This is a genomic window from Allosphingosinicella deserti, assembly GCF_003012735.1.
In the GTDB taxonomy this organism is placed as follows: Bacteria; Pseudomonadota; Alphaproteobacteria; order Sphingomonadales; family Sphingomonadaceae; genus Allosphingosinicella; species Allosphingosinicella deserti.
Genome location: NZ_PXYI01000005.1, coordinates 458324 through 515994, shown reverse-complemented (window position 1 = coordinate 515994; position 57671 = coordinate 458324). Strand labels below are relative to the sequence as shown.

Below are 57671 nucleotides of genomic sequence, written 5' to 3'. Positions count from 1 at the left end.
GCAAGCCGATGCGCAGCCACTTTGGCACGGCGACGATCGTCGACGCCGATCAGATCGGCCTGCGCCCGGACCTCAGCGACCCCAAGATGCTCAGCTATTTCGGCACGATCGTGCAGGCGTTCGATCGCGTGCTGATCGACAGCCGCAGCGAGGATCACCGCGCCTGGGCCTTGCTGCTCAAGGGTGCGAACGTTGACGGCGAAATCCTGCTCGACGAAGCCAACGAGGTCGGTGCGATCGCGATGCACACGTTCGAAGGCAAGGACACTCTGGTCGTCGCACGGCAGCCGCTCAGCCTCGCCAACCGCATGCAGAAGCGCCTGCTCGATCTCTCGGTGGCGGTGCCGCTGATCATCCTTCTGCTGCCGGTGCTTGCGCTCGTCGCCCTGGTGATCAAGCTCGAATCCCCGGGGCCGGTCTTCTTCCGCCAGAATCGCGTCGGCCGCGGCAACCGCCTGTTCCAGGTGCTGAAGTTCCGCAGCATGCGCACCGATCTGTGCGATGCCGACGGCAACCGCTCCGCCTCGCGCGACGACGATCGCATCACCCGCTTCGGCCGCATCATCCGGGCCACCAGCGTCGACGAGCTGCCGCAGCTGCTCAACGTGCTGATGGGCGACATGAGCCTCGTCGGGCCGCGCCCGCACGCGCTCGGCTCGCTCGCCGGCAATCGGCTGTTCTGGCAGGTCGACGAAACCTATTGGTTGCGCCATCAGCTCAAGCCCGGGATCACCGGTCTTGCCCAGGTCCGCGGCTATCGCGGCGCGACGGTGGAAGCGACCGATCTTACCGACCGGCTGCAGTCCGACATGGAATATATCCAGGGCTGGGACATCTGGCGCGACGTCGCCATCCTGGTGAACACCCTTCGAGTCGTCGCCCACAAGAACGCCTTTTAGGGGCTTTGCGGGCGGCGGCCGCGGCCGGCTGCGCCATCCCTCCGGATCAGCTGCGGTCGAATGCGCTGAGATCCGGTGGCAGCAGGCGCACCGAAGGATCGCCCGCCCCCTCCGCAGTCACCGGAGCCCGCCAGCCGGGCCACCCATCCGACGCAACCGCCGCCGCGATCAATTTCCGGGTCAGCCAGGTCGCCTCGGCCGGCAGTGCATCGGGGGCGAATTCCGCGATCGCATCCACTTCGAGCGAAGGGCGGCCATCGTAGACGGCCTCCGTCATCAGGAACAACGCCGCGAGGCCGCGTCGATATTCCGGTTGATGCTCGAAATTGCAGACATGATGCAGCGCGCCGAAGCCTGAAAGCCGCAATTCCTCCCGCATCTCCCGAGCCACCGCCGCCTCCGGCGCCTCGCGGCGCTTCAATCCGCCGCCGGGCAGTCGCCAGCCCGGCGTATAGGTCTGGCGGACGAGCACGATCTTGCCGGCCGGAGTCAGCACCACCGCGTGGACTCCGAGCGCTTCCGGCCGGGTGACGAACCAGATCGCGGTCCGTCCGCGCTGGAAGGTCGTCACGGCAACGCGAACAAGGAAACGCCACATATCGGGTCACCCTCTGGAGTTGAAACCGCACCTCTGTCGGGCTGCGCCGGCTTCGACAAGCGCCGCGCGACAGCAATCGCGTTTCGATGGACCTTGAGCTCGCCCGGCTGGCCTGATTACGCTCGTGCGCGCGAGCGTCGGACCGCGCCGCGATGGAGAGGGGTGATATGGCCGGGATGTGCTGGAAGAGGATCGCACGCGTCGCGCGGCGGTCGATCGCGGGCGCGCTGCTGGTCGGCGCGGCAAGTGCCGCTGCCGCAGCGCCGCGCGGTGCGTCGGAGGTCGAGAGCTGGCTGACCACCCCCGATGGTACGGCCCGCCTGTCCGAGCGGCCGCGAATCGTGCTGCAGCCCGGCTCTCCGGCTGGCGCGATCCGGGTCGACCGGACTCGCCGCTATCAGGAGATGGTGGGCTTCGGCGCGGCGATCTCCGATGCTTCGGCTTACCTGATCCAGAACAAGCTGGCTCCGGCCAAGCGCGATGCCCTGCTGCGGGATCTGTTCGGCCGCGACGGGGGAGTCGGTTTCTCGTTTACCCGGCTGACGATCGGCGGATCGGATTTCTCGCGCACCCATCAAAGCTATGACGACCGGCCGGCGGGCGAGAGCGACCCGGCGCTGCGGCATTTCTCGGTGCGGATCGCCGAGCAGGAGGTCTTGCCGGTCGCCCGCGCCGCGCGCGCGATCAACACTTCGCTCAAGATCATGGCGACGCCGTGGAGCCCGCCCGGCTGGATGAAGACCAGCGGATCGATGATCAAGGGCACGCTTCGCGACGAATATCGCGCCGCCTTCGCAACCTATCTGCGGCGCACGGTTCAGGATTTCGGGGCCAGAGGCGTTCCCATCGACTATCTCAGCATCCAGAACGAGCCGGATTTCGAACCGGACGATTATCCCGGCATGCGCCTGTCCGCGGCGCAGCGGGCGGCGATCATCGGCCACTATGTCGGGCCCGAATTCGCCCGTGCCGGCCTCGCCACCAGGATCCTCGAATGGGATCACAATTGGGACAAGCCCGAGCAGCCGCTGGCCGTGCTCGCCGATCCCGAGGCGGCGCGCTTCGTCAGCGGCGTCGCCTGGCATTGCTACGGCGGCGACGTCTCTGCGCAGAGCAAGGTGCGCGATCTCCACCCGGACAAGGACGTCTTCTTCACCGAATGTTCGGGCGGCGAATGGTCGCCGGGCTGGACCGAGGCGTGGCCGTGGATGATGCGCAATCTCATCATCGGCACGACCCGGAACTGGGCGCGCGGCGTGCTGCTGTGGAATCTCGCCCTCGACGAGAATTTCGGGCCGCATCTCGGCGGCTGCGGCAATTGCCGCGGCGTGGTGACGATCGACAGCAAGACCGGGGCGGTCACCCGCAATCCGGAATATTATGCGCTGGGGCATCTCAGCCGTTTCGTGCCTCGAGGTGCCCGTCGTATCGAGTCCACCAGCCCCGACCCGGATCTGCTGACGGTGGCGTTCGAGGACGAGGGCGCATTGGTTTTGCTGGCCTTCAACGCCGGCAAGAAGGCCCTGGCATTCGCAGTGGCGAGCGACGGCCGGCATTTCCGAACCCGACTCGCCCCGAACGCTGCCGCGACGTTCCGCTGGCCCGCCGCCCGGTGACGGGCCGAAGCCCCGGCGCCGCCTTCGTCCCGGTCACTTCCCTGTTCTTCGCCTGGGGCTTCCTTTCCGCCAACAACGATCCGCTCGTCGCCGCCCTGCGCGAGATCTTCCGCCTGAGCTACACCGAGGCGCTGCTCACGCATTTCGTCTCCTTCGTCGCATTCGGCCTCGTTTCGCTTCCCGCCGCCGCCCTGCTCGCGCGGCTCGGATCGGTAAACACCATCCTTGCGGCCCTCGGGGCGATGATTGCCGGCTGCCTGATCATCCAGGCGACCCGGATCGTTCACGATTACCGCCTCGTCCTCGCCGGCCTGTTCGTTGCCGCAGGCGGGATCACGGCGCTCCAGGTCGCGGCAAACCCGATCGCCGCGTCCGCCGGGGCGCCGGAGCGCAGCCACTTCCGGCTGACTCTGGCGCAATTCTTCAATTCCCTGGGGGTGGTCTGCGGCGTTCATTTCGGCGCCAGCCTGATCCTCGGCGGCGGGCTGCACGATCTCGGGGCGATCCAGAATGCGTTCCTGGTGCTCGCCTCGGCCTTGGCGCTGCTCGCCGGCGGCGTCCGGCTTGCACGGGGCGGCATCGCGGCCGCGGCTGCCGATGTTCCCGCGAGTTCCGCCCGGGATCTCCTGGCGGCCTTCGGCTCGCGCTGGGCGCTGCTCGGCACCCTTGCCATCGCCGTCTATGTCGGCGCCGAGGTGACGATCGGCAGCATCATGATCAATTTCCTGTCCGCGCCGGAGCGGCTCGGAATCCCGCTGGCCGAGGCGGGCGTTTACCTCGCCAACATCTACTGGGGCGGCGCGCTTGCCGGGCGGCTGATCGGGGCGCTGCTGATGATCCGCTTTCCCGCGGCACGCCTGCTGATGGGCGCGGCAACCATCGCAGCCGGCCTCTGCGCCGCCGTGCTGGTCACCACTGGTCCGATTGCCGCCTATGCGGCGCTGTCGATCGGCCTGTTCAACGCGATCATGTTCCCCACCATCTTCGCCCTCACGCTGGAACGGGCGGATGCGCCGATCCCCGCCACCTCCGGGTTGCTCTGCCTCGGCATCGCCTTCGGGGCGCCGGTTCCACTGATCGCGGCCCAGATTGCCGACCGCTCGGGCCTCGCGCTCGCCTTCGCGGTGCCGCTTGCGGCCTATGCCTACATCCTGCTGTTCGCCTTGCTGTGCACGCGCACCCACGGTCGCCGCTTGTCACTGTCGAGCGGAGCGCATTAAGACGGGAGGAGTTGCAACGGGGGACGGGCTTGGCGGGCGAGAAACCGACGATCGATGATGTCGCCCGCGTTGCCGGCGTCGGCCGCACGACCGTGTCGCGCGTGCTGAACCAGGGGCCGAACGTCCGGCCGGAGGTACGCGACAAGGTCATGCAGGCGGTCGACGCACTCGGCTACCGCGTCAACGAGCAGGCGCGCAGCCTCGCGAGCGGCGCCAAGCGCGAGATCGCCCTCGTCCACGCCTCCAACCTCGATACCGAGCCGAACTCTTATTACAATGCCGGCCTGGAGCTCGGCGCGATGCGCGCCTGCGCAGAACACGGCTTCCATCTCACCAATCACAACATCAATCAGAATGCCCCCGATCGCAGCGTGCGCGTCCGCGCGCTGCTCGCCGCCGGGCGCTATGAAGGGGTCATCCTCACCCCGCCTTTCTCCGATGACGTGGCGCTGATCCGCGCGGTGCGCGCCGGCGGCGCCGCGGTGGTCTCGATCTCGGCGGGGCCGGACGGCCGCGCGGTCGCGCCGTCGGTGGGCATCGATGATTTCGAGGCCGGCCGCGACATCGCCGCGTATCTGATCGGGCTCGGCCACCGCCGCTTCGGGTTCATCCTGGGCATCGAAGGCCATGTCTCCGCCGAAGGACGATTCGCAGGCTTCCTCAAGGCACTCGAGCAAGCGGGCCTGCCCGCCGACGAGGTCGTGGTGGAGCGCGGCAAGTTCACCTTCCATTCGGGTATCGCCTGCGCCGAGGCGATCCTCGCCCGTTCGCCGCGGCCGACGGCGCTCGTCTGCGCCAACGACGACATGGCCGCCGGAGCGACCCTCACCGTCCACAAGAGCGGCCTCGAAATCCCGCGCGACATCTCGGTCACCGGCTTCGACGACACTCCGGTGTCGGAGATCATTTGGCCACCGCTGACCACCGTCCATCAGCCGATCCGCGAAATGGGGCGCCGCGCGGCGGAACTCGCCATCGAGGCGGTCACCGACCGGGAGCGGCGTCCCGCCAGGCCCACGCTCGACCTCATTCCCCATCATATCGTGGAGCGCGAATCCGCAGCATCTCCGCGCACTTGAGCTTCGCTACACCTTCCTCGCGATTCTTCTTGGAAGCGCTTCCAAACTAATATATTGGAAGCGCTTCCAAGGCACACGACTCCGGCAACGAACCGGCGCGTGCGACGCGGAGGAACCATAAGCGGCACAAAGATGGCCGCGAAGAGGGGGGATGACGTGAAACGACGCCACACTGCACGCACGCGAGCGCCACGGCTCGGACAATTTGGCGGCGCCGCACTTTCGGCGCTGGCGCTCTCGCTAGCATCGGCCACGCAGGCACAGGACGTGACGGAACCGGCCGAGGACGAAGCGCAGGCGAGCAATGCCGAACCCGCGGGCGACCAGGGCAATGCGGGCGGCGAGACGGCGATCATCGTCACCGGCATCCGCGGCGGCCTCGCCCGCTCGATCGATCTCAAGCGGCAGGAGACGTCGATCGTCGAAGCGATCTCGGCCGAGGATATCGGCAAGCTGCCCGACGTCAGCATCGCGGAATCGATCGCACGGCTGCCCGGCTTGGCCGCCCAGCGCGTCAACGGTCGCGCCCAGGTGATCTCGATCCGCGGCCTCGCACCCGATTTCACCACGACGCTCCTCAATGGCCGCCAGCAGGCGAGCTCGGGCGACAATCGCGCCGTCGAGTTCGATCAATATCCCTCGGAGCTGCTCGGCAGCGTCGTCATCTACAAGACTCCCGATGCGGAGATCTCCGGCATGGGCCTGTCCGGCACCGCCGATCTGCGCACCGTGCGGCCTTTGGACTTCAAGGAGCGTACGGTCGCGGTCAACATCCGCGGCGAGAAGACCGAGGGCGACCGGCTGAACGACGATGTCCGTAACTGGGGCGGCCGCGCCAGCATCTCGTATATCGACAAGTTCCTCGACGGCACGCTCGGCATCGCGCTCGGCTATGCCCACCTCGATTCCCCTTCCGCCAACCGGCATTACAAGGCCTATGGCTATGAGGCCTTCGGCTCCGCCGTGACGCCGGATTCCGCCGCCAATGCCCTGCTCCTCAACGGCCAGGAAGTGTTCGCAACCTCGCGGCTCAATCGCCGCGACGCCGGAATCGCGATCATCGAATGGCAGCCGGACGAGACCGTCCACTCGACGCTGGACCTGTATTATTCCAAGTTCCGGCAGGAGGAGACGACCCGCGGCGCCCAATGGTTCTCCAACGGCTTCGCCGACAACGCCACATTCTCCGACGTCACGACGGAGACACGCGGCGGCTCCCTGATCGCGACCGGCGGGACGCTGCGCAACGGCGTTCCGATCCTCCGCAACGACCACAATACGAGGCGCGACGAAATTTTCTCGGCGGGTCTCAACAACGAGTTCAAGCTCGACGAGCGCACGATGTTCGAGCTCGACCTGTCCTATTCGAAGAACAAGCGGCGCGAGCAGATCCTGGAAACCTATGCCGGCTACGGCCGCGGCATCGGCGGAGTCACGCCCGCCACAGGGGATGTCGGGCGCACGTTCGACACGATCGGCTTCGAACTCGCCGAAGACGGCTACCCGAGCTACGATCCGGGCCTCAACTACGCCGACGCCGCGCAGGTGTCGCTCGGCGACCGTGCCCCCTGGGGCGGCTGGGGCCATGACGGCGCGATCCGCTTCCCAGACGTCGAGGAGAGCATCGGCGCGATCGACGCCGAGCTCAGCCACGAGATGGACGGATTCCTCAGCAAGATCAGCGCTGGCGTCAACTGGACCCACCGCACCAAGACCAAGCGGGTCGACGATTTCGATCTGTTCCTGAAGGGGGGCCGCCAGCAGGCCCTCGTCGACTCACAATATCTCGTCGATCCCACCGATCTCGACTGGGTCGGCTTCGGCCCGGTGCTGAGCGTCGACATGTCCGAGGCGCTCGACGTTTACTACACTCGCGCACCCATCCTCGACGCCAATTACTTCGACAAGAATTGGGACATCCGCGAGGATGTCGTCACCACCTTCGTCAAGGCCGATTTCCGCGCCGGCAACCTGCGCGGCAATATCGGCGTCCAGATGGTCAACCAGGATCAGAGATCGACCGGCGTGGTGATCAACGGCCTGGAACCGGGGCAGCCGATCGTCCCGGTGCTGCGCTCCGCCGGCGACAGCTACACCGACATTCTCCCCAGCCTGAACGTGATCTGGGATCTCGGCGGCGGCCACCGGCTGCGCTTCGCCGCATCCAAGACGATGGCACGCCCGCGCATGGACGAGATGCGGGCCAACGTCACGCCCGGGTTCAACGCGCTGGTCTGCACCGGTCAGCCCTGCACGCCCGGGCAGACGGTCAATCCCTGGTCGGCCTCAGGCGGCAACCCGAATCTGAAGCCGTGGCGGGCCAAGGCGCTCGACGTCGCCTACGAATGGTATGTCGATCGCACGACCTATTTCGCGGTCGCCGGTTTCTACAAGAAGCTCGACACCTACATCTACCAGCGCTCCGATCTGTTCGACTTCTCGGGGATTCCGCTGCCGACCACGGCCTCGTCGATCCCGGCCGGCATCGTGATCAGTCCGATCGGCCAGATCACCCTCCCCGCCAATGGCGACGGCGGTACGATCAAGGGCGTCGAGTTCAGCGGCGCGATCGATCTCGGTACAGTGTTCGACCCGCTGCGGGGCCTCGGCTTCATCGGCAGCCTGTCGCTGACGGATTCCAACCTCAACCCGGCCGACAACGGGCAGGAGGTTCGCATCCCCGGCCTGTCCGGCACGATCTACAATCTCACCGCTTATTACGAGCGCGGCGGCTTCCAGGCCCGGATCAGCCAGCGTTACCGCTCCGCCTTCAAGGGCGAGGTGGTGCAGTTGTTCGCAACACGCGGTTTCACCGAGATCCTCGCCGACAAGCAGGTCGACGCGCAGATCGGCTACACGTTCGAGAGCGGGTCGCTCGAAGGCCTCGGAATCCTCTTCCAGGTCAACAATCTCACCGACTCCCCCTACCGGACCCGGCTCGGGCTCGACAGCGGCGGGACCAAGACGTCGGACGGCACCAGCCTGCTCGAAACCTACGAGAAATATGGCCGGCAATTCCTGCTCGGCTTCAACTACCGATTCTGACGAACCGGCCCGCCGCAGCCTTGTGGCGGGCCACTTTCTTTGCCGATGCGCGGCACGAGCAATGACATGATTGGAGAACTTCGATGGGCGTTTCGCGGCTGACCCTGGCCATGCTGACTGTCCTGGCGCTGCCCGCCGCAGCGGGGGGCGCGGTCGATCCCAGGCCGGCCGCACCGGCGACGGCCAAGCCGCTCGCCGATTGGCCGGCGGTGAAGAGCGCAGTAGGCCGGGATCCGAAGATCGAGCGCCGCATCGCCTCGATCCTCGCCGGCATGACGCTCGAGCAGAAGATCGGGCAGATGACCCAGCCCGACGTGCGCTACATCGCTCCCGACCAGGTCCGCCAATATCATATCGGATCGGTGCTGAACGGCGGCGGCGCTTGGCCTGCCATGAACAAGCATGCGACGGTGAAGGAATGGGCCGATCTTGCGCAGGCATTCCACGCGGCCGCAATGCAGACGGATGCGAAGGTGAAGATCCCGCTGATCTGGGGCACCGATGCGGTTCACGGCCACAACAATGTCCTCGGCGCGACGGTCTTCCCGCACAATATCGGCCTTGGTGCCGCCCGCGATCCGCAGCTGGTCGAGGAGATCGCCCGCGCCACCGCGAAGGCGTCGCGTGCGACCGGGATCAGCTGGGTGTTCGCACCGACGCTCGCGGTGGCGCAGGATCAGCGTTGGGGACGGACCTATGAAAGCTTCTCATCCGACCCGGCGCTCGTCCGCCTGTACGGGGCGGCAGCAGTGCGCGGACTCCAGGGCACGCTGACCGGCGACGGCGACGTGGTCGCGACCGCCAAACACTATCTCGCCGATGGCGGCACGGTGCACGGCAACGACCAGGGCGAGGCCCGCACCTCCCGCCTTGATCTGATCAACGTCCACGGTGCCGGCTATTATAGCGCACTCGCCGCGGGCGCGCAGACGGTGATGGCATCGTACAGCAGCTGGACCGACGCGGGCTCCGGCGCGGCCGGCGGCAAGATGCACGGCAACCGCGCCCTGCTGACCGACGCGCTGAAGGGACGGATGGGCTTCGACGGCTTCGTCGTCTCCGATTGGAATGCGATCGAGCAGGTGCCGGGCTGCACCAAGGCTCATTGCCCCGCCTCGATCAACGCCGGCGTCGACATGGTGATGGTCCCGGAGGACTGGCGCGCATTCATCGCCAACACCGTCGCCGACGTGAAGGCCGGCCGGATCGCGATGGCACGGATCGACGACGCGGTGACCCGCATCCTCCGGGTCAAGCTCCGTGCCGGCCTGTTCGAGCGCCTGCCCGCCGCCGGCGCGTTCAACGGCAGGGCGGATGCGCTTGAGGCACGCGATCTGGCCCGACGCGCGGTGCGGGAATCTCTGGTGCTGCTCAAGAACAACGACGCCGTCCTGCCGCTTCGCCGGGGCGGTCGCGTGCTGGTCGTCGGCAAGAGCGCCGACAGCCTGTCCAATCAGTCGGGCGGCTGGACTCGCACCTGGCAGGGCACCGAGAACACAAATGCCGATTTCGGGACCGGCCAGACCCTGCTCGCCGCGCTGCGCGAGGCGCTCGGCGCCGATGGCGTCGAGTTCAACGAAACCGGTGCGGGCGTCGACCCGGCGAAATACACGGCCGTCATCGCGGTGATCGGCGAGACGCCTTATGCCGAATATAATGGCGACATCGACTGGCCGGCGCCGCTCCAGCACAGCGCCCGGTACAAGGAGGATCTTGCCGTCCTCGACGCCGTCTCGGGCCGCGGCGCGCCGGTGGTGACGATCTTCTATTCGGGCCGGACCGTCTATGCCAACGACCTGCTCAACCGTTCGGACGCGTTCGTCGCGGCCTGGCTGCCGGGGACGGAAGCCGCCGGCATTGCCGACCTGCTGCTGCGCGACGGCAATGGCCGCATCGCCTATGATTTCCGCGGGAGCCTGCCGTTCGCCTGGCCGGGCGACGCCTGCACCTCCACCGTCAATGGCACGATTCTCTTCCGGCCGGGCTACGGCCTGCGCTACGACAGCCCCAAGGCGGTCTCGGCGCTGACCTTCACGCCGGCGCCCGAGGCGTGCGGCTGAGCCGTCTCGAAGCGGGGGGAGTGGCATGGACGAGTGCGCGCTGAAGCGGATCCTGATCGTCGGCGGCGGCTCCGCCGGCTGGATGACGGCCGCGCTCTTCGCCCACCTCTTCCAGGGCGTTTACGAGATCAGGCTGATCGAGAGCGAGGAGATCGGGACGGTCGGTGTCGGCGAAGCCACCATCCCGGCGATCAAGAAATATAACGAACTGCTCGATCTCGACGAGCGCGAGTTCGTGCGGCAGACCAAGGGCACGTTCAAGCTTGGCATCCAGTTCAACGACTGGCTGCGGCCGGGATCGCGCTACATCCACGGCTTCGGCGTGATCGGCCAGGATCTCGGCTGGCTGCGCTGCCATCAATATTGGCTGAAGGCCCGTGCGATGGGCAAGGCCTCCGACTTCGCCGCTTATTCGATCAATACGGCGGCCGCGTTGCACAACCGCTTCATCCCCGCACAGGCGAAGATGAAGGATTCGCCGCTCGGCCATATCGCCCATGCCTACCATTTCGATGCCGGTCTCTACGCCCGCTTCCTCCGCGACCGCGCCGAACGCGAAGGGGTGATCCGCACCGAGGGCAAGGTCGTCGACGTATCGCTGCGCAGCGAGGACGGTTTCATCGAGGCGGTCACCTTGGCGAGCGGCGAGCGGATCGAAGCCGATCTCTTCATCGACTGCTCGGGCTTCCGGGGCCTGTTGATCGAGCAGGCGCTCGAGACCGGCTACGAGGACTGGACGCACTGGCTGCCCTGCGATCGCGCGATCGCGGTGCCGTGCAGCCGCTCCGACGATTTCACGCCTTACACGCGCGCCACGGCCCGTGCCGCCGGCTGGCAATGGCGGATCCCGCTCCAGCACCGCACCGGCAACGGCCATGTCTTTGCCAGCCGCTACATGGACGAGGCGGAGGCCGAGCGAATCCTGCTCGCCAACCTCGACGGGGAGCCGCTCGCCGAGCCGAATCGCCTGCGCTTCGTCACCGGCAAGAGGCGCAAGACCTGGAACCGCAACTGCGTTGCGCTCGGCCTGGCCGCCGGGTTCATGGAGCCACTGGAATCGACCAGCCTCTACCTCATTCAATCGGCGGCTATCCGGCTTGCCAGGCTGTTTCCCGACAGAAGCTTCGATCCGGAGAATATCGCCGAATTCAACCGCCAGACCGACTTCGAATATGAGCGCACCCGCGACTTCATCATCCTTCATTACAAGGCGACGGAGCGCGACGACACGTCGTTCTGGCGCCATGTCCGCGACATGGAGGTGCCGGAGACGCTTCGCCGCAAGATCCACCTGTTCGCCGCCAACGGCCGCATCTTCCGCGAGGACGAGGAATTGTTCAGCGAGGAGAGCTGGATCCAGGTGCTGATCGGCCAGGGCGTGATCCCACGGCGCCACGATCCGCTGGTCGATCTCAGAAGCGACGCGGAGCTGCTCAAGTTCCTCGGCGATATCGAGACGGTGATCGCGAAGTGCGTCGACGTGATGCCGAGTCACGCCGAATTCGTCGAGAAATTCGTTGCGAGCTAACGCGGCGCCGAACATGAGCCGATCGGCGGATCCTGTGTCGGACGCAGGACGCCGCGCTGCAGCGGGATCCGGACGCGCAGCCACACGCTGCGGATCTTGACCTCGACGGACAGGCCGACCCGGGTCCATCCCGCCTTGCGGAAGGCACGGATCGAGGGGCCGTTGGTCCACCAGATGAAGGCGATCAGGCTGTCGACGCCCAGCTGCTGATAATGATCGCAGGCGTCGCGGATCAGGCGCGCGGCAAAGCCCCGGCCCCGGAACCGCTCCTCGGTGACGATGTCGACCAGGGCGATCTGCTCCGCCCCGAGCGGCCAGATCGATCCGAACTCGTAGCTTCCGAACGCGGCGAAATGGGCGATCGCAACGATCTGGCTGCCGAGCATCAGCACCCGTCCCTGCAAACCCGCGCGCGTGTAGGACAGGCTGTTGCGCACCTTGTGGGTGGGGCTTCGGCCAAGCGCCGCGGCGCCCTCGTCGTCGAGCATCGCGGCAGCGACGTCACCGCGCGCCGGCGCGCTGGCCCTCTGGGCCGGTGAGGCCACGATCCAGTTGACACGGTAGTCCGTGAGGAGTGCCGCCGCCAAACTTTTGATCCACTGCTTCAGCATACCGCTCGACCTCGCGGTCCGGGAAAAGGCTTCCGGGGCCGAAACGGGCACCAAGCAGTCTGCGCGCGCGAACTCAATGGCCGCAAACCGACTGTCCTGCGATGGCACGCCCCCCAAGGTGAGGCGGCAGTTCAGTCCACGACCCGGGGTCGCGAGCGCTTGCCAATCCGCTGCCGTCGGGCCAAGCAATCGCGTCGACCACCCGATCGGAGCGATTGCATGGCGGCTGGCTCGCCGCGGATACCGTTGATCCGCTTCTCGACCGACGACTTTCCCGAAGGCGAACAATTCGCCGCCTGGCACCGGGCGATGGCGCCGATGTTCGAGATCCCGGCGCCGCCGGCCGATTCCGATTTCGGGGAACGGCGTTCACCTACCTGATGGGCCGGATGGCGTTCGGCGGCACGATGTCGACGCACTTGCCTATTCGCGCACCGCGGCGAAGATCAAGGCCGACGGGATCGACCACTATCTCATCCGGCTCGATTTCACGCCCGAAACGCCGGAGGGTCTGTTGTTCGTGATCGATCTCGCCCAGCCGATAGAGCTGCCGCTGGCGCCGATGCACTGCCTGTGCATCTTCATTCCGCGGGACATGATCGACACTGCGATCAAGGGCTTCGCGGCCCTTCACGGCCAGGTCGTGAGCGGTGCCCGGGGTCGCATCTTCGCCGATCACATGAAGGTGCTCGCGCGGCAGGCGGGCGGCCTCGCCATGGAGGACGGGCCGGCGATGGCGGACAGTTGCGTCGCCTTGATGCGCGCCTGCCTCGAGCCGCGGGGCGGTACCGGCGAGGAGACGAGGAGCGTGCTCGACGCGACCCAAATGGGCCGCGCCCGGTGCTTCATCGACGCCCATCTGGCGGCACCGGACCTCGGCCCCGACATGCTCAGTGATTGCCTCGCGACGTCCCGTGCCGCCCTCTACCGTCTGTTCCGGCCGGTTGGCGGCGTCGCCCGGTTCATCCAGCAGCGGCGGCTGCAGCGCATCCACGATCTGCTGTGCAGCCCAGACGAGCATCGTCGGATCAGCGAGATCGCTTTGACCTATGGCTTTGCCGATGAAGCGAGCTTCAGCCGCGCGTTCAAGCGGGAATATGGCTATACTGCGCGCGACGCACGCGCCCAGCGCGGGCTGCAGAGGGTCGAGCGGCTCGCCGGCGATCCCGAGCGCCTGACCCTCTCCCCGCCCGACCGCATGATGATGTGGGGCGATTGGATAACGAAGCTGGCCGACTGATCCCCGCACTCGCCGCGTCGCCGGGTCCTTTCGTCACGCCTCCGGAACGCACCGGAGTTCGGCGCGTTGGGCAGCTTCAGGAGGATGCGATGAAAGATACCGGCGGTCACGACGCGCAGCGGAGCGTCTTCAATCTCATGCGTCGCCAGCCGACCGAGGCCGAGCGCCAGCTCATCCTGCGCAGCCCCTTCTCTCAGCGCCGCTGAGCCACTCGCCGCTTCGGCCTCGTTGCGGCGTCGCATTAATTACGCTTCCGGATCGTTGATTCTCCTCAACGAACTTGCGGGATCGCGCCCGGACGTGCGCTGAAGGCCGTCTGGCCTTCCCACGAGAGCCGATCCGGCTAGGATCGGCTTCAGGGAACGCGGAGCGACCAAGTGGCCGGAACATGGACTCGTTGATCACGGCTGCGGCCCGCGCGCTCGCGGCGGGCGATCCCCTCGGGGCGCTCAACCGGATCGCGTTGCGCGACGACGCCCCCGGCCTGGCGCTGCGCGGGATCGCGATGGCGCAGCTCGGCGACTTCGGTCGCGCGAAGATGCTCCTGCGTCGTGCCGCGCGCGGTTTCGGACCGCGGGAAAGGGTGGCCCGCGCACGCTGCCTCGTCGCGGAGGCTGAGATCGCTTTCGTATCCCGGGATCTCGGCTGGCGGCCACGGGCGCTCGAAACGGCGCGGGCGACGCTTGCCCGCCATGGCGACTGGATCAACGCCGCCCATGCCGGGCATCTCGCCGTGCGCCGCCTGCTGCTGATCGGCCGCGTCGACGAGGCGGAGGCCGCTTTGTCCGGGATCGCGCCAGCCGCCCTGCCGCCCTCCAGGCGGGCGGCGCACGAGCTTGCGGCGGCCGGTATCGCCATCCGGCGCCTGAGCACCGATGCGGCCCGGACGGCGCTGGACCGCGCCGGAGCGGCGGCGCGGGAGTCCGGCATATCAGCGTTGATCGCCGAAGTGGACAGCGCCAACCGGCTACTCGCAACCCCGGCCGCGCGGTTGATCGAGGACGGTAGCGAACGCCTGCTCCTGCTCGACGAGGTCGAAGCCCTGCTTGCGTCGGACAGCCTCGTCCTCGACGCCTGCCGCCATGCCGTTCGCCGCGGTGCGCACGCGATCTCGCTGGCGACGCGCCCTGTGCTGTTCGCGCTCGCCCGCTTGCTGTGCGAGGCCTGGCCGGGCGACGCCGACAGACGCACCTTGCTGACCAAGGCCTTCCACGCGCGCTTCGTCGACGATTCCCACCGGGCCCGGTTGCGGGTCGAGATCGGCCGCCTGCGCGCCGCGCTCGGCGGCTTGGCCGAGATCCGCGCGACCGAGCGGGGCTTCCTGCTCGCACCGGCGCGCCCCGGCCGCATCGTCGTGCTGGCGCCGCCGGTCGATTCCCCCCATGCGGACATCCTCGCGCTGCTGGCCGACGGCGAGGCCTGGTCGAGCTCGGCGCTTGCCCTTGCCCTCGATACCGGTCAGCGGACGGTCCAGCGCGCGCTCGAGGCGCTGTCGGGTGCGGGGAAGGTACAGGCGTTCGGCCGCGGCCGCGCACGTCGCTGGATGGCGCCGGCCATGCCCGGTTTCCCGACAGCCTTGTTACTCCCCGTCGCGCATTCGTCCCGTTAGGATCGCGGCATGACACGCTCTCCCGCAGACATCATCCACGAATACGGCCCCTTCCCCGACGTCGCTTCGGTGCACGGAGTTACCTATGACGGCAGCCACATCTGGTTCGGGGCCGGCGACACGTTGAACGCGCTCGACCCTGCGAGCGGACAGGTGGAGCGCAGCATCGAGGTCGCGGCGCATGCCGGCGCCGCGTATGACGGCCGTCACCTCTTCCAGATCGCCGAGGATCGGATCCAGAAGATCGATCCCGTCAGCGGGGCGGTGGTCGGCACCATCCCGGCGCCCGGCAAGGGCGGGGATTCCGGGCTTGCCTGGTCGGACGGAATGCTTTGGGTCGGCCAGTATCGCAGTCGTCAGATCCACCAGGTCGATCCCGAAACCGGCGCGATCGTGCGGACGATCGAGTGCACCCGCTTCGTCACCGGAGTCACCTGGGTGGAGGGCGAGCTCTGGCACGGCACCTGGGAAGGCGACGAGAGCGATATCAGGCGCATCGATCCCGCAAGCGGCGAGGTGCTCGAGACGCTCGACATGCCCAGGGGCACCGGTCTCTCCGGCCTCGAATCCGACGGCAACGCGCGCTTCTTCTGCGGCGACGCGAGCAGCGGCACGATCCGGGTCGTCCGCCGCCCGCAGCGTCGCGCCGACTGACCGGGCGGCAGCGGCGACGGCCGGCTGACGGCGGTCGCTCTTTCCGGGTTGCAGATACGTCCGCACACGCGTATTATGCAGGCAACACACCTCGCGGGGAGAATGGCGATGCGCGGACCGATTGCTGCTGTGGGATCGATGCTGCTTCTGGCAGCCTGCAACTTCACCGCGGACGCGCAGAATCACGATGCCAAGCCGAGCGGCCAGACGGGCAGCCGCACCTTCGAGGTCGGCAGCTTCGACAAGATCGCGCTCGGCGGCCCGCACAATGTCGTCGTCACCGTCGGCGGCGCGCCCTCGGTGCGCGCGGAGGGCGATCTCGGGATCATCGACAAGCTCGACATCCGGGTCGAAGACGGCGAGCTCGGCATCGGGACGAAGAAGGGCTTCTCGTTCAGCTTCAAATCGGACCGCAGCCCGGTCACCGTCTACGTCACCCTCCCCGCCCTCGCCGCGGCCTCGATCGGCGGCTCCGGCGACATGAAGATCGACAAGGTCGCGGGCGACAGCTTCGAAGCGGCGATCGGCGGATCGGGCGACATGGACATCGGTGCCGTCGAGGTGAAGACGGCAAGCTTCTCGATCGGCGGCTCGGGCGGCATCCGCGCCAGGGGCAAGGCCGACAGCGGCGACGTCTCGATCGCCGGATCGGGCGACATCTCGCTCGAAGGCTTCGAAGTCCAGCGCACCAGCGTCTCGGTCGCCGGCTCCGGCAGCGTCAAGGCCCGCGCCATGCAGAGCGCCGACATCTCGATCATCGGCTCCGGCGACGTCGAACTCTCCGGCCCCGCCAAGTGCAACATCTCCAAAATGGGCTCCGGCGAAGCTCGCTGCACGGGGTGAAGCAGGGGGATGTCAGGGGAGGCCGCGCCTCCCCGTGACGCCTATCCTCACTCTGCAAAGCCGCCTTCGTCTTTACCCCCTCACCCTTTCCCTTCCTCCTTGCTGACCTTCCCCCTTGCTGAACCGAAGGGTCGGGCAGCAATAATCGGGCGCGCGCCTTTACCCTGCCATTAACCATTCGGGGCTAGGCTCTCCCGCATGAAGCGCCTCGCCCTCCTGCTCGCTCTCGCCCCGGCGCCCACGCTCGCCGCCGAGCGCAACTACTCGGTCACGGATTTCGATCGGATCCGCATCGAGGGTCCCTATGAAGTCACCCTCGCGACCGGCACCAACAGCCGCGCCCGCGCGATCGGAGATCAGGCGGCGCTCGATCGGATCACGATCGAAGTGCAGGCGGGAATGCTCAAGATCCATCCCAACCGTTCGGCCTGGGGCGGAAATCCCGGCGCGCAGTCCGGACCGGTCAAGATCGAGCTCGGCACCCGCGCCTTGAAAGGCGTGGCGATCGTCGGATCGAGCCGGCTCGCCATCGACACGGTTCGCGGCCTCAAGGTCGATCTCTCCGTCTCGGGAAGTGGCCGGCTCGATGTCGCTGCAGTGGACGTCGACTCGCTCGTTCTCGCCTCGGTCGGCGCGGGGACGATCGCGCTCGGCGGCACTGCCAAGCAGCTGCGCGCCACCGTTCAGGGCAGCGCCGCTCTCGAGGCTGAGGGTCTTCGCACCGACGACGCAATCCTCGCCGCGGAAACCAGCGGCAGGATCGCCTTCCGCACGGACCGCACCGCCCGCATCGCCGCCAATGGCCTTGGCGAAGTGCGCATCGCCGGCACAGCCGATTGCACCGTCACCGGCAGCGCCGCGGACGTGCACTGCGGGAAATAGGCCGAAACCTCAGCTATAGGGATACGGCTGGCCGCGCCCGCCCACCGGACGCGGCCACCTTGCCCCTCACCGCAATTTGCGCCCTTCCGCGTCCCAGATCTCGACGGTGCCGAGGTTCAGCGAACGCACCTTCGCCTCCATCTTCGAAAGATCGCCGACCACCACCCAGGTCATTGCGTCGGGGTTCAGCAATGCGCTGGCCGTGCTGGTGATCGTCTCCGGGCGAAGCGCCGCATATCGGCGGGGCAGGCTCGTGATATAGTCGTATGGCCGGTCGAAACGGCTGACCCAGCGCAGATAGCCGACCATCGCCTGATTGGTGTCGAACTGCCCGGGGAGACCGAGCACCTGGCCCTTGACGACCAAAGCGATCTCGTCGGCGGTGGCGGGCCGATCCTTGCGGATGTCGCGCAGCTCCCGCGCGATCTCGGTCAGCGCCTCGGCGGTCTTGTCGGTCTGGATGCTGGTGGCGATTCCGAACAGTTGCGGCCCCGCCGAATCCTCGACGAAGCTGTTGACCCCGTAGCTCCACCCCTTGGCTTCGCGCAGGTTCATGTTCAGCCGCGAGGTGAAGCCGCCGCCGAGCACGTCGTTGACCGCATCGAGATCGAAATCCTTGGGATCGAGGCCGGTCAGCACTGCCTGGCCGACCCGAATCGCCGATTGCTGCGCACCCGGCTTGTCGATCAGCACGATACGCGGCGTCGTCGCGGCGGGAACCGCCGCCAGTGCCTTGCTGCCCTTCGGGCGCGCGGGCGCCTTCCAGTCTCCGAAGCCCTTCTCGAGCGCAGCGGTCAGCGTCGCAAGATCGGTGTCGCCGGCCGCGTAGATCACGGCATTGTCGGGGCGGATCCAACTTTCGTGAAAGGCGACGACGTCGTCGCGGGTGAAGGATTTGAGCGTCTCGCCGCGACCAGAGACGGCGACGCCATAAGCATGGTCGGCGCCGTAGACGAGGTTGGCGAAGGCCCGCTGGGCAACATCGTCGGGGTTGGCGAGCGACTGGGCGAGCCCCGACAGGCCGAGCGCCCGGTCGCGCTCGATATCGGCCGGGCGGAAGCCGGGATTGCGGATGTAGTCGGCCCAGAGCGCGACCGAGTCCGGTAGCGAGCGGGTCAGCGCCGACAGCAGGAATGCCGTCGTGTCGGTGTCGCTGGAGCCGTAGATCCGCGTGCCGAGCAGCGCCTGGCGTTCGGCCAGCGCCTGGCTGTCGAGCGTCCTGGTGCCTTCGTCCATCAGCCCGAGCGTGAAGCCCTGGATGCCGCGCTTGCCATGCTGCTCGGCCGCGCGGCCGGCATCGAACACCATCGCCATCTCGACCAAAGGCGCGCCGGGCCGCTCGGCCAGAACGACCTTGATGCCGTTGGACAGGGTCGCTTCGCGCGTCGGTGGCAGAACCAGCTCCGGCGAGGCGCCGAGCGGCGGGATCGTCGCCCTGTCGGCAGTGTCGGCGATCGTCGCGCGGGTGCCGAACGGAAGCACGGTCAGCCGGTAGGCGCCCTTGGTCAGCCAATTCGTGGTTGCGGCCCGGACCGCCGATGCCTCGACTGCCGCGAAGCGCGCATCGTCCTTCTGGAACGCGCCCGGATCGCCTTCGAAGATCGCGCCGTCGGACAGCGCCATCGCCCGAACGTAGATCGATTCCATCGCCCGCGCCGTATCCGCATAAGCGGTCGCCTTGGCGCTCTTGAGCTCGGCCGGCGTCGGCCCATTCTTCAGGAAATCACCCATCACCTCGGCGATCGCCGCTTCCGCCGCGGCGCGGTCGACGCCGTCCTTCAGCCGCACGTCAACCGAGAAGATGCCGGCCACCGCGTAGGAGGAAAAATTGGCGGTCGCCGACGTCGCCAGCTGCTTTTCCTGGACGAGGGCGCGGTAGAGCCGCCCGGTCTTGCCGCGGCCGAGCACATGGGCGGCCATGCGCAAGGCCGTGGCGTCGGCGGTGCCGCGGCCCGGCACCGCCCAGTTCCAGGTGATCGCCGTTTGCGGCACCGCATCCTGCATCACTTCGCTCTTGTCCCGCTCCAGGGTCGGCACCCACGCGGTCAGCCGCCCGGTCGGCGGACCGGCGCCGATGCTGCCGAAATATTTCTCGGCAAGCGTCTTCGCCTGCGCCAACGTGACGTCGCCCGACAGGGTCACGACGGCGTTGGACGCGCCGTAATAATCGCGGAACCATTGCTTGACGTCGTCGAGCGACGCAGCGGTCAGATCCTCCATCGAACCGATGGTGGAGTGATTGTAGGGATGGTCGGTGGGGAACAGGCCGGCCGCGATCCGCGCGTCCATGGTGCCGTAGGGCTGGCCCTCCCGCAGCCTCTTCTCGTTCTGAACGACGCCGCGCTGCTCGTCGAGCTTGGCCTTCGTGACCGCGCCGAGCAGATAGCCCATCCGATCCGATTCCAGCCACAGCACGCGCTCAAGCCCGCCGGTCGGCACAATCTCGTAATAATAGGTCTGGTCGAGCGAGGTCGCACCGTTGACGCCCGACGTGCCGATCTCCTGGAGCGGCGGCATATATTCCTTGTCGTGATGCTCCGAGCCGTTGAACATCAGATGCTCGAACAGGTGCGCGAAGCCCGATTTGCGCACCGGCTCGTTGGCCGATCCGACATGGTACCAGACCGCGACCGCGACCTTGGGTGTCTTGTGGTCCTCGTGGACGATGACGCGCAGGCCGTTCGCCAAAGTGAATTGCTGGAACGGCACCAGATCGGCGGCGGCCTCCGGCGCCGGCGCCGGGGCGGCGGCAACCGGAGCAGCAACCGCGACGGCGGCGGCCGTGGCGAGCAGCGTGAACATCTTCATGAAGAATCCTCGAAAGAAAAAAGGAGCCGGCCCTCGGAAAGTGGGGGGAAGAGCCGGCCCAGGGAATTGGCTGAGCAGCGCGCTCAGAAGGTGGTGGCGAGGCCGATCTTGAAGCGGCGGCCGCCGAGATAGGTCGCGCGGGTGTAGAAGGTCGGGCTCCCTGCCTGACCGCCGAACGTCTCCTCGACGTCGGGGCTCGACGTGCCTCGCAGCAGGTCGGATCCCTCGACGTAGATCCTAATCTGGCCGAAGCTCGGGCGAAGCCAATATTCGGCACGAAAATCGAGCGTCTGCACATCCTCGCTGAACATGCTGAGGCCGCGCGGCCGGAACATGGACAGGGCTCGCGATTGGAAGCCGTAGGTCAGAGTCGCGTCGATCCCGTATTTGTTGTAGGTCAGCGCCGCCGTGCCCGAATGCTTGGGCTGCTGGTTGAACGGAATTCCGCGGAATTCGTAGAAGTTGCCCTCGATCGGGTCATAGGACCATGTAATTCGCTCAGACCGTGAGCTCTTGGTGTAGGTATAGTTGGCGAAGATGCCGAACCCGCTCCAGATGCCCGGCAGGAAATCGAACTGGCGTTCGATCTGCCCCTCGATGCCCCAGATCGTCGCCACCCGGTCGCTGTTCGCCGGGGTGGTGCCGAGGATGAAGTAATTTTGCGGGTTCGACGGGTCGAAATAGGGTGGGCCCTGGAAGTAGGGATGGTCCGGCAGGGTGAGCGCGGCGAGGTTGGCGGGCCCGTTGGTCATGTTGGCCTGTAGCAGATTATTGATCCGCTTGTAGAATCCGCTCAGCTTCATGATCCCGATCTTGTGGTAATATTCGCCGCTGATGTCGAAATTGTGCGTCGTCGCCGGCTTGAGATCGGGGTTGCCGGTGTTGATTTCGAGCCGGGGCTTGACGCCCTCGGGCCCCGGGATCGGAATGTTCAGGAACGAGATCCGGGTCTGCGCCGACAATTGGCCGATCTGCGGCCGCGCCACCGACAGGAAATAACCGCCGCGGAAGATCAGATTGTCGCTCTGGCGATAGTTGAACAGGATCCGCGGGAGAAAGTCGCTCGCGGTCTCGGTCTCCGTGACCAGCGTTCCGAAATCCCGCTGGAAATCGAGATCGATGCCGATTGCCCCGCCATTTTGCGGGATCGGACCGATATAGGTCGGGAAGACGAGGTTGGAGGCTTCGAGGTGAGTGCGGTTGTAACGCACGCCGCCGATCACCTCGAGCTTGCCGAACGTCAGCCGCGACTGGAGATAGGCGGCGAAGCTCTCTTCCAGGGTGCCCTGCTTGTCCTGATCGGGGTGGGGGACGATCGGCGTGAGCGTGAAACCGCTGGTGCCGGCCGCGAGCTGGTCGATATTCCTGACGAACCTGCTCAGCGATTTCTCGTCGACCACGGCAAAGCCGGGCGCCCTGACGCCGATCCGGGACAGGTCGGACGGGCTGAATTCCAGCCCCACCGCCGAAACCGGGACATTGCCGCCGAGCTGCGACCGGAGGAGGTCGCGCTTGAACTCGGTCCGCTCGTAATAGGCGCCGGCCTCGACATAGCTGAAGAAGCCCGCATCGGGCTGCCATTTCGCGCTGAAGCTGCCCGTGTAACGGTCGTTCAGCCCCTTGGTGACATCGATCTGGCCGCTGGCCTGGTCGATCGTGAAGTTCGACGGATCGTTGACGAACGCCCACCCGCTTTGGCTCAGCAGCGGCAGCGGAATCCCGTTGCCGCTGCGTGCCGCCCAGCCGGTGAGGATCCGCCCGGTCGCGGGATCGAACGCGTCTGGGGCGAAGAAGTCCGCGCGCGCGTCGGTGTCGGGCATTCTCAGCGTCGTTACGAACTCACCGGGATGGGTCTCCGCGCCATGGGCATAGCCTGCGAGATAGGTGAACTCGAACTTGCCGAGATTGGTCTTGCCGTTGAAGCTGTAGGTGTCGCTGACGTTCTTGACGTCGCGGTCATACGTATATTGCTGCTCCCGGCTCAACGCCTCATTGCCCGGCGTCAGATCGATCGAGAGTTCGGCAATCGCCTTCCCGCCGGGCACGTCGAGATATTCGCTCGCCGTGAAGAAGGCATCGACCAGGCCGTATCGGTCGCGCTTCGTTTCGGAATGCTGGAAATCGAACTTGAGGTTGGTGTGGCTCGCGATCTTCCACTCCGCCGACACGGTGGCAGCCATCGTCCTCTGCTTCACGTGATTGAAGCTGGTCTCGAGCCGGGTCGGAAAGGCCTCGTCATCGCCGGGCGTGAAAGGGAAGTTGATCAGCGGATCGTTCATCTCGAACACGGATGGCTCGCCGTTGGCGGTTACCGGCATCGTGCGCCCATATTCCAGGATCGTGTTGTACGAGATGTTGCGCACCGAATTGCGCCGATATTGTACCGAGGCGCTGAGCCCGAAATTGCCGGAGGCACCGAAGGTGCCGGAAACGGTGCCGGACGCCAGGAAATCGTCGCTGAAATCCTTTGGCCCAAGCCCGCCCTCGATCAGAAAATTGGCATAACGCCGGGGCCGGTTCAGCGGCGACAAGGTCTCGATCTCGATCAACCCGCCGGTGCCGGCGCTGTCCTGACTCGGCAGCAGGCTCTTGTGGATGGTGATCCGGCTCACCGAATCTGCAAGCAGGTTGGAAAGATCAGCCGAGCGCCCGATGCCACTGCCGACCGGGAGATTGAGGCCGTTGAGCTTTACTGCGTTCATGTCGGGCTCCAGCCCGCGGACGATGACGTTGGTGCCGTCGCCGGTCACGCCGTCGCGTTGGAACGAAACGCCTGGCGCGCGGCGCAACGCTTCGGAGAAGGTAGTGCCGTTGAAATTGCCGAGATCATCGGCGGAGATCACATCGGAACTGTTCTCCGCCGTGCGCTGCAGGTTGAGCGCGTTGGCGCGGGCGCTGCGCGATCCGTAGACGACGATCTCGCCGACCGTGTCGCGCGGCTCCGCCATCACGAACTCGGCGCGGGCGGGACCCTCCCGCACCTCGACCGTCTCGGTGACGGTCGCGAACCCCAGGAACGAGATTTCGAGCGTGTAGCTCCCGGCCGGCAGATCGGGAAAACGGAAATTGCCGAGATCGTCGGCCGTCGCGGTCTGGCCCGTTTCGACGATGCGGACGAGCGCACCGGCGATGTTGCGATTGCCGTCGGCCTGGGCGACGTGGCCGATAATCGCGCCCGATCCACCGTCCGCCGATGTCCGGCTCAGCGCCGGCGAATTGCCCTGGGGCGTGCCGACCACGTAGGATCCGCCGCTGGTCACGCTGAGGCCGAGGCCACTGCCCTGGAGGAGCCGGCGATAGGCGGCCTCGGTGGCAAAGTCGCCGCGGAGCGCCGGCGCCCCCTTGCCGCGCACCGCGGCGTCCGAAAAGACGATGTTCGAACCGGTCTTCGACGCGACCGCACGCAGCGAGCGCGCCAGCGACTGGGCCGGCAGGTCGAACGAGAACAAGGCCTGTGCTTGGGCCGCGAGCGGAGTCGCCAGAGCGCAGGATGCCATGGCGTAAGCAGCGAACGAAACTTTGGATACCATCATTCCCCCTAGCAAGGGGCGGCAACCCTTCCCCTCATTTGGGTAGACGATGGTGCGCTGCAAAACCGACATGGATGGGACACAAAAATGTCACCGGGGATGAAATTAGTCAGGATTGCCTCGCCAGCCTGGCAGAGGCCTTCCGCTCAAGCAGCTGAGATAACTTGATCTTTTGAATAAGCGCAAACGCCAACCCTCTCCGCGCCAGATCGGATTGGGATCCTATCGAACGATGCGCAGCTCGCTTTGGCCATGCTGAACCCGCAGGCCGTGCAGCGCCGCGATCGCACTTGCAAATTCGGCCGTGTCGTTGGTCGCGAACACGCCGGACACGCGCAGCGACGCGAGCCGGGGGTCGCCGATCGCGATCCGCGGCCCGCCGTAACGGTTGAGTTCGGCGACCGCGTTGGCGAGCGGCGTGTCGTTGAACACCGCCTGGCCGCGGCGCCATGCCGTTGCCGCTTCCATCGACGGCTGATCGATCAACGGCGGCGCCTCCGCGGTGGCGATCAGCCGTTCGCCGGCGGTGAGCAGAGCCGGCGCTTCGGCCCCCTCCGGTGTCTCGCGCAGCGGCGCCACCGCGACCTTGCCCTCGATCAAGGTCACCACCACGCTGCTGCCGCTCCGCCGGACGATGAAAGCGGTTCCAACCGCGCGCACGGTTCGATCGCCCGCGGTTACGACGAACGGGCGATCCGGGTTGGGCGCAACTTCGAACATCGCCTCGCCGCGATCCAGCGTCACCCGGCGCACCTTGTCGTCGAAAGCGACGTGGAGCTCGGTGCCGGTGTTGAGCGCGATCCGGCTGCCGTCCTTCAAGGTAGCAACCCTCTGCTCGCCGATCTCGGTCGAATAGTCGATGGTCGGATCGCTCAGCCACCAGCCGCCCGCACCGGCGGCGATCAGCAGCGAGGCGGCGAGCGCCATGCCCCAATGCTGCTGACGCATGTTCGGTCGCGGAATCGCCCGCGGCGCCTCGGCTTCGTTGAGCCGCGCCGCGCCCGGGATCATCGCCCAGATCTCGGTTGCCCGCTCGAAGGCGGCCTCGTGCTCCGGGTCGGCCTGCAGCCAGGCACGCAGGGCATCGTCGGTCGTCGCCGACCGCGCGTCCGAATTCAGCCGCGCGATCCAGACCGCAGCCTCGGCATCGGCGCGCGGCGGTTCACCATCAGGCGTGCGGCGGGCTGCGCTCACCATTCCGCCATCCACTGCATCAGTTGCAGCGTCGCGCGCGCGACCTGCTTCTCGACGGCGGCGACCGACATGCCTTCGGAAGCGGCGATCTCGGCAAAGCTTAGATTTTCGAGCCGGCGCTTGAGCAGGATCCGGCGCGTTCGCTCGGACAGCTGATCGAGCCCTTCGGCGGCATGGCGGAGGCGCGCCTGCGCCTCGACGATCTGCGCCGGATCGGGGGCGTGGTCGGCGATCGCCTGGACGTCGGTATGGTCGACGAACGGCGCGCGCGCACGGCTCCGGGCGCGATCGATCGACAGGTTCACCGCCGCGGTCACCAACAGAGCTTCCTTCGAGCGGGCCGCATGGCTTTGCTCATAATGCTCGATCTTCAGGAAAGCGTCCTGCACGAGTTCGTCTGCATCCTCCTCGGAAACGCCCCGTCGCAGCACCGCGCGCCGCGCTTTCGCAAGCATTTCGGCAAGGCTCGGCATCTTCGGCTCTAGCCCTGCATCTCATCAGACGCGCGAGACGGACATATCCGACATTTCACGGTGCGATTAATTCTGACGGCGGCGGCCCGGCGATGTGCGCGCCGCGAAACAGGCAAGCTTGAGCTGCGATGACGACGCGCACGCGACACGTTGGTCCAGATCCCCCTCGAACCGAAAACGCCGCCATCGTGGTGAAAAGCCGCCACCCTGTCCAGCCGCCGGTGAATCTATCTCTCCGCCGTCACTCGTCGGCGACCGCACCGAACGCCCTCACCTCTGCCCGAAACGGGAGAGGGGAAAACCAACCCCTCTCCCACTTGGGGAGAGGGAGGGGCCCAAGCCGCAGGCCTGGGAGGGTGAGGGCCGTCAATCCTCCGCGATGTGGCTGTGCGCACGCGTATCGCGCATGAACAGGTAGACGAGCAGCGAGACGAAGATCAGCCCGGTGACGTACCAATAGAAAGCGTCCTCGATCCCGGCGCGCTTGAACCGCAGCGCGACATATTCGGCCGTTCCTCCAAACAGGGTATTAGCGATCGCGTAAGGCAGCGCGACGCCGAGTGCGCGGATGTGGGCGGGGAACAGCTCCGCCTTCACCACCGCATTGATCGCGGTGTAGCCGGAGACGATCACCAGTGCCGCCAGCACCAGCGCGAAGGCGGCATAAGGACTGGTGACCGTCTCCAGCGTCGTGAAGATCGGCACGGTGAACAGGGTGCCGAGAATTCCAAAGGTGATCATGATCGGCTTGCGGCCGACTCGGTCTGAAAGCGCGCCGATTGCCGGCTGGAGGAGCATGTAGACGAACAAGGCCGCGGTGGTGATCTCGGTCGCCGTTTCCCGGCTGAAGCCCGACGTGTTGGCGAGGAACTTCTGCATGTAGGTTGTATATGCATAGAAGGCCAAGGTGCCGCCGGCAGTGAGGCCGATCACCAGCAGCGCTTCCTTCGGGTGATAGCGGAGCAAGGTCAGGCCGCTCGAGCGCGGCGTGCCCGATTTCTGCGCGTTCTCGAAACTCTGGGTCTCGGCGAGCCGCCGGCGCAGATAGAAAACGAAGATCGCGAGCACCGCCCCGATCGCGAACGGGATCCGCCAGCCCCAGTTTTCCAGCGCGCTCTCCGACAAGGTCGATTGCAGCACGAGCAGGACGGCGAGCGCGATCAGTTGGCCCGAGATCAGGGTTACGTACTGGAAGCTCGAATAGAAGCCGCGATGCTTCCGCTCGGCCATTTCGCTCAGATAGGTGGCGCTTGCGCCATATTCGCCGCCGACGCTCAGCCCCTGCATCAAGCGGGCAAGGACGAGGATGGACGGCGCAAGCACGCCGATCGACGCATAGCTTGGAGTCACCGCGATCAGCAGCGATCCCAGGCACATCAAGGTCACCGAGAGGGTCAGCCCCGCCTTGCGGCCCCGCCGGTCGGCATAGATGCCCATCACCCAGGCACCGATCGGACGCATGACGAAGCCCACTGCGAAGACTGCCGCGGTGCTCAGCAACTGGGCGGTCTGGTCGCCTTCCGGGAAAAAGGCCGGCGCGAAATAGAGCGCGAAGGCCGAATAGACGTACCAGTCATACCATTCGACGAGATTGCCCGCGGAGCCGCCGAGGATGTTGCGGATCCGGTGTGCACGATGCGGACCCTGGTTCGCCACGCTGTCCGTCATCGCTGCCCTCTCCCCAACCTTCGGTGCATCGTTAGAGGTCAACGCGGCTCCTCGGCAACCAGCAGCAGCGATCGCGGCGCCACCAGGACGTTCGGTCCGCCTTCGTGAAAGGCTCGCTCTTCCGGATTGCTGTCCACCAGAACCCGCCAGTCGAGCGCCTCCGCAGCGTCCGGCAGCACGAACCGGCGCGGCTGCGCACCGCGGTGGAGGAGGATCGCCAGGCGCTCGCCGGCGGACCCCAGCACCATCGACAGGCTCTCACCTCGCTCCCAATCCTCCGCGGTCATTGCCGCGCCCTCGGGCGCAAGCCACGCCACGTCTCCGGCACCGGTCAGGAAGCGATCGTCGCGAAGCGCCGGCAGAGCATGGCGCAGCGCGATCAGCCGCGCCGTGAACGCACGCAGGCTCTCGTCGGCATTGTCCCAGTCGAGCCAACTGCTCTCATTGTCCTGGGCATAGGCATTGTTGTTGCCGTTCTGGCTCTGCCCGAATTCGGCGCCCATCGACAGCATTGGCGTACCGCGGGCGAGCAGCAGGGTGGCGAGCAAAGCGCGCTGGTCGTGCAGCCGCGCGGCACGGATCGTGAGATCGCCGGTCGGCCCCTCGGCGCCGTTGTTCCAGCTCGAATTCTCGTTCGAACCGTCACGATTCTGCTCGCCATTGGCCTGATTGTGCTTGGCCGAATAGGACACCAGGTCGGCAAGGGTGAAGCCGTCATGCGCGGTAACGAAGTTGACGCCGCGCGAGGGCCGGCGCTTGGCGGCGAACAGATCGGCGGATCCGGCCAGGCGGGTGGCGAGGCCGCCGAGCCGGCCGGGATCGCCGCGCCAGAAGCGGCGAACGTCGTCCCGAAAACGATCGTTCCATTCGCCCCAGGCGCCGCCGAAATGCCCGACCTGATAGCCGCCCGGACCGATGTCCCAGGCCTCGGCGATCAGCTTCAGCTCCCGCAGTTCGGGGTCCTGCTCGATGGCGGCGAGCAGGGGAGCCTGCGGGTCGAAGCCGTCGGCGCGCCGGCCGAGGCAGGTGGCGAGATCGAAGCGGAAGCCGTGCACTCCGGCGCGTGCCCAGCAGCGCAGCGCGTCCATCACCAGCCGCACCACCGGCGCGCGATCAAGCGCGAGCGTGTTGCCGGTGCCGCTGTCGTCGACATAGGCGGCCGGATCCTCGGAGCGCAGCCGGTAATAGGTGGCGTTGTCGAGACCACGCAGCGACAGGGTCGGGCCGAGCGCGTCGCCCTCGCCGCTGTGATTGTACACCACGTCGACGATCGTCTCGATCCCGGCCTCGGCAAGCGCCGCCACCGCAGCCCGGATTTCCGGCCATCCGCCGGGCGCGAGCCGCGGATCGGGGGCGAGAAAGGCGACGGGGTTGTAGCCCCAGTAATTGGTGAGACCGAGCGGGCCGAGATGGCGCTCGTCGATCCACGCCGCGGCAGGCAGGATCTCGACGCTGGTAACTCCCAGCCGGACGAGATGCGCGACCGCCGCCGGATGCGCGAGGCCGGCAAAGGTGCCGCGCAGTTCGGATGGAACGTCACCATGCCGCATGGTGAAACCGCGCACATGGAGTTCGTAGAGGATGGTCTCGGACCAGGGTACGGACAGGCGGGAGCGCGCATAATCAGCCTGAGCCCCGGAGAAGTCCGTTTGGGCTGAGCCTGTCGAAGCCCTCTGCTTCCTCTCGGCCGCGGCGATAAGGGAGGGCTTCGACAAGCTCAGCCCGAACGGGTCAAAGGGATCGGTGACGACTCCTTTCGGCATGAAAGGCGCGCTGTCCTCTGCGCTCGGCCCACCGGCCGCATCATGCCCGAACATGCTCGGATGCAGCCGAAACGCGCGATCGAGCACCAGCGCATGCGGATCGACGAGCAGTTTCGCCGGATTGAACCGATGTCCCTGCTCGGGCGCATAGGGCCCGTGCGCCCGCAAACCGTAACGCGCGCCCGCTCCGACACTGGCGACATGCCCGTGCCAGACATCGCCGGTTCGCGCCGGCAAGCGCACACGCTCGACCTCCACGCGCCCATCCGCATCGAACAGGCAGAATTCAATACCTTCCGCATGCGCCGAGAAGATCGCGACGTTCACCCCGTCGCCATCCGGCATGATGCCGAGCGGCTCGGGACTCCCCTCCCCCGCCGCGCGCGTCATGCCCGGCCGCGCGGCCTCGCGGGAGCGGCGGCCGGAATCAGACTGCGGTACAGCCGCGCATAATCCTGTGCCGGCCCGTGCCACGAGACGTCGGTGGCCATGCCGTTGCGCTGCAGCCGCGCCCAGATTTCAGGCTGCCGGTAGAGCGCGGCGGTGCGGCGCAGCGCGCCTTCGAACATCGTCTGGTTCACCGGCGAGAACATGACCCCCGTGGCAGCCTCCGCGGCAAGCGCCACCGGACTGGCGTCGATCACCGTGTCGGCGAGCCCGCCGACGCGCGCGACCACCGGCACCGCGCCGTAGCGCAGCGCGCACAATTGAGTCAGCCCGCACGGCTCGAATCGCGAGGGCACGAGCAAGGCGTCGGCGCCGGCCTGGATGCGATGGGCGAGCCCCTCGTCATAGCCGATGCGGCAGGCGATCTGCCCCGGGTGCGCGTCGGCGGCGGCCCGGAAGCCCGCTTCCAGCGCCGCGTCGCCGGAGCCGAGCAAGGCCAGCTGCGCCCCTTCGGCGATCAGCAGGGGCAGCGCATCGAGCAGCAGATCGAGGCCCTTCTGCCAGCCGAGCCGCGAGATCACCGCGAACAGCAATGTGTCCGGGCTTCCCGCCAGTCCCATCTCGGCCTGCAGCGCCGCCTTGTCCGCGGCGCGCGCGCCCGGATCGGCGGCACTGTAGGGCGCGGCGATCAGCGGATCGGCGCCCGGATTCCAGACATCGGTGTCGATGCCGTTCAAGATCCCCTGCAACCGCTCGGCCCGGCCGCGCAGCAGACCCTGCAAGCCCATGCCGAATTCGTCCGAACAGATTTCGTTGGCATAGGTCGGCGACACGGTCGTGATCCGGTCGGCAAGCTGCAGCCCCGCCTTCAGAAAGCCGATCTGGCCGTGATATTCGACACCGTCGACGGTGAACGCGCGCGGCGGCAGGCCCAAAGCGCCGAGCAGATCGGCCGGGAACGCCCCCTGGAAGGCGAGATTGTGCACCGTCATCACGGTCGGCACGCTCGGCCCTTCGCCGAAGGCGAAGTAGGCGGGCGTGAGCCCCGCCTGCCAATCATGGCAATGGATCACCCCCGGCGCATAATTCGGCAGCAATCCGCGGCCGAGCGCCGCCGCGACCCGCGCCAGCCCTGCGAAGCGAAAGGCATTGTCCGGCCAATCCTGCCCGTCCGGCTCCAGATAAGGATTGCCCGGCCGCGCGTAGAGGTGCGGGGCATCGATCACCAGCAAGTCGAGCCCCGCCGCCTTGCCGGCAAGCAGCCGCGCCGGGCCGCCGAACAGATCGTCGAAGGCGTGCACCGCCTGTGCGCGCTTCAGCGCGGCGGTCACCGCCGGATAGCCGGGCACGAGGGTGCGCATCGATATGCCCTCGGCGGCGAGTGCGGCCGGCAGCGCGCCGGCAACGTCGGCGAGGCCGCCGGTCTTGATCAGCGGATAGACTTCGGACGCGACCGACAGGACCTGGAGGCGCGCCATTACTTCAGGGCATCGAGCATCGGCTGGGTGATCAGGCACACGCCCGCGTCGGTGCGGCGGAAGCGCTGCGCGTCGAGCACCGGATCCTCGCCGACCACCAGGCCTTCCGGTATGGTGACTCCGCGATCGACGATCACGTTCTTGAGCCGAGCATGCCGTCCGACATTGACCCGCGGCAGGATCACCGCGCGGTCGATCGTCGTGAACGAATTCACTCGGACTCCAGTGAACAGCAGGCTGTTCGAAAGGCGCGCGCCGGACACGATGCAGTCTCCGGAAACGAGCGACGAGATCGCCTCGCCGCGGCGCCCTTCCATGTCGTGGACGAACTTGGCCGGCGCGACCATCTCGCTGTGCGTCCAGATCGGCCAGCTATGATCGTAGAGGTCGAGATCGGGCGTAATCGAGGTGAGGTCGATATTGGCCTGGAAATAGGCGTCGAGCGTGCCGACATCGCGCCAGTAGCTCGGCGCATCCGGGGTCGATCGCAGGGCCGATCGGCCGAACAGATGGGCGTGGGCGGTGCCCTTCTTGACCAGCTTGGGGATGATGTCCTTGCCGAAATCACGGCTGGAATTCGGATCCTCGGCATCCTCCTGCAGAACCTCGAACAGCAATTTGGTGTCGAACACGTAGATACCCATCGACGCCAGCGCGAGATCAGGATGGCCCGGCATCGCCGGCGGGTCTTTGGGTTTCTCGTGGAATTCGATGATCTTGTCGTTGTCGTCGACATGCATCACGCCGAAGGCGGTTGCCTCCATCCGCGGCACCTCGATGCAGCCGACGGTGACGTCGGCGCCGCTCTCTGCATGCTCGCAGAGCATGATCTCGTAATCCATCTTGTAGACGTGATCGCCTGCCAGGATGACGATGTACTGCGGCATGTAGGACGCGATGATGTCGATATTCTGGTACACCGCATCGGCGGTGCCGAGATACCAGAGCTCTTCCGACACGCGCTGGCTCGCCGGCAGAATGTCGAAGCTTTCGTTGCGTTCAGAGCGGAAGAAGGACCAGCCGCGCTGCAGGTGGCTGATCAGGCTGTGCGCCTTGTACTGGGTTGCCACCGCGATCCGCCGGATCCCCGAATTGAGCGCGTTCGACAGCGCGAAGTCGATGATCCTGGTCTTTCCGCCGAAATAGACGGCCGGCTTGGCGCGCCGGTCTGTCAGCTCCATAAGCCGGCTGCCGCGCCCGCCGGCCAGCACATAGGCCATGGCGTGCCGGGCATAGGGCCCATGGGGCTGTGTTTTCGGCGGCATGCATCCTCTCCCTTGTTACGGATGTGTAACTGACCACCGTCTTGCTGGTTTCATTCACTCTCCCAGCTTCAGATACAGGGTGGAAAGCGGTGGAAGGACAAGCTCCACCGAAGCAGGAAAACCGTGCGCCGGCTGCTCGGTTGCATCAACCGCGCCAAGATTTCCAATCCCGCTGCCGCCATATTCGTGCGCGTCGGAATTGAAGATCTCGATCCAGCGTCCTGCCGTCGGCAGGCCGATCCGGTAGCCGGGACGGGGTACCGGAGTCATGTTGCTGATCACCGCCACGGGCGCATCGCCTTCGTCGCCGAAGCGAAGCCAAGCGATTACGGACTGGTCGGCATCGTCGGCAACGATCCAGCGGAAGCCTTCCGGATCGGCATCGCGGCGGTGGAGCGCCGGCTCGGTTCGGTGCAGCCGATTCAGTGCGGCAACCGCATTCTTGAGGCCGGAATGAAGCGGGTCGGCGAGCACGTGCCAGTCGAGCTCGGTGCCGAAGGCCCACTCCTTCAACTGTCCGAATTCCTGGCCCATGAACAGCAATTTCTTGCCGGGATGGCCCCACATGAATCCGTAATAAGCCCGGGCATTGGCGAATTTCTGCCAGAGGTCGCCGGGCATCCTGCCGACGATCGACTTTTTGCCGTGCACGACCTCGTCGTGGCTGAGCGGCAGGATGAAATTCTCCGAAAAGGCATAATGCAGGCCGAAGGTGAGCTGGTGATGGTGGAAGCGGCGATGGACCGGCTCGCGCGCCATGTAATCCAGCGTGTCGTTCATCCAACCCATGTTCCACTTGAAGCCGAAGCCCAGGCCGCCGCCATGGACGGGCGCGGAGACTCCGGGCCAGGCGGTCGATTCCTCGGCGACGGTGAAGCGGTCGGGAAAGGCGCCGTAGAGGATCGTGTTCAGTTCGCGCAGGAAGCTCTCCGCCTCCCGATTCTCGCGTCCGCCCTCGGAATTGGGGATCCACTGCCCGGCCTCGCGCGAATAATCGAGGTAGAGCATCGAGGCGACCGCATCGACGCGGAGGCCGTCGATGCCGAATATCTCGAGCCAATAGAGCGCATTGGCGATCAGGTAATTGACCACCTCGCGCCGGCCGAAATCGTAGATGGCAGTGCCCCAGTCGGGATGGAAGCCGCGCCGCGGATCGGGATGCTCGTACAGGTGGGTTCCGTCGAAACGCGACAGGCCATGGACGTCGCACGGAAAGTGGGCCGGAACCCAATCGAGCAGCACGCCGATGCCGGCTTCGTGCGCCCGCTGGACCAGCCGCGCGAAGCCGGCCGGCTCGCCGAAGCGGCGGCTCGGGGCGAACATACCGATCGGCTGATAGCCCCAACTGTCGTCGAGCGGATGCTCCGAGATCGGCAGCAACTCGATATGGGTGAAGCCCATTTCCGCGACGTACGGGATCAGCCGGTCGGCGATGTCGTCATAGGAATTGAAGCGGCCGTCGGGCCGGCGCTGCCAGGATCCGAGATGGACTTCGTAGATCGACATCGGCTGACGGCGAAGGTCGCCGGCGGCCGAATAGCCGGCGCGAACCTCGGGCAGAGTGTCGATCCGCTCGACCACCGACGCGGTACCCGGGCGCAGTTCCGAGCCGAAGCCGACCGGATCGGCCTTGAGCGGCAGCAATTCCCCGCCGGGGCCGATGATCTCGTATTTATAGCCCTCGCCCTCGCCGAGCTCGGGAATGAAGATCTCCCAGACGCCGCTGTCGACACGCTTGCGCATCGGATGGCGGCGCCCGTCCCAGCGGTTGAAATCCCCGACCACGGCGACGCGGCGCGCATTCGGCGCCCAAACGGCAAAGGCGACACCGTCCGCGCCTTCGTGGGTGATCGGGTGGGCACCCAATTTGTCCCACAGGCGCCGGTGCGCGCCCTCGCCCATCAGATGGTCGTCGAGCGGGCCGAGCACCGGACCGAAGCGATAGGCATCGCCCTGCTCCCAGCTTTCCGTGCCGCGCGTCGCGCGTAGCCGGTAGGCCGGAAGGTCCCCCTCGATCAGCCCTTCGAAGAAGCCGTCGTCATGGGTACGCGCGATCTCGGCGAAGGCCTTGCCCGTCACGTCGATCAGCTCCAGCCGTTCGGCACCCGGCACGAACGCGCGGACCACTGTGGCGCCTTCCTGGCGGTGGGGGCCCAGGATCGCGAACGGATCGGCGTGGCGCGCGGCGGCGACCGCAGCCACCTCAGCGTCGGAGGCGCGCCAGCTCGCCGGCGCTTTTCCTACCTTGCTAGCGGTACGTTCCAGATGTCCTCCGCATATTCCCGGACTGCCCGATCCGAGGAGAACCAACTGACCCCGCCAATGTTCAACAGGGCGCTTCTCCACCAGGCGGCGGGATCGCGCCAGCGTTGCGCGACCTCGGCCTGGGCGGAGGCGTAGGCGTCGAAATCGGCCGAGACCAGAAAATAGTCGCGGTGGGTGAGATCGTCGACGAGACTGCGGTAGCGGTCCGGCTCGCCCGGCGAGAAGCGGCCGGAGCGCAGCTCCTCCAGCGCCTGGGCGAGCATCGGCGAGGCGGCGATCGTCTCGGCCATGTCGATCCCGGCGGCGCGGCGCGCCTCCACTTCCGCGGCGGTCATGCCGAAGATGAAGATATTGTCGGCGCCGACCCGCTCGAGGATCTCGACATTGGCGCCGTCGAGCGTGCCGATGGTCAGCGCCCCGTTCAGCGCCAGCTTCATGTTGCCGGTGCCAGAGGCTTCCATGCCGGCGGTCGAGATCTGCTCCGAAAGATCGGAGGCCGGAATGATCCGCTCGGCCAGGCTGACATTGTAATTGGGCAGGAAGGCGACCTTCAGCCGTCCGCGCAGGGTCGCATCGGCGTTCACCACCGCGGCGACGTCATTGATCAATTTGATGATCAGCTTGGCGCGATGGTAGCTCGCCGCCGCCTTGCCGGCGAAGATCTTGACCCGCGGCGTCCAGTCGCTGGTCGGATGGGCGCGCATCGCGGCGTACAGCGCCACCGTCTCCAGGATGTTGAGCAGCTGGCGCTTATATTCGTGGATGCGCTTGATCTGGACGTCGAACATCGCGTCCGGATCGACGCGTATGCCGGTGCGCTCCTCGATGATCCCGCCGAGCACTTCCTTGTTCGCGCGGCGCACCCGGGCGAGGCGTTCGTGGAGCGCGCTGTCGCCGCTGTGCGCCGCCAGCATCTCCAGGCCTTCCGCCTTGTCGAGCACGCTTTCGCCGGCGACCTCGACGAGCAGGCGCGTGAGGCCGGGATTGGCTTCGTGCAGCCAACGGCGGAAGGTGATTCCGTTGGTCTTGTTGACGATCCGATCCGGATAGAGCGCGTGGAAATCGCGGAAGACCGTCTCCTTCATCAACTCGGTGTGAAGCGCCGATACCCCGTTCACCTTGTGCGAGCCGAGGAAGCTCAGCGGCCCCATCCGCACCCGGCGCGGGCCGTGCTCGTCGATCAGCGAGACGGTGGCGAGCAGGGCCGGATCGGTCTTGCCGCCTTCTGCGAGACGATCGAGGTGGAGCGCATTGATCAGATAGATGATCTGCATGTGGCGCGGCAGCAGCCGCTCCATCAGCGGCACCGGCCAGGTCTCGAGCGCTTCCGGAAGCAAGGTGTGGTTGGTGTAGGAGAACACGCCCTGGGTCAGCGCCCAGGCCTTCTCCCACTCGACCTGGTGGACGTCGACCAGCAGCCGCATCATCTCGGCGACACCGATTGCCGGATGGGTGTCGTTGAGCTGGATCGCGACGCAATCGGGCAGCGTTTCCAGCGGCGCCGTTTCGAGGTGCCGGCGGAGCAGATCCTGGATCGAGGCGGACGCGAAGAAATATTCCTGGCGGAGGCGCAGCTCCTGCCCCGCCTCGCTCTCGTCGGACGGGTAGAGCACCTGGGTAATCGCTTCGGCACGGCCGCGGGCCGCGAGTGCGCCGAGATGGTCGCCGCGGTTGAACGTATCGAGCCGCAGCGGATCGGGTGCGCGCGCCGACCACAGGCGCAGGGTGTTGACGTGGCGTCCGCGCCAGCCGACCACCGGCGTGTCGAAGGCGATCGCGTCGACCGTCTCGGCCGGGCGCCAGATCGCCGCATGTCCGCCATTGCCGGCAAGCGCCTCGACGCTGCCGCCGAAACCGATCGGATAGGCGACTTCGGGCCGCTCGAACTCCCAGGGATTGCGGTGCTCGAGCCAGGTGTCGGGGAATTCCTGCTGCTCGCCGTCCTTGATCACCTGCCGGAACAGGCCGTTCTCGTAACGGATTCCGTAGCCGTGCGCCGGGACGGCGAGGCTCGCCATCGATTCCATGTAGCAGGCGGCGAGCCGGCCGAGTCCGCCGTTGCCGAGCGCCGGATCGGGCTCGAGCCCACGAAGCGCCTCCAGATCGACGCCGAGCTCGCCAAGGGCGGTGCGCATCGTCTCGGTGAGACCGAGATTGTGGAGGCTGTCGACCAGCGAACGGCCGATCAGGAATTCGAGGCTGAGATAATAGACCCGCTTCTTCTTCTCGGCCTTGGTGGCGCGGGTGGAGGTCATCCACCGCTCGATCACCCGGTCCCGGACCGCCAGCGCGGTCGCCAGGAACCAGTCATGCGCGCGCGCCGCGATCGGATCCTTGCCGACCGAATAAGCGAGCTTGTTGACGATCAGCCGCCGCAGCGCCGCGACATCTTCGTCCTGCGACGGCAAAGCGAGCTGGCTCGCGGTCATCGCCCGTGCAACGCCCCCCGGCGCGCCCGAGCCGAAATCATTATACGCCATGCTACCCCACCCCGGGAAAAGAGATGCAGGTTAGGGCCGCCGTTACGCCCCTGCAACGCCGCGTTTCTGCGTAGGCGGACGGTAAGGGGGAGAGGACGATCGGCACCGTCCCGCCAAAAGAGAAGCCCCTCCCCCTGAAGGGAAGGGGCGTGATTGAATTCCCTCACGTAATCACGTCCGGCCGCTCCCGCCCGGTATGCACCTTGATCCCGGCAAGCGCTTCCGCCGCATCGATCAGCGGCTTCAGCGCATCGCCGACCGCAAGACCAAGATCGCCGCCGGCCGGCTCATAGCGCTCCAGATAGACGCGCAACGTCGCACCCTCGGTGCCGGTCCCGGAGAGGCGGAAGACGATCCGCGAGCCGTCGTCGAACAGCACCCGCAGGCCCTGGTGCCGGCTGAGCGACTGATCGGTCTGATCGAGGTAGGAGAAATCGTCGGCGCTGGCGATTCGCAGGCCATTGACCTCGATCCCGGCCAGCCGGTCGAGCTTGTCGCGCAGACCGCCGACCACCGCGTCCGCCTTGTCGACCGGCAGCGCCTCGTAATCGTGGCGGGCATAATAATTGCGCCCGAACCGCGCCCAATGTTCCGTCAGGATTTCGGCAACGCTCTGCTTGCGGCTGGCGAGGATGTTCAGCCACAGCAGCACCGCCCAGACGCCGTCTTTCTCGCGGACGTGGTTGGATCCGGTGCCGGCGCTCTCCTCGCCGCAGATCGTCACCAGCCCGGCATCGAGCAGGTTGCCGAAGAACTTCCAGCCGGTCGGCGTCTCGAAAAGGCCGATGCCGAGCGCCTCGGCGACCCGATCGGCGGCCTGGCTGGTCGGCATCGAGCGGGCGATGCCGGCGAGGCCCGCCGAGTAGGCCGGAGCGAGATGGGCATTGGCGGCAAGCACGGCGAGCGAGTCCGAGGGCGAGACGAAGATGCCGCGGCCGATGATCAGGTTGCGATCGCCGTCGCCGTCCGATGCGGCGCCGAAATCGGGTGCCGCCTCGCCCATCATGCGTTCGTAGAGCTCGTGGGCGTGGACGAGGTTGGGATCGGGATGGTGGCCGCCGAAATCGCGCAGCGGCACGCCATTCTGAACCGTGCCCGCCGCGGCACCCAGCCGCCGCTCGAGGATCTCGGTCGCATAAGGCCCGGTGACCGCATGCATCGCGTCGAAGCTCAAGGTGAAGCCGCCGGCGATCATCGCCCGGATCGCGGCGAAATCGAACAGGCTCTCCATCAGGTCGGCATAATCGGCGACGGAGTCGATCACCTCCACCGCCATGTCGCCGACGTGCGTCTCGCCGATCGTGTCCAGATCGATCTCGTCGGCATCGACGACGCGATAGCGGTCGATTTCCTTGGTCCGCGCGTAGATCGCGTCGGTGACTTTCTCGGTCGCCGGGCCGCCATTGGTGCCGTTATATTTGATCCCGAAATCCTCGTCGGGCCCGCCCGGATTGTGGCTTGCTGAGAGGATCAGCCCGCCGGTCGCCTTGCGCAGCCGGATGACGTGGCTTGCGGCGGGCGTCGAAAGGATGCCGCCGCGGCCGACGACCACTCTGGCGAAGCCGTTCGCCGCCGCCATGCGGATCGCGATCTGGATCACCTCGCGATTGAAATAGCGCCCGTCGCCGCCGATCACGAGGATGTCGCGGCCGTCGATCACGTCGAACACCGACTGGATGAAGTTCGCCGCGTAATTCTCCTGCTGGAACACGCGCACCTTCTTGCGCAGGCCCGACGTGCCCGGCTTCTGGTCGGCATAGGGCCGGGTGGCGACGTCTCTGATCGTCAATGGATTACCCTTTCGTTACGCTTACGGCACGAGCGCATGGCGTCCGCGTCCGTCCCTGTCCATCCTTTCGACGCGTCCTCTCCAGGTGACGGTCCTGCCCCTCGATGAGGCTGAGGACGGGACGCGAACTAGACCCGGCGCAAGGCATAAGACCTTTCCCCGAACAGCTCCGCCGCCTCAAGCACCTCCCCGCCGGGAACGACAATCTGCGTATCGTCCCAATATTGCGCCGGGAAGACAGGCGCGTCGAGACCGTGCAGCGCCGCGCCGACATGAAGCGGCACCGTCACCAGCAAGCGATCCTCGCCGTGCGTCCGCAGGAACGCGAAGACGTGGTCCGCCCGCGGCCCGGTCACTGCGATGCGCTCGAACCGCCCTTGCGCGAACAGCTGCGGCTTCTCCCGCCGCAGCGCCAGCGCCTCGGCGATCGCCTTCTGCTTCACCGCGCCCGAACGCCAATCGTCCGCGCCCTCTGCCAGCGCTTCGATCCGCGCCGCGAAACCGACCGGCCGGCGATTGTCGGGATCGACTAGGCTGAAATCCCAGAATTCGGTGCCCTGATAGCAATCGGGCACCCCGGGAACGGTGCAGCGCAGGACCGCCTGGGTGATCGCGTTGACCGCCCCCGCCGCCGCGATCTCGCCGACGAAGGACTCGAGCTCGGCAACGAAGCCGCCCGCCAGCAGATCGCGGGCGAAGGCCTCGCACCTCTGCTCATAGACCTCGTCCGGATGCGTCCAAGACGACCGCAGCTTGGCCTCGCGCAGCGCCTTGGTCTGCCAGGCCGCAACCCGCGCGCCGAAATCGTCCGTGCCTCCCGCCAGCGGCCAGGCACCGACCAGAGTCTGGAACAGCGGATAGGCGTCGCCCGCGTCGATCCCGTCGGGCACGCGAGCGAGCCAGCGCCGCGCCGTCTCGATCCAGCGCTCGGGCAACTCGCTCAACACGGCGAGCCTCGCGCGGACGTCCTCGCCGCGCTTGTGGTCGTGGGTCGCGGTAGCGAGCAGAGCGTGCGGGAAGGTTTCGAGGCGCTCGACTGACGCCCGGGCGAAATGCTCCGGTGTCGCGGCGAAGCGGCCCGGATCGAATCCGACGTCGGTGCGCGAGAGCAATCGGCCGTAGCGGTAGAAAGCGGTGTCCTCGACCGCCTTGGCCGACACCGGCGCGGAGAGCTGCTGAAACCGCCGCACTGCGTCGCGACGCAAGGCGAGGTCGCCGGGCCCCTCGCCGGCGAGCCAGCCGACGACGCGGTCGATCAACGGCGCTTCGGCCGGTCCGATCTCCGCTTTGGCGCGCGCAGCGGCGTCCGCGCGGATCGGTGCGTCCGTTTCCACTGCGCCGTCGCCGGTGCCATAGGTGCGATAGGCCGGGAACACCGACAGCAGAGCGGTCAGTCCGCGGCGGAGCGCGCCGGCAGAGACGTCGCGGGTGGAAACGTCGGATCGGGCGAGCGCGTGGAAGGCGGCGACCGCGGCCTCGAGCTGGCCCGAGAAGCTGCGGCTGAGGATTTCCAGCCGCGCGGCCTTCTCCTCCTCGGCGAAGTCGCGCGGCCGGCCGCTGAGCTCCGCCCAGAAATCCGACAGCGGCGCCTCGCCCGCGGGATCATGGAGCAGGGCCGCGGCTTCGTTCATATAATCATAGCCGCTGGTGCCGTCGGTGCCCCATTCAGGCGGCAGCCGTTCACCCTCGGCGAGGATCTTCTCGACCACCAGATAAGCGGGCCCGCCCGGCGCCTCGGGCAGGCGCGAGGCTGCAGCCACGTCGAGCGCGGCGCGCAGGCGGCGGCAATAATCGGTCGGGTCGGCGAGCCCGTCGACATGGTCGACGCGGACTCCGTCTATGAGTCCTTCGCCATAGAGCCGCAGCGGTAGCGCATGGACGGCGTCGAACACCGCCGGATCCTCGACGCGGAGGCCGGCGAGCTCGGTGATCTCGAAGAATCGGCGCCAGTTGATCTCGTCGCCGGCCACCCGCCACCAGGCGAGCCGGTGAAGCTGGCGATCGAGCAGGGCATGGAGCCGCTCGCGCCCGGCGTCGCGGGTCCCGTCATACAGTGTCTTCAATTCCTCCGCGGCGGCATCGTTGAGCCGCTCTGATCCGGCTTCGGCGAGCAGGGCCGGATAATCGTCGCGGCGGATCGGGAAACGGTGGGTGCCGTAAGCGAGCACCGAAAGACGCCTTTTGTCCGGCTCGTAGTCGAGCACGAGATCCCCGCTGGCGAGCACCTCGTCATAGGGCGCGCCGAGGAAGGGCGCGAGCACCTTGCCTTCGAGCTCGCGATCGGCCGGCGCCCAGTCGATGTCGAAATAGCGCGCATAGGGGCTCTGGGCACCTTTCTCGAGCACGTCGAGCCACCATTCATTGTCGGCGCCGCCGACGGCCATGTGGTTGGGCACGATGTCGAGGATGATGCCGAGCCCGCGCGCGCGCAACGCCGCCGCCAGCGCGCGGAAATCCGCCTCGCCGCCAAGCTCCGGATTGATCGTCGTCGGATCGACGACGTCGTAGCCGTGGGTCGAGCCGGCCCGCGCAGTGGCGATCGGCGACGCATAAAGGTGGCTGATGCCGAGGTCGGCGAGATAGTCGACCAGCGGCAGGGCGGCCGAGAACGGAAAATCCTTGTGGAACTGGATCCGGTAGGTGGCGCGCGGCGTCACTTGGCCCTCGCCTGGTTGATCCGCTCGATCCGCCGAACATTGGCGGGATCGGAGAGCAAGGCCTCGCCGGTGCCCGGGAGACGGCGGCGCCAATTGGGATGCTCGTCGATCGTGCCGGGAAGGTTCGGCGCCTCGTCGATGCCGAACAGATCTTCCGCCGGAAACAGCGCAAGATCGCATGGCGCGGAAGCGGTGAAGGCCAGCGCGGCATCGAGTGCCGGCTCCGGGTCGTCGCCGGCCGGCGCTTTGCCGGTGACGATTCCGGCGTCGACGAAGGCCCCCCACAGCCCAGCCCGTTCTTCGGCGCGCGCACTGCGCGCATCGGCCATGTCGGCGCCGGTCAGCTTCTCGCGCCAGTCGAGATCGCGTTCGCGCCACCAGCCGGCGATCGGCACGAGATCGTGGGTGCTGGTCATTGCCACCGCGCCCGCGCCCCAGTCTGCATTCGGCCGGAACTCGCCGTCTTCGTTGCGCTCGAACGGCAGCACCCGCATGCCGTAGATGCCGCGTGCCGCGATCGCGTCGCGGAAGCCCGGCGGGACGACGCCGAGATCCTCGCCGATCACCGCCACCCCGGCGCGCTGCGATTCCAGCGCGATCAGCCGCAGCAGATCCTGCTCCGGCATCTTGAGATAGGCGCCGTCCATCGGCGAGGCGCCTTCGGGAACCAGCCACAGCCGCCGAAGGCCGAGCGCGTGATCGATGCGGATCGCGCCCGCGTGGCGCATCGCCGCACGCAGCATCCGGATGAACGGCGCGAAGCCGGTCCGGCGCAGGCCCTCCGGCGAGAAGCTGGTCAGCCCCCAATTCTGGCCGGCGGCCTGGAACGCGTCGGGCGGCGCGCCGATGCCGAGCCCGGTCAGCAATTCGCCGCGGCGGCTCCAGGCATGGCTGCCGCCGGGATCGAGCCCGACCGCGAGATCGGCGACGAGGCCCACCGCCATGCCGCGCGCGCGGGCGATGCCGTGGGCGCCGCCGAGCGATGCGTCGGCGAGCCATTGCAGGAAGATGTGGAAGCGGATCTCGTCGGCATTGGCCTTGGCGAATTTGGCCACCGCCTCACCGTGCGGATCCCGATAATCGGCCGGCCAGGCCTGCCAGCCGCCGGCGCCCTGAGTGCGGAAGAAGAAGCCCTGCAGCGCCTCGAACACGGCATGCTGGCGGAGGCGCTCGCCGCCTATTTCTGCGAAAGCGTTGAAATGGCTCTCATCCCGATCGGGATCGGCGAAGAAATCGTCGTGGAAGCGGCGCAGCGCCTGCATCCGGCACGGCCACGCCTGCTGCCAATCGATGAGGTCGCCCGTTCCGGGGCCGCCGCAATCATGCTCGATGCCGATCAGCGCCGGATCGATGAACAGCGGGTTGAGATATTCGCGGCTCGACGGCGAATAGGGGCTGTAGCGCCCCGGATCGGCGGTGAAGAGCGCGTGGACCGGGCTGATCGCCAGCGCATCCATGCCGCGCTCGGCCGCTGCCCAGCCGAATTCGGCGAGCGCGCCGAAATCGCCGAACGCGGTCGGATGCTCGCCGCGCAGCGCATAGATCTGCACCGACGCGCCCCAGGGACGCCGCCCGCCCTCGCCCGCCGGCATCGGCGCGCAGCGCTGCGGCGCGACCGCGACGACCAGCGATCCGTGATGATGCTCGATCCCGTGATAACCGGCCACGTCGATCGCCGGCAGCAGTCCGTCGGGGCCGAGATCATGCTCGATCGTCTCCCCGCTCTCGAGCCGCATCCGCACCTTGCCGTGAACGCCCGGGAGCCTCACCGGCGTGCCGAGATCGGCGGTGACGAAATTGGCCGCATGCGCCTGCGCAAGCGCCTCGGCCGCAGCCTTGCAATCGGCTGGGGTCGCGCAGGGGTGGCCGAGCGCGGTGAGGATGGTCCGCAGATTGGCATCGGACACGGTCTGCGGATTCCCGTCCGCATCCTCCCACTCGACGATCAGCCCGGCCGCATCGGCAAGGGCATGGAGAGCCTGGTCAGTCATTGCGCGAATTTCCGATCTATCAACCGCCCCTCCCGTTCAAGGGCGGGGAAAGGGGTGGGTTGCGGCCGAAACCGCTCGACGGCGTGAAGACGCCCATCATCGCACGTCCTCCAGCCACGCCGCGAAGGAGGCTCCCGGGAGCAGCCCCTCGCCAGGGGCCTCTCCGATCACCGTCAACGGCGCCGCCTCGGGCGCGGCCAGCGCCGCTGTCTGATCACCCAAATTCAACGCCACGGTCAGCCGCCCGGTCCCGAGCCGCCAGCGCGCCACCACCGCCTTTTCGCCGATCGCTTCCGCACCCTCGCTGCGCGCCTCCGCAAGCCCCGGCACGATCCGCGCCCGCCGCAGCGCCAGCAATTCGGTGTACAAGGCCCGCCACGCCTCCGAGCCCGGCCCGGGCTGGGGCCGCGACCCCTCGAACGTCGAGCGCGCGTTCGGATCCGGAATCTTCGCCCGCGCCTCGGGATCGGCAAAGGCCGGGAATTTGGCGAATTCCCTGCGCCGTCCCTCGCGCACCGCGTCGGCGAGTTCGTCGTGGAAATCGGTGAAGAACAGGAACGGGCTCTCCGATCCCAATTCGTCGCCCATGAACAGCAACGGTATCTGCGGCGCCAGCAGCAGCAGCCCGGTCGCGGCGCGGAGCCTGGCAGGGTCGGTCAGCAGGGTCAGCCGCTCGCCGAGCGCGCGATTGCCGACCTGGTCGTGATTTTGGAGGAACGGCACGAACCGCGTCGGCGGCAGATGGCCCGACGGCACGCCGCGGGCGTGGCCGTCGAAATCCTCGCCTTGGTAGACGAAGCCCTCGGCCAGGCAGCGCGCAAGCCGCTCCGCGGGGCGCTCGGCGAAATGGGCGTAATAAGCGTCGCGCTCGCCGGTCAGCAGGACATGGAGGACGTTGTGGAAGTCGTCATTCCACTGCGCGTCATAGCCCCCGGGCCCCAGGCGCGCGGCGTCGTTGCCCTCATTCTCCAGCACCAGATGGACGTGCCGCCCCGGCTCGACGCCCGCGCGAATCTCCGCCGCCATGCGGTCGAGGAAATCGGAGTCGCCGATCGCGTGGACCGCGTCGAAGCGCAGGCCGTCGAAACGATATTCGTTCAGCCACATCAGCGCATTGTCGATGAAATAGCGGGCGACCGCCTGCTGCCGCACGTCGATCGCCCCGCCCCAAGGCGTGTGCACGTCCTCGCGGAAGAAGGCGGGCGCGTAGGCGCCGAGATAATTCCCGTCGGGCCCGAAATGATTGTAGACGACGTCCAGGAACACCATCAGCCCGAGTTCGTGGGCACGGTCGACCAGCGCCTTCAATTCGTCCGGCGTGCCGAGCGCCGCATCGGGGGCATAGGGAAGCACCCCGTCATAGCCCCAGTTGCGGGTGCCGGAGAAATCGCCGATCGGCATCAGCTCGATCGCGGTGACGCCAAGGGCCGCGATCTCCGGGAGCTTCTCGGCAACGCCTGCGAATCCGCCGAGCACACCGGCGTGCAGTTCGTACAGCACCACCTCTTCCCACGGCCGGCCGGTCCAGTCGGGGCGGCGCCAGGCATAGGCTGCGGGGTCGACGACGAGGCTCGGATCATGAACGTCGCCGGCCTGCGCGCGCGAGGCGGGATCGGGCACGGCGAGATCGGGCGAGACGCGGTATTTGTAGGCGGTGCCTGGGGCCGCAGGGGCCTCGAGCGCAAACCAGCCGTCCGGCTCGGACGTCATTGGCATCGGATCGCGCCCCTCGATCTCGAGCAAGACGGCGTCACTGCCGGGAGCCCACAAGCGAAAGCGCGCCCGCCCGTCAGGGAGCAGGGTGGCGCCCCAGGTCGTCGGATGGGAGAAGGAGGTCATAGCCGCCTCACCCTCTTCGATTCATGTCTCCCCTCCCAGCAAGGAAGAGGAAGAACGAGGGCCGGGACGTTGATCACGCCCGACTCCACCCGACCACGACCACCGCCCCGCGATCGGCGACCTCGATCGCCTCGCCGTCGCCGAGGTCGCGTTCCGCCCCGGTCGGATCGGCGCTGTCGACCATCAGCCGCCGCTGCAGCGCTGGCCCCGCCAGCGTGAAGCTCAGCGGCACGTGGCTGCCGTTGACCAGCAGGTCCACCGTCTCGATGCCGCCGTCATCGGTGCGCCGCGCCCGCCGCATCACCAGCGCGCGCCCTTCCGGATTCTGCCAATCCTCGGGGCTCAGCCGGTTGCCGCTCTCGTCGAACCAGTCGATGTCCGGCACCCCGTCCGCCACCTCTTCCTGGCCGTAGAGGAAGCGCCCGCTGCGGATCAGTTCGTTATCCCGCCGCAGCGCAATCAGGCGCGCGACGAAGTCGGTCAGCGCTTCGCCCTCTTCCGAGCGCGCGGCCGCCCAGTCGATCCAGCTGATCTCATTGTCCTGGGCATAGGCATTGTTGTTGCCGCCCTGCGTCCGGCCGAATTCGTCGCCGGCGAGCAGCATCGGCGTGCCGAGCGAGCAGAGCAACGTAACCAGCATCGAACGGCGCACCCGGCCCCGCACCGCGAGGATTGCCGGATCGCCGGTCTCCCCTTCGGCGCCCCAGTTGCAGCTCATATTGTCGCTGTGGCCGTCTCTGTTATCCTCGCCATTGGCCTCGTTGTGGCGCTGCTCGTAGCTGACCAGATCGTTGAGCGTGTAGCCGTCATGGCTGGCGAGGAAGTTGAGGCTCGCCCAGGGCCGGCGCGCGCGGCGGTCGAACAGGTCCCCCGATCCCGCAATGCGCGCCGCGAATTCGGGACGCAGGCCGGCATCGCCCTTCCAGAAGCGGCGGACGGAATCGCGATATTTGTCGTTCCACTCGGCAAAGCCCGGCGGGTGATTGCCGAGCTGGTAGCCGCCCGGGCCGATGTCCCACGGCTCGGAGATCAGCTTCAGCCGCCCAAGCACCGGATCCTGGCGCAGCACGTCGAACAGGCTCGCGCCCGGATCGAAGCCGCCGTCGGCCGCATCGCGCCCGAGCGTGGCGCCGAGATCGAAGCGGAAGCCGTCGACCCGAAAGCTTTCCGCCCAGTAGCGCAGGGAATCCGCGACGAGCTGGACCACCCGGGCGCTGCCGAAATTGAGCGTATTGCCGGTGCCGGTGTCGTTCACGCAGTAACGCGGATTGTCCGCCTGCAGGCGGTAATAGGAGGCGTTGTCGAGGCCGCGGAAGCTCATCGTCTGGCCGAGCTCGCTGCCTTCGCAGGTATGATTGTAGACGACGTCGAGGATCACCTCGATGCCCGCGGCGTGCAGCCGGCGGATCGCGATCCTCAGATCGTCATGGGTCGCCTCGACGCTTTGGCCGCGCGCGCCGTAAAGCGGCTCCGGCGCGAAGAAGGACAGGCTGTTATAGCCCCAATAATTGGTGAGCCCCTTCTCGACCAGGAAGCGGTCCTTCACGAAGGCGTGGATCGGCATCAGTTCGAGCGCGGTGATGCCGAGCCGCTTCAGATGATCGATCACCTTGGGATGGGCGAGTGCCGAAAACGTGCCGCGTTCCTCCGGCGGCACCTCTTCCATCAGCCGGGTGAGGCCGCGGACATGCGCCTCGTAGATCACCGTCTTCGACCAGGGGGTGTTCGGGCGGACGTCGCCCGTCCAGTCGAATGCATCGGCGGTAACCACGCCCTTGGGCGTCGCCGCCGCGCTGTCGCGCGCGTCGAACGACAGATCGGCCTTCCGCGAGCGCACCCGGTAGCCGTGCAGCGCATCGGTCCAGCGCACCTGGCCGTGGAGCCGGCGGGTATAGGGATCGAGCAGCAATTTGTGCGGATTGAAACGGTGGCCCTGTTCGGGCGCGTAGGCGCCGTGGGCACGATAGCCGTAGAGCAGGCCCGGCCGCGCCTCGGGAAGATAGCCGTGGAACACCTCGTCGGTGACTTCCGGAAGCGCGATCCGCGCGACCTCGCGCTTGCCCGAGGGATCGAACAGGCACAATTCGATCGCGTCGGCATGGGCGGAGAAGACCGCGAAATTGACGCCGAGGCCGTCGAACGTCGCCCCGAGCGGATAGGGAGAACCGCTTTCCAGGCGGTCCGGCAGGCGGTTCAAGAGCATTCCTTCACGAGACTGGAGACGGGCACGCGAGCCCGCACGCGCCAGGACGGCGCGGTGCGGATCAGGCGTGGGAACGGCGGAGAAGGAGGCTGGTTCCCGTGTTTTTGCGCTGCAGCATCCGCGCGGGAGTGCGCCCGCTGCCAGCGCCGATCAGCCGACGCAGCTGATCTTCCGGTCACATTCCTGACATGCAAGCTCCGCTAAGCGCAGCGCCGTGGCTGAATCGTCCCCCCGGCGTGCACCGCCTGCACGTGCCGACGGCGCCCCGCGTTCATCGATCGCCTCCCGCGTTCGGGCGGCGTTGGACAAGCGCAGCGGCACGAGCCCGCAATGCTGACTCTGCGGCGCATCCCCCCGGCCGGCCGCGCTCATCCGGACGCCCTTCTGTCCTTCTATTTCGAACGCCTCGAACGGCATCTCGGCGCCGCCAGCCGGGCTTTGGCGCATGCGCTCGGCCGATTCGGCAACGGGCGCGGCGAGTCGCGCGAATTCGGCATTCCCCGATCCGAATGGCGTCTGATCCAGGGCCGGGTCGCGCCCGACCGCTACGTCGCGATGCACGTTCGCCGCGGCATGCATCGGCTGATCAATCCCGGCGCGCTGCCGCTCGGCACCAGCCTGCTGAAGAACAAGGTCGCGTTCGCCCGTTTCGCGGCGGCGAACGGGCTGGCGGCGCCGCTCACCATCGCGCCTGGCCTTGAGACCGATACGGCGCGGCTGCTCGCGTCCGGCGATCTGATCCTCAAGCCCAATTTCAGCTCCAAGGGCAGAGGCGTCGTCCGGGTCCGCCGCGATGGCGGCCGCTGGTGGACGAGCGACGGCGCCGCTGTCGACGACGCGGCGCTTGCCGCCCGGATCGCGGATGTGGTCGCCAAGGGCGGCATCGCCCAGCAGGCGATTGCCGCGAATCCCGATCTCGCCTTGATCTCGCCCGCTGCCCTGCCGACCGTACGGATCATGACCTTCCTGGACGGCCACGGTCCGCCCGAGCCCGGGCTGGCGGTGGTCCGGCTTGGCGGCGGCACCGCCCCCGTCGACAATTTCAACCGCGGTGGCCTGATCGCGACGCCAGATTGCGCCGGCCGTCTGCGCGATGCTTTCGGCAAGAGCCCTGACGGATTGCTGCAGGCGCTGCGGGCCCATCCGGCCACGGGCGAGGACCTCGAGCGGGTGCTGCCGCCGGACATGCTCGCCGGAGCGACCCGCCTCGCGCAGGAGGCGCATGCGCGGCTCGGCTCCTCTTATGCGGTGGTCGGCTGGGACATCGGTCTCGGAGAGGCCGGTCCAATCCTTATCGAAGGCAATTGGAACCCCGGCACGATCCTGCCGCAAGTCTCCGCCGGTGCCGGTCTCTCGCAGATGCCGATGGGTGCCTGCTACCGGCGGGCGCTGGAGGCGGTGCCGGAAAGCCGCTGGCGTGCGGCCAGGCTGGTCGAACTCGACCGGTAGAACCGGGCGGTCGCGGCAGGTGCGCTTGCGGACCTATCATCAAACGGTCATCAAGCTGTGTTCAATGGGTGCGGGGACCGGGGGGCTTCGGGAGCTCGCTCATGCCTGCCGGTCCGTTTCGCGCCAGATCCGCCCTCTTCCTCTTCGCCGCGGCGGCGGCGCTGCTGTCGACCTCCGCGCTTGCGCAGCCGCCGGGTGACCCCGGCAAGATCGACTGGCTTGCCCTCGCCCTTTCGATGATCGGCGGCCTCGCCCTCTTCCTCTACGGCGTCGAGCTCCTCGCCGGCAGCCTCAAGGCGGCGCACGGCAGTCGCTTCCAGCGGCTCCTGCAGCGTTTCTCGTCCAACCGGGGGGCGGCGCTGGCGAGCGGCACTGCCGCGACGGTGGCACTCGATTCCTCGTCCGTCGTGATCATCCTGATGATCACCATCGTCGATGCCGGGCTGGTGCCGTTCGCCGCAACCCTGCCGGCGATCCTCGGCGCCAACATCGGCACCACCGTCTCCAGCCAGATCTTCGCCTGGAACGTCGATCAGTTCGCGCCCGTGCTGCTCGCCGCGGGCCTGCTGTGGCGGGGCCTCGCGCGTTCGGACAAGGTCAAGCGCCATGCGTCGATTCTGCTCGGCCTCGGCATCGTCCTGTTCGGCCTGCACGTGATCGGCGAGGCGGCCGAGCCGTTGAAGAACCATCCGGACATCCTCGCTTTCCTGAAGCAGCTCGAAAATCCGCTGCTCGGCGTGCTTGCCGGGGCGGTGGTGACCGTCGCAATCCAATCCTCCTCGGCGATGATGGCGATCGTGATCACTCTGGCCGGCGGCGGTTTGATCAGCCTTCCCGCCGGGCTCGCGATGATGCTCGGGGCGGAGATCGGAACCTGCGCCGATACGCTGATCGCGACGATCGGGCGGTCTCGTGCGGCCGTCAAGGCGGGTGTCTTCCACCTGCTGTTCAACATCGTCACGGTGACGCTCGGCCTGCTTCTGATCGGCCTGCTCGCCCGCTTCGCCGCCGCCACCGCCGGCGGCGTCGGCCAGCAACTCGCCAACGCCCACGTCCTGTTCAACATCGCCGGCGCATTGCTCGTGCTTCCGTTCGTCGGCACGATCGCGCGTCTGCTCGATCGAGTCATCCCGGAGACGGCGGGCGGATCCGATCAGCAGGCGGAGCCGCAGCCGGCGACCGCCACGACCTGACCGCGCGCCGCCGTCGGTATGGCGGGCGCTGCTAGCGCCGGGGAACTCGAAAACTGCGGAGCAGGTCGGCGAGCTCGGCCGGTTGCACCGCATCGGCGGCCGCTTCGGGAGCGAACCAGCGGCGTTTGCGCTGCGCCTGCTCGGGCCATGTCTTGAGCTCTTCGGTGACCTCCAACGGGTAGAGCTTGATCAGGAAGGTGATCGGGCCGAGCGCGCGATGAGTCTTCGAGCGCTGGAAAGCGCCGCAGGAAACGTCCGAGATCCGGCCGCGCACCCCTGCCTCCTCGTAGGCCTCGATCTGCGCGGCTTCGGCGAGACTCTTGCCGCGCATCGGCCAACCCTTGGGCGGGATCCACTTGCCCGAACTTCGGCTGGTGACCAGCAGAAGCTCGGTCTCGCCTTTGGCGCCGCGGCGCCAGGGCAAAGCCGCGGCCTGCAGCGGCAGCGCCTCGCCCTCGGGGGAGCGCTCCAGCCGACCGAACAGCGACAGGCCCAGGCGCAGCACTCTGGCGGGAACGGTCATTGGACCGGCCACCGGCATTCCTGCAGCACGCGTCCGGTCACGGCGTTGCGCCTGAGGCCACGGCCTCGCGCCAATAGGGGCCGACGGCACGTACGTTGGCAAACGCCTTTTGCGCCTTGCGCAGATGCTTGCGCTCCGCATCGCGGCCGGGCGCGGGAATGCGCTCCGGCGCGATCCCCGGGATCTCGGAGAGCAGCCCGCGCGCGGTGGCGAAATCGTTGAGCGCGCCAAGCTCCTCCTGCATGTTGGCCATTGCGTGCAGGAATGCCTTGTGGCTGTCCGGATCGAACAGCCCGGCGAGAAACTCCAGGGCGTAGCGCAGCTTCTTGATCTCGATGCGGAGCCGATGGCGCGGCTCCTCGTCGAGCGTCTTAAGCTGCGGCCCGGCCTTCTTGATCTTGCGCCAGCGCCGTTCCAGCCGGTCGAGGGCGAACGAAAGGATCGGCGCGGTCGCGGCGTCGCCCGTCCGCCAGGCCCCCAATTCGATCCAACCGACCAGATCGAGCATCAGCGTCCGCGCGCGCCCGGAACCCAAGGCGGCGAGAACCTGCGCATAGGCAGCGTCGCGCGACGCCGTCAGCGCGGCTTCGTCCTCGGCCGGGAGCGCTTCGTCGGCGAAGCGCTGCAGCAGGACGTCGAGATTGCGGGCGTCGCCGAGCGTGCCGGTGAACCAGCGCAATTCCTCCCTGAGCCTGGCGAATTCCGGATCGGCGATTGCCGGCGCGAACAGCGACAATGCGGATCGCAGCCGCCGCATCGCCACGCGCGCCTGGTGCAGTGCCTCGGCGTCGCGGCGTTCGACGATCAGCCCCTCGTTCAACCGGAAATGCTTGAGGCAGGCGTGGACGATCGCGGCGAAGCTTTCGGCGACGGTCATGCCGGGACCGATCAGGATCGGCTCCGCCTTGCTGACCGTGCCGAGCGTTCCGGCGGCAAGCGCGAAGCCGCGTTCCGCCTTGGTGAGCACGCCGATGCTGATGTCGACGTCGCGGGCAATCGCGCGCGCCAGGTCTAGGATGGCGTCGGGCGCACCGCGCTTCAGCTCGATCTCGAGCTCCCTCAGTGGCTGCTCGGTGCCGCCCGCCACGATGATGCCCTCGTCGAGATTGACCTCGAGCGCGCTCCCCGCATGATCGAGCAGCCACACGCTTCGCTCGACGGTGGAGGTCACCACCGGCTCGAGCTTCCCGCGCCGCTTGGCGCCGATGCTGCTGCCGATCGGGGTTCGATCGATCGCGTCGAAATCGAGCCCGGGCCCGGCGACATCCTCTTCATATTCGGCGCGCGCGAACAGCCCGGCCGCATCGCCACGCGCCTGCTTGATGGTCTGGATCACCCGGCCGCCCGACCGGCGCAGGCGCAGCGTCATGCCGCGCCGGGCGAGCGCACGCTTGGCCGTGTCGTAATAGATAGTGGTCTGGCGGGCGGTGCTCGGCGCCGTGCCCGCCAGCACGCCGGCTGTGCGCAGGGCCCGGGCGCCGGCTTCGCTCAGTTCGAGCTTCAGCTCGATTTCCCGAGAAGCCGTCATCGGGATCGTCCGCCGTACATCGCTCCAGCCTGTGGTTGTGAAAACCCTCTCCGATGCAACAGCGAAGCGGTGGCGGAGTTCCGCGCCCCTACCGGCCAGACGACCGGCAGCCGCAAGGCCATGGCGCACTGATGTCGTTCTTACGCCACCTTCCTGCCCGCGCGCAGCAGCTTGTCACGCAGGTCGGCGACCGCGCGCTGCAGGTCGGCAAGCTCGTCGCCGAGCTCCGCCGCCTCCGCGACGGCAACGCCCGGATCGGTTTCGAGCAGCCGGCGGCCGGCGGCGGTGAGGGTCATCCGCACCTGCCGTTCGTCGGCCGGGTCGCGGCGGCGTTCGAGAAAGCCGAGGCTTTCGAGCTTCTTGAGGATCGGCGTCAGCGTGTTCGATTCGAGGAACAGTTTCTCGCCGAGCGCGCCGACCGTCTGCCCGTCCTCCTGCGCCAGCGCGACCAGCGCGATATACTGCGTGTAGGTGAGGCCGATCGGATCCAGCACGGGCTTGTAGGCGCGGCCGAAGGCGAGGTTCGCCGAATAAATGGCGAAGCAGAGGAAGTTGGACAGGCTGCGAATCTCTCCGCCCTGCACCGGCATGTTGTCCGAGGCGTCGGTCGGAGCGTCTGAACCGGGCTTCGGCGCGTCGTTCGTGGCGGCCATGAAACATCTCTCCTGATAGCACCACCGATATAGATCGTATCCGATAAGATCGGAAGGGGGTTGACGGGCCATGCCACCGCAGCTATTTACATCGCATCCGATTTAATCGGAGCCGATTGGACTCATTCGAAAGGACAGCACGCATGACCGACAAGATCCTCTTCACCGGTGGCGCCCACGTCGTTGGCGGCAGCAACGGTAGCGCGCGCAGCAGTGACGGCACGCTCGATCTCCCGCTGCCCGCACCGCATCCGGCCGCGGAACATCTGTTCGCCGCCGCATGGTCCGCCTGCTTCCTCGGCGCGCTCGGTGTCGCTGCCGCCCAGCGCAAGATCCGCCTGCCCGAGACTCCGGAAGTGGATGCCGAGCTCGATCTGCTGCAGGGTGCCGACGGCTTCTTCCTGCGCGCGCGCCTCGACGTCAGCGTCCCCGGCCTCGACCGCGAGACCGCCCAGGAACTGATCGAGGCCGCCGACCTGATCTGCCCTTACTCCAAGGCCGTCCGCGGCAATATCGAGGTCGAACTCGCACTCGCCTGACCGCAAACCCCGCGCCGTTCGCCCACGGGGCGAACGGCCGGCGGAGAGACGCTGGGGGCTCAGGCCGCCGTTTCAGCCAATGTCTTCCGGCTTACGGGATGTCATCAGGGCTGCACCCGCCGCAGCGCGCTCGGAGGCATGCGGTACACCGCCTGGAAGGTGGCGTTGAACGCGCGCAGGCTTCGGAAGCCGGCGCGGTGGGCGATCTCCGTCATCGGCAGCCCGGATCCGTCGATCAGCCGCTTGGCGCGCTGCACCCGGGCGGTGCGGGCGGCGGCGGTCGGCGTGGTCTGGAGATAGCGGCGGAACAGGCGCGAGAGATGCCGCGGCCCGATACCGAGCCGTTCGGCAAGCCGCTCGACGCCCGCCGCGTCGCCGTCGAGCGCCCCCTCCTCGATCAGCCGCAAGGCGCGGCGTACCGTCGCCTGCGCGCCGATCCACGCCGGCGAGTGCGGCGCCGCCTCGGGCCGGCAGCGCAGGCAGGGCCGGAACCCCGCCGCTTCCGCCGCGGCCGCGCTCGGCAAGTAACGCACGTTGCGGCTCAGCGGCTGGCGCACCGGGCAGACCGGGCGGCAATAGATGCGGGTCGAGGTCACCGCGATGAACAGGATCCCGTCATAGGCCGGATCCCGCGCATAGCGCGCACGCTCGCACATCTCGAAGCTGATATCCGGATGATCCAGGTGGCGGCTGCGTTGCACCCTCTCTTGTTACGCTCGGCGGACCGGTACGTCACGCGGAGCGGATGACGAGGTCCGTTTCGTGCCAGCCGCAGCCCGGCCGTCCGGCTTATCCTGCCCCGCATTCATCGGAGAAAGGGAGAGGCCATGCCGACCATCCACCACGAGATCGAGATCGCCGCAGCGCCCGAGGCGATCTGGGACGCCGCGTGTGATGTCGGCGCGCTCCACACGCGCCTGGTGCCCGGTTTCGTCGTCGACACCGAGATGCTTGCGGATGCCGTGACGCCGACGCGGCGGGTGACGTTCGCCGGCGGCGTCATCGCGGACGAGGTGATCGTCGCGATCGACCAGGAGCGCCGCCGACTGGTGTGGAGCGTGCTGGGTATCGAGCATCATAACGGCGCGCTGCAGGTCTTCGCAGCACCGGGTGGCGCCCGCGTGACCTGGACTGCGGACGCGCTGCCCCCTTCGTTCGCCGAGCGCATCGCGCCGATGATGGCGGCGGGGCTGCAACGGATGAAGGCGCACTTCGAGGGGGGCTGATTACGATCGCCCCCGGTTAGCTCATGCGTCATCGTTGCCTCATGGGATCGCCCACCATCCGTCATGAAGGGCGATACCACGCTTCGTCGGCAAGGCCGGCCGGTATCGCGCATCCGCGGCGTCCCGTTTGGCCGCGGCTCTGAGCCCGTCTTGTTCCGCAACTCGTGCCGCCAGCGGCTCGTCTCGGCGCATCAGCCTGCGAGGATCGTATACGATCTCGCCGCGTCGGCCTAACGAGCGTCCCGTCCGGGTCCTGCGTCCCTGTCGGGACCGCGGCGACTGCTTGTCACGGGAAGGTCGGCTTATGCGTTTGCGTTACACTGTTCTGCTCTCTTCGGCCTTCGCCGGGTTCGCCGGCACGGCCCATGCCCAGCCACCGGCCGAGGCGCCCACGGACCAAGCCGCTTCCGCTCCGGCAGCCGATACCGGCGCCGACACCACGGAGGAGGAGATCGTCGTCACCGGCTATGCCGGCTCGCTGCGCCAGTCGATCAACATCAAGCGCAACGCCAACGCCGTGGTCGACGCGATCTCGGCCGAGGACATCGGCAAGTTCCCGGACCGCAACGTCGCCGAATCGCTCTCGCACATCCCGGGCGTGTCGATCGATCGCCGGTTCGGCGAAGGCGAGAAGGTCGCCATCCTCGGCACCGATCCGGCACTCAACCGCATGCTGCTCGACGGCCACGGCCTCGCTTCGGCCGATTGGGGCGGCAACGACAACGATCCGAGCAGCCGCACCTTCAACTACTCGCTGCTCGCGCCCGAGCTCGTCGACCGGCTCGAAGTCTACAAGTCGCCCGAGGCGCGGATCGAGGAAGGGAGCCTCGGCGGCACCGTCATCGTCCGCACCCGCCGGCCGCTCGAGCTCGAGGCAAATTCGGTGTTCGCCTCTGCCGGTTATTCCTACAACGACCGCGCCGAGAAGGGCAGCTTCCGCGGCTCGGGCCTGTACAGCTGGCGCAACGCGTCCGAGACGATCGGCGTTCTGATCGCCGGCACCTACGACAAGCAGCAGATGGTGCGCTCGGGGGTCGAATTCTTCGGCTACGACAATGCCAACGGCACGGGCAGTCCGTTCCTCACCACCAACGCCGCCGGCGAGCGCGTGCTCAAGAATCCCGATGCGGTGATCACCGGCGGCACCCTCGCCGATCTCGACAAGGCCGCGTCGCCCTTCGGCATCAATTACGCCTATTTCCAGCAGCAGCGGGAGCGCGCAAGCGTTGCCGGCACCCTCCAGGCCAAGCCGACCAGCGAGCTCACCCTCACCCTGCAGGGCCTGCACATCGACGGCAATTACAACAATTACAGCCAGTCGATGTACACCATCCCCGGCGCTTGGACCGGCGACGTCCTCCAGTCGGCGACCATCTCGAACGGCGTGGTCACCGGCGCCAGCTTCGGCGCGGCCACCGGGCAGAGCGCCCAGCTCGACACCCTCGTGCGACACACCAAGCTCAAGACCGACAACATCAACCTCTACGCCGATTGGGAGGGCGAGGGCGGCGCCACCTTCTCCCTCGCCGCCGGTTGGAGCAAGGCGACCGGCGGGCGCAATCCCGAATATCTCTTCAACGTGCAGACGCGCCTGCCGTTCAGCTATGCGATCACGCCCACGTCGGCCGAGGTCAATTTCATCGGCGATCTCACCGATCCTGCCAATTATTTCACCAACCCCAACAACAATCCGGCCACGATCGAGGGCAGCCCGGTGCTGGTGGGCGGCGCACCGCTCGTCGCCGCGCAGATTGGCGGCCTCGATTACAGCGTCACCACCGATCGCGACCTGTTCGGCGGCTTCGACGCGGTCGTGCCGATCGGCGGCTTCTTCACCCAGTTCCGCACCGGCGTTCGCTACACCGACCACGTCAACCGGGTCGATGCGCGCGGCATCAACACCTACCTGCAGCAGTCGCTGCTCGGATCGCAGCTTGGGGTCGAGACTCTGGCCACCCCGGGCGGCGTGTTTAGCGGCACCGGCGCCAGCGGCACCGCCACGCAATATCTCAACCTGCCCGAGCAATCCGTGATCGACATTCTGGCCAATGCGATCAACTCGCCGCTCGCCGACAAGATCGGCGCCTCCACCCGGGTCAAGGAACGGGTGGCGGCGAGCTACGTCCAGTTCGATTTCGAGAGCGGCGGCCTGCGCGGCAATATCGGCGGGCGGCTCGTCTACACCAAAGACGAATCCTCCTATGCACTGACCCTGCCGACTCCGGCCGATCCAAATCCGCGGCCCGTGCCGACCACGACCAGCACCGATTATCTGAGATTCCTGCCGACCCTCAACATCGCCTACGAGATCGATCCCAAGCTGATCGTTCGCGGCGCCGTCGCCAGGGTGATCTCACGGCCGCGCTACCAGGATCTGGCGGCATCCATCACCCAGAACGACATCACCTTCGACGCCGGCGGCGGCAATCCCAATCTCAAGCCCTACGAGTCGACCAATTACGAGGTCACCGCCGAATATTATCCGCGGCCCGGCGCGCTGCTCTCCGTCGAACTGTATCGCCGCGACATCTCCAACTACATCATCACCACCCGCCGCGAAGGCGTCACCCTGTTCAACTCGCTGACCGGGCGGCTCGAAGACCGTTACAGCGTCTCGCAGCCGATCAACGGCGGCACGGCCAAGGTCAACGGCATCCTGCTCAACGGCCAGGCGGAACTCTGGGGCGGCTTCGGCATCCAGGCCAATTACGCCTATCAGGACAGCAGCACCTCGACCGATCTCGACACCACCGAGATCCTCAACCTGCCCTATCTGTCGAAGCACAGCGTCAACATCATCCCCTATTTCGAACGGGGACCGTTCCAGGCGCGGCTGAGCTACAATTATCGCTCCTCCTACTTCCGCACGATCGGCCGCCTCGGCTC

General features: G+C 67.3%; 39 protein-coding genes (2 of these 39 running past the window's edge). 18 read left to right on the top strand and 21 right to left on the bottom strand.

The window, feature by feature from the left end; genetic code table 11:
* A protein-coding gene (locus C7I55_RS17550; RefSeq protein ID WP_106514293.1) for an exopolysaccharide biosynthesis polyprenyl glycosylphosphotransferase crosses the window boundary here: on the top strand, positions 1-899 show its 3' portion. It extends 511 nt beyond the left edge of the window; 899 of the gene's 1410 nt are visible here — the last part of the coding sequence; the start codon falls outside the window, past its left edge; the stop codon is at positions 897-899.
* 46 nt (positions 900-945) lie between these two features.
* Here the strand turns inward: C7I55_RS17550 and C7I55_RS17545 are convergent, their stop codons facing one another.
* Positions 946-1497, bottom strand: coding sequence for an NUDIX domain-containing protein (locus tag C7I55_RS17545; RefSeq protein ID WP_106514292.1), 552 nt, complete (start codon positions 1495-1497; stop codon positions 946-948).
* Positions 1498-1664: 167 nt separating this feature from the next.
* Here C7I55_RS17545 and C7I55_RS17540 point away from each other — a divergent pair, with 167 nt between their 5' ends.
* The 6 genes from C7I55_RS17540 to C7I55_RS17515 all read left to right on the top strand — a co-directional run bounded on the left by C7I55_RS17540 (position 1665) and on the right by C7I55_RS17515 (position 12045).
* Positions 1665-3113, top strand: a complete 1449-nt coding sequence (locus C7I55_RS17540; protein ID WP_199192869.1) for a glycoside hydrolase family 30 protein — start codon at positions 1665-1667, stop codon at positions 3111-3113.
* Positions 3110-4333 carry an MFS transporter gene (locus C7I55_RS17535; protein ID WP_106514291.1) on the top strand — a complete coding sequence of 408 codons (1224 nt, stop codon included), beginning with the start codon at positions 3110-3112 and terminating at the stop codon, positions 4331-4333. The genes C7I55_RS17540 and C7I55_RS17535 overlap by 4 nt, the downstream gene beginning before the upstream one ends.
* Positions 4334-4362: 29 nt before the next feature.
* The gene (locus C7I55_RS17530) at positions 4363-5412 is read left to right on the top strand and encodes a LacI family DNA-binding transcriptional regulator (RefSeq protein WP_106514290.1); all 1050 of its coding nucleotides are present in this window, start codon (positions 4363-4365) and stop codon (positions 5410-5412) included.
* 156 nt (positions 5413-5568) lie between these two features.
* Positions 5569-8457: a TonB-dependent receptor gene (locus tag C7I55_RS17525; RefSeq protein ID WP_199192868.1), complete on the top strand. Its 2889-nt coding sequence runs from the start codon at positions 5569-5571 to the stop codon at positions 8455-8457.
* Positions 8458-8540: 83 nt separating this feature from the next.
* Positions 8541-10517: a glycoside hydrolase family 3 protein gene (locus tag C7I55_RS17520; RefSeq protein ID WP_199192867.1), complete on the top strand. Its 1977-nt coding sequence runs from the start codon at positions 8541-8543 to the stop codon at positions 10515-10517.
* Between the two features lie 25 nt (positions 10518-10542).
* Positions 10543-12045, top strand: coding sequence for a tryptophan halogenase family protein (locus tag C7I55_RS17515; RefSeq protein ID WP_106514288.1), 1503 nt, complete (start codon positions 10543-10545; stop codon positions 12043-12045).
* Here C7I55_RS17515 and C7I55_RS17510 read toward each other — a convergent pair.
* A complete protein-coding gene (locus C7I55_RS17510; RefSeq protein ID WP_158266472.1) occupies positions 12042-12632 on the bottom strand; it encodes a GNAT family N-acetyltransferase in 591 nt (196 codons plus the stop codon). The genes C7I55_RS17515 and C7I55_RS17510 overlap by 4 nt on opposite strands.
* Before the next feature lie 243 nt (positions 12633-12875).
* Here C7I55_RS17510 and C7I55_RS28210 point away from each other — a divergent pair, with 243 nt between their 5' ends.
* The 6 genes from C7I55_RS28210 (at position 12876) to C7I55_RS17485 (ending at position 17884) form a co-directional block, all read left to right on the top strand.
* Entirely contained in the window at positions 12876-13037 is a 162-nt protein-coding gene (locus C7I55_RS28210; protein ID WP_158266471.1) for a hypothetical protein, read from the top strand.
* 139 nt (positions 13038-13176) lie between these two features.
* A complete protein-coding gene (locus C7I55_RS17505; protein ID WP_233222274.1) occupies positions 13177-13896 on the top strand; it encodes a helix-turn-helix domain-containing protein in 720 nt (239 codons plus the stop codon).
* A gap of 388 nt (positions 13897-14284) precedes the next feature.
* Positions 14285-15505 carry a helix-turn-helix domain-containing protein gene (locus tag C7I55_RS17500; RefSeq protein WP_106514285.1) on the top strand — a complete coding sequence of 407 codons (1221 nt, stop codon included), beginning with the start codon at positions 14285-14287 and terminating at the stop codon, positions 15503-15505.
* A 9-nt stretch (positions 15506-15514) separates the two neighbouring features.
* The gene (locus C7I55_RS17495) at positions 15515-16159 is read left to right on the top strand and encodes a Vgb family protein (RefSeq protein WP_106514284.1); all 645 of its coding nucleotides are present in this window, start codon (positions 15515-15517) and stop codon (positions 16157-16159) included.
* Between the two features lie 108 nt (positions 16160-16267).
* On the top strand, positions 16268-17002 hold the full coding sequence (locus tag C7I55_RS17490; RefSeq protein WP_158266470.1) for a head GIN domain-containing protein: 735 nt from the start codon (positions 16268-16270) through the stop codon (positions 17000-17002).
* Between the two features lie 198 nt (positions 17003-17200).
* Complete coding sequence (locus C7I55_RS17485; protein WP_106514282.1) at positions 17201-17884, top strand: head GIN domain-containing protein; 684 nt, start codon at positions 17201-17203, stop codon at positions 17882-17884.
* Between the two features lie 66 nt (positions 17885-17950).
* Here the strand turns inward: C7I55_RS17485 and C7I55_RS17480 are convergent, their stop codons facing one another.
* From C7I55_RS17480 to glgX (C7I55_RS17410), 15 genes are all read right to left on the bottom strand, one after another.
* On the bottom strand, positions 17951-20692 hold the full coding sequence (locus tag C7I55_RS17480) for a M16 family metallopeptidase (protein WP_106514281.1): 2742 nt from the start codon (positions 20690-20692) through the stop codon (positions 17951-17953).
* An 83-nt stretch (positions 20693-20775) separates the two neighbouring features.
* Positions 20776-24222 (bottom strand): TonB-dependent receptor, encoded by a 3447-nt coding sequence (locus tag C7I55_RS17475; protein WP_158266469.1) that lies wholly within the window; start codon positions 24220-24222, stop codon positions 20776-20778.
* 222 nt (positions 24223-24444) lie between these two features.
* Positions 24445-25419: a FecR family protein gene (locus C7I55_RS17470; protein WP_106514279.1), complete on the bottom strand. Its 975-nt coding sequence runs from the start codon at positions 25417-25419 to the stop codon at positions 24445-24447.
* Entirely contained in the window at positions 25413-25889 is a 477-nt protein-coding gene (locus C7I55_RS17465; RefSeq protein WP_106514278.1) for an RNA polymerase sigma factor, read from the bottom strand. The genes C7I55_RS17470 and C7I55_RS17465 overlap by 7 nt, the downstream gene beginning before the upstream one ends.
* Positions 25890-26255: 366 nt before the next feature.
* Positions 26256-27557: an MFS transporter gene (locus tag C7I55_RS17460; RefSeq protein ID WP_106514277.1), complete on the bottom strand. Its 1302-nt coding sequence runs from the start codon at positions 27555-27557 to the stop codon at positions 26256-26258.
* Between the two features lie 38 nt (positions 27558-27595).
* Positions 27596-29710, bottom strand: a complete 2115-nt coding sequence (glgX, locus tag C7I55_RS17455) for a glycogen debranching protein GlgX (RefSeq protein WP_106514276.1) — start codon at positions 29708-29710, stop codon at positions 27596-27598.
* Positions 29707-31185, bottom strand: coding sequence for a glycogen synthase GlgA (gene glgA, locus C7I55_RS17450; protein ID WP_106514275.1), 1479 nt, complete (start codon positions 31183-31185; stop codon positions 29707-29709). The genes glgX (C7I55_RS17455) and glgA overlap by 4 nt, the downstream gene beginning before the upstream one ends.
* Complete coding sequence (gene glgC, locus C7I55_RS17445) at positions 31185-32450, bottom strand: glucose-1-phosphate adenylyltransferase (RefSeq protein ID WP_106514274.1); 1266 nt, start codon at positions 32448-32450, stop codon at positions 31185-31187. The genes glgA and glgC overlap by 1 nt, the downstream gene beginning before the upstream one ends.
* A gap of 54 nt (positions 32451-32504) precedes the next feature.
* The gene (glgB, locus tag C7I55_RS17440) at positions 32505-34652 is read right to left on the bottom strand and encodes a 1,4-alpha-glucan branching protein GlgB (RefSeq protein ID WP_199192866.1); all 2148 of its coding nucleotides are present in this window, start codon (positions 34650-34652) and stop codon (positions 32505-32507) included.
* A gap of 38 nt (positions 34653-34690) precedes the next feature.
* A complete protein-coding gene (locus C7I55_RS17435) occupies positions 34691-37144 on the bottom strand; it encodes a glycogen/starch/alpha-glucan phosphorylase (protein WP_106514273.1) in 2454 nt (817 codons plus the stop codon).
* 214 nt (positions 37145-37358) lie between these two features.
* A complete protein-coding gene (locus C7I55_RS17430) occupies positions 37359-38984 on the bottom strand; it encodes an alpha-D-glucose phosphate-specific phosphoglucomutase (protein WP_106514272.1) in 1626 nt (541 codons plus the stop codon).
* 128 nt (positions 38985-39112) lie between these two features.
* Positions 39113-41641 (bottom strand): malto-oligosyltrehalose synthase, encoded by a 2529-nt coding sequence (treY, locus tag C7I55_RS17425; RefSeq protein ID WP_106514271.1) that lies wholly within the window; start codon positions 41639-41641, stop codon positions 39113-39115.
* Positions 41638-43632 carry a 4-alpha-glucanotransferase gene (gene malQ / locus C7I55_RS17420; RefSeq protein WP_106514270.1) on the bottom strand — a complete coding sequence of 665 codons (1995 nt, stop codon included), beginning with the start codon at positions 43630-43632 and terminating at the stop codon, positions 41638-41640. Before malQ ends, treY begins: the two co-directional genes overlap by 4 nt.
* Positions 43633-43728: 96 nt before the next feature.
* Complete coding sequence (gene treZ / locus C7I55_RS17415; protein WP_106514269.1) at positions 43729-45471, bottom strand: malto-oligosyltrehalose trehalohydrolase; 1743 nt, start codon at positions 45469-45471, stop codon at positions 43729-43731.
* Between the two features lie 73 nt (positions 45472-45544).
* Positions 45545-47668, bottom strand: coding sequence for a glycogen debranching protein GlgX (glgX, locus tag C7I55_RS17410; protein WP_233222266.1), 2124 nt, complete (start codon positions 47666-47668; stop codon positions 45545-45547).
* Positions 47669-48004: 336 nt separating this feature from the next.
* Between glgX (C7I55_RS17410) and C7I55_RS17405 the strand changes: the two genes are divergently transcribed.
* Both C7I55_RS17405 and C7I55_RS17400 read left to right on the top strand, forming a co-directional pair.
* A complete protein-coding gene (locus tag C7I55_RS17405; RefSeq protein ID WP_106514267.1) occupies positions 48005-49123 on the top strand; it encodes a sugar-transfer associated ATP-grasp domain-containing protein in 1119 nt (372 codons plus the stop codon).
* 101 nt (positions 49124-49224) lie between these two features.
* On the top strand, positions 49225-50316 hold the full coding sequence (locus C7I55_RS17400) for a Na/Pi cotransporter family protein (protein WP_106514266.1): 1092 nt from the start codon (positions 49225-49227) through the stop codon (positions 50314-50316).
* Positions 50317-50347: 31 nt separating this feature from the next.
* On the opposite strand, the gene C7I55_RS17395 is transcribed toward C7I55_RS17400, so the two are convergent.
* The 3 genes from C7I55_RS17395 to C7I55_RS17385 form a co-directional block, all read right to left on the bottom strand.
* The gene (locus tag C7I55_RS17395) at positions 50348-50851 is read right to left on the bottom strand and encodes an NUDIX hydrolase (RefSeq protein WP_199192865.1); all 504 of its coding nucleotides are present in this window, start codon (positions 50849-50851) and stop codon (positions 50348-50350) included.
* Between the two features lie 25 nt (positions 50852-50876).
* Positions 50877-52367 carry a CYTH and CHAD domain-containing protein gene (locus C7I55_RS17390; protein WP_106514264.1) on the bottom strand — a complete coding sequence of 497 codons (1491 nt, stop codon included), beginning with the start codon at positions 52365-52367 and terminating at the stop codon, positions 50877-50879.
* A 140-nt stretch (positions 52368-52507) separates the two neighbouring features.
* Positions 52508-53020: a MarR family winged helix-turn-helix transcriptional regulator gene (locus tag C7I55_RS17385; RefSeq protein ID WP_106514263.1), complete on the bottom strand. Its 513-nt coding sequence runs from the start codon at positions 53018-53020 to the stop codon at positions 52508-52510.
* Between the two features lie 143 nt (positions 53021-53163).
* Between C7I55_RS17385 and C7I55_RS17380 the strand changes: the two genes are divergently transcribed.
* Complete coding sequence (locus C7I55_RS17380; RefSeq protein WP_106514262.1) at positions 53164-53559, top strand: Ohr family peroxiredoxin; 396 nt, start codon at positions 53164-53166, stop codon at positions 53557-53559.
* A gap of 104 nt (positions 53560-53663) precedes the next feature.
* Here C7I55_RS17380 and C7I55_RS17375 read toward each other — a convergent pair whose 3' ends face one another.
* Positions 53664-54260 (bottom strand): Ada metal-binding domain-containing protein, encoded by a 597-nt coding sequence (locus C7I55_RS17375; RefSeq protein WP_233222265.1) that lies wholly within the window; start codon positions 54258-54260, stop codon positions 53664-53666.
* Positions 54261-54386: 126 nt separating this feature from the next.
* Here C7I55_RS17375 and C7I55_RS17370 point away from each other — a divergent pair, with 126 nt between their 5' ends.
* Both C7I55_RS17370 and C7I55_RS17365 read left to right on the top strand, forming a co-directional pair.
* Positions 54387-54785: an SRPBCC family protein gene (locus tag C7I55_RS17370; protein WP_106514261.1), complete on the top strand. Its 399-nt coding sequence runs from the start codon at positions 54387-54389 to the stop codon at positions 54783-54785.
* Between the two features lie 304 nt (positions 54786-55089).
* A protein-coding gene (locus C7I55_RS17365) for a TonB-dependent receptor (RefSeq protein WP_106514260.1) crosses the window boundary here: on the top strand, positions 55090-57671 show its 5' portion. 196 nt of this gene lie beyond the right edge of the window; only the first 2582 of its 2778 coding nucleotides appear in the window; it begins with the start codon at positions 55090-55092; its stop codon lies beyond the right edge, outside the window.

Coding starts and splice junctions, on each gene's coding strand:
- C7I55_RS28210 (WP_158266471.1), top strand. CDS start 12,876: ATGGCGGCTGGCTCGCCGCGGATACCGTTGATCCGCTTCTCGACCGAC.
- glgX (WP_106514276.1), bottom strand. CDS start 29,710: ATGACGCGCGCGGCGGGGGAGGGGAGTCCCGAGCCGCTCGGCATCATG.
- C7I55_RS17540 (WP_199192869.1), top strand. CDS start 1,665: ATGGCCGGGATGTGCTGGAAGAGGATCGCACGCGTCGCGCGGCGGTCG.
- C7I55_RS17515 (WP_106514288.1), top strand. CDS start 10,543: ATGGACGAGTGCGCGCTGAAGCGGATCCTGATCGTCGGCGGCGGCTCC.
- C7I55_RS17435 (WP_106514273.1), bottom strand. CDS start 37,144: ATGACCGCGAGCCAGCTCGCTTTGCCGTCGCAGGACGAAGATGTCGCG.
- glgC (WP_106514274.1), bottom strand. CDS start 32,450: ATGCCGCCGAAAACACAGCCCCATGGGCCCTATGCCCGGCACGCCATG.
- C7I55_RS17485 (WP_106514282.1), top strand. CDS start 17,201: ATGAAGCGCCTCGCCCTCCTGCTCGCTCTCGCCCCGGCGCCCACGCTC.
- C7I55_RS17495 (WP_106514284.1), top strand. CDS start 15,515: ATGACACGCTCTCCCGCAGACATCATCCACGAATACGGCCCCTTCCCC.
- C7I55_RS17500 (WP_106514285.1), top strand. CDS start 14,285: ATGGACTCGTTGATCACGGCTGCGGCCCGCGCGCTCGCGGCGGGCGAT.
- C7I55_RS17480 (WP_106514281.1), bottom strand. CDS start 20,692: ATGAAGATGTTCACGCTGCTCGCCACGGCCGCCGCCGTCGCGGTTGCT.
- C7I55_RS17475 (WP_158266469.1), bottom strand. CDS start 24,222: ATGGTATCCAAAGTTTCGTTCGCTGCTTACGCCATGGCATCCTGCGCT.
- C7I55_RS17490 (WP_158266470.1), top strand. CDS start 16,268: ATGCGCGGACCGATTGCTGCTGTGGGATCGATGCTGCTTCTGGCAGCC.
- glgA (WP_106514275.1), bottom strand. CDS start 31,185: ATGGCGCGCCTCCAGGTCCTGTCGGTCGCGTCCGAAGTCTATCCGCTG.
- malQ (WP_106514270.1), bottom strand. CDS start 43,632: ATGACTGACCAGGCTCTCCATGCCCTTGCCGATGCGGCCGGGCTGATC.
- C7I55_RS17380 (WP_106514262.1), top strand. CDS start 53,164: ATGACCGACAAGATCCTCTTCACCGGTGGCGCCCACGTCGTTGGCGGC.
- C7I55_RS17465 (WP_106514278.1), bottom strand. CDS start 25,889: ATGCCGAGCCTTGCCGAAATGCTTGCGAAAGCGCGGCGCGCGGTGCTG.
- C7I55_RS17405 (WP_106514267.1), top strand. CDS start 48,005: ATGCTGACTCTGCGGCGCATCCCCCCGGCCGGCCGCGCTCATCCGGAC.
- C7I55_RS17370 (WP_106514261.1), top strand. CDS start 54,387: ATGCCGACCATCCACCACGAGATCGAGATCGCCGCAGCGCCCGAGGCG.
- C7I55_RS17470 (WP_106514279.1), bottom strand. CDS start 25,419: ATGGTGAGCGCAGCCCGCCGCACGCCTGATGGTGAACCGCCGCGCGCC.
- C7I55_RS17385 (WP_106514263.1), bottom strand. CDS start 53,020: ATGGCCGCCACGAACGACGCGCCGAAGCCCGGTTCAGACGCTCCGACC.
- C7I55_RS17390 (WP_106514264.1), bottom strand. CDS start 52,367: ATGACGGCTTCTCGGGAAATCGAGCTGAAGCTCGAACTGAGCGAAGCC.
- C7I55_RS17520 (WP_199192867.1), top strand. CDS start 8,541: ATGGGCGTTTCGCGGCTGACCCTGGCCATGCTGACTGTCCTGGCGCTG.
- treZ (WP_106514269.1), bottom strand. CDS start 45,471: ATGACCTCCTTCTCCCATCCGACGACCTGGGGCGCCACCCTGCTCCCT.
- C7I55_RS17545 (WP_106514292.1), bottom strand. CDS start 1,497: ATGTGGCGTTTCCTTGTTCGCGTTGCCGTGACGACCTTCCAGCGCGGA.
- C7I55_RS17460 (WP_106514277.1), bottom strand. CDS start 27,557: ATGACGGACAGCGTGGCGAACCAGGGTCCGCATCGTGCACACCGGATC.
- C7I55_RS17400 (WP_106514266.1), top strand. CDS start 49,225: ATGCCTGCCGGTCCGTTTCGCGCCAGATCCGCCCTCTTCCTCTTCGCC.